The organism is Azospirillum sp. VT-I1, from assembly GCF_055698305.1.
Window position 1 is genome coordinate 284,658 of the sequence record NZ_CP168802.1, and the last position, 57,671, is coordinate 342,328.

The 57,671-nt window shown below is 71.4% G+C and carries 38 protein-coding genes and 4 pseudogenes (2 of these 42 cut by a window edge); 19 read left to right on the forward strand and 23 right to left on the reverse strand.

Going from position 1 to position 57,671, the window contains the following annotated elements:
- Positions 1-1,885 carry the 5' portion of a 4Fe-4S binding protein gene (locus AB8P05_RS15445; RefSeq protein ID WP_472759966.1) on the reverse strand. Its footprint begins 395 nt before the window's first position, so the window shows 1,885 of its 2,280 coding nt (coding positions 1-1,885); it begins with the start codon at positions 1,883-1,885; the stop codon falls past the left edge of the window.
- Between the two features lie 270 nt (positions 1,886-2,155).
- On the opposite strand from AB8P05_RS15445, the gene napE reads away from it, so the two are divergent.
- The 6 genes and pseudogenes from napE (at position 2,156) to AB8P05_RS15475 (ending at position 6,961) form a co-directional block, all read left to right on the forward strand.
- On the forward strand, positions 2,156-2,383 hold the full coding sequence (napE, locus tag AB8P05_RS15450) for a periplasmic nitrate reductase, NapE protein (protein ID WP_472759967.1): 228 nt from the start codon (positions 2,156-2,158) through the stop codon (positions 2,381-2,383).
- Positions 2,384-2,397: 14 nt separating this feature from the next.
- Positions 2,398-2,910, forward strand: a complete 513-nt coding sequence (gene napF / locus AB8P05_RS15455; RefSeq protein ID WP_472759968.1) for a ferredoxin-type protein NapF — start codon at positions 2,398-2,400, stop codon at positions 2,908-2,910.
- Positions 2,900-3,196, forward strand: a complete 297-nt coding sequence (locus AB8P05_RS15460; protein ID WP_472759969.1) for a chaperone NapD — start codon at positions 2,900-2,902, stop codon at positions 3,194-3,196. The genes napF and AB8P05_RS15460 overlap by 11 nt, the downstream gene beginning before the upstream one ends.
- A 53-nt stretch (positions 3,197-3,249) precedes the next feature.
- Complete coding sequence (napA, locus tag AB8P05_RS15465) at positions 3,250-5,742, forward strand: periplasmic nitrate reductase subunit alpha (RefSeq protein WP_472759970.1); 2,493 nt, start codon at positions 3,250-3,252, stop codon at positions 5,740-5,742.
- A 69-nt stretch (positions 5,743-5,811) separates the two neighbouring features.
- Positions 5,812-6,147 (forward strand): annotated as a pseudogene (locus AB8P05_RS15470) (nitrate reductase cytochrome c-type subunit); the annotation flags it as partial.
- A 103-nt stretch (positions 6,148-6,250) separates the two neighbouring features.
- On the forward strand, positions 6,251-6,961 hold the full coding sequence (locus tag AB8P05_RS15475; protein WP_472759971.1) for a cytochrome c3 family protein: 711 nt from the start codon (positions 6,251-6,253) through the stop codon (positions 6,959-6,961).
- 63 nt (positions 6,962-7,024) lie between these two features.
- On the opposite strand, the gene AB8P05_RS15480 is transcribed toward AB8P05_RS15475, so the two are convergent.
- From AB8P05_RS15480 to AB8P05_RS15500, 5 genes are all read right to left on the reverse strand, one after another.
- Positions 7,025-7,918, reverse strand: a complete 894-nt coding sequence (locus AB8P05_RS15480) for a ParB/RepB/Spo0J family partition protein (RefSeq protein ID WP_472759972.1) — start codon at positions 7,916-7,918, stop codon at positions 7,025-7,027.
- Entirely contained in the window at positions 7,908-8,915 is a 1,008-nt protein-coding gene (locus tag AB8P05_RS15485) for an AAA family ATPase (protein WP_472759973.1), read from the reverse strand. The genes AB8P05_RS15480 and AB8P05_RS15485 overlap by 11 nt, the downstream gene beginning before the upstream one ends.
- A gap of 84 nt (positions 8,916-8,999) precedes the next feature.
- Positions 9,000-9,512, reverse strand: a complete 513-nt coding sequence (locus AB8P05_RS15490) for a hypothetical protein (protein ID WP_472759974.1) — start codon at positions 9,510-9,512, stop codon at positions 9,000-9,002.
- Positions 9,513-9,620: 108 nt separating this feature from the next.
- On the reverse strand, positions 9,621-9,830 hold the full coding sequence (locus tag AB8P05_RS15495; protein WP_472759975.1) for a cold-shock protein: 210 nt from the start codon (positions 9,828-9,830) through the stop codon (positions 9,621-9,623).
- A gap of 269 nt (positions 9,831-10,099) precedes the next feature.
- Positions 10,100-10,735, reverse strand: coding sequence for an SH3 domain-containing protein (locus tag AB8P05_RS15500; RefSeq protein WP_472759976.1), 636 nt, complete (start codon positions 10,733-10,735; stop codon positions 10,100-10,102).
- 190 nt (positions 10,736-10,925) lie between these two features.
- Between AB8P05_RS15500 and AB8P05_RS15505 the strand changes: the two genes are divergently transcribed.
- Both AB8P05_RS15505 and AB8P05_RS15510 read left to right on the forward strand, forming a co-directional pair.
- Positions 10,926-11,921 (forward strand): PDR/VanB family oxidoreductase, encoded by a 996-nt coding sequence (locus AB8P05_RS15505; protein ID WP_472759977.1) that lies wholly within the window; start codon positions 10,926-10,928, stop codon positions 11,919-11,921.
- Between the two features lie 51 nt (positions 11,922-11,972).
- Complete coding sequence (locus AB8P05_RS15510) at positions 11,973-12,398, forward strand: PAS domain-containing protein (protein WP_472759978.1); 426 nt, start codon at positions 11,973-11,975, stop codon at positions 12,396-12,398.
- 17 nt (positions 12,399-12,415) lie between these two features.
- Here the strand turns inward: AB8P05_RS15510 and AB8P05_RS15515 are convergent, their stop codons facing one another.
- Entirely contained in the window at positions 12,416-13,936 is a 1,521-nt protein-coding gene (locus AB8P05_RS15515; RefSeq protein ID WP_472759979.1) for an AMP-binding protein, read from the reverse strand.
- 311 nt (positions 13,937-14,247) lie between these two features.
- Between AB8P05_RS15515 and AB8P05_RS15520 the strand changes: the two genes are divergently transcribed.
- The 10 genes from AB8P05_RS15520 (at position 14,248) to arsH (ending at position 23,227) form a co-directional block, all read left to right on the forward strand.
- Positions 14,248-14,772, forward strand: a complete 525-nt coding sequence (locus AB8P05_RS15520) for an RNA polymerase sigma factor (RefSeq protein ID WP_472759980.1) — start codon at positions 14,248-14,250, stop codon at positions 14,770-14,772.
- A gap of 114 nt (positions 14,773-14,886) precedes the next feature.
- Positions 14,887-15,912, forward strand: coding sequence for a FecR family protein (locus AB8P05_RS15525; RefSeq protein WP_472759981.1), 1,026 nt, complete (start codon positions 14,887-14,889; stop codon positions 15,910-15,912).
- A 177-nt stretch (positions 15,913-16,089) separates the two neighbouring features.
- Complete coding sequence (locus AB8P05_RS15530; RefSeq protein WP_472759982.1) at positions 16,090-18,588, forward strand: TonB-dependent siderophore receptor; 2,499 nt, start codon at positions 16,090-16,092, stop codon at positions 18,586-18,588.
- A gap of 10 nt (positions 18,589-18,598) precedes the next feature.
- Positions 18,599-19,747, forward strand: a complete 1,149-nt coding sequence (locus tag AB8P05_RS15535; RefSeq protein WP_455173291.1) for a PepSY-associated TM helix domain-containing protein — start codon at positions 18,599-18,601, stop codon at positions 19,745-19,747.
- On the forward strand, positions 19,744-19,929 hold the full coding sequence (locus tag AB8P05_RS15540; RefSeq protein ID WP_472759983.1) for a hypothetical protein: 186 nt from the start codon (positions 19,744-19,746) through the stop codon (positions 19,927-19,929). Before AB8P05_RS15535 ends, AB8P05_RS15540 begins: the two co-directional genes overlap by 4 nt.
- Positions 19,930-20,019: 90 nt before the next feature.
- A complete protein-coding gene (locus AB8P05_RS15545; protein WP_455173293.1) occupies positions 20,020-20,376 on the forward strand; it encodes an ArsR/SmtB family transcription factor in 357 nt (118 codons plus the stop codon).
- A gap of 54 nt (positions 20,377-20,430) precedes the next feature.
- On the forward strand, positions 20,431-20,961 hold the full coding sequence (locus AB8P05_RS15550) for an arsenate reductase ArsC (RefSeq protein WP_472759984.1): 531 nt from the start codon (positions 20,431-20,433) through the stop codon (positions 20,959-20,961).
- Positions 20,958-21,392, forward strand: coding sequence for an arsenate reductase (glutaredoxin) (gene arsC / locus AB8P05_RS15555; RefSeq protein ID WP_472759985.1), 435 nt, complete (start codon positions 20,958-20,960; stop codon positions 21,390-21,392). Before AB8P05_RS15550 ends, arsC begins: the two co-directional genes overlap by 4 nt.
- A 13-nt stretch (positions 21,393-21,405) precedes the next feature.
- Positions 21,406-22,479 (forward strand): ACR3 family arsenite efflux transporter, encoded by a 1,074-nt coding sequence (gene arsB / locus AB8P05_RS15560; RefSeq protein ID WP_472759986.1) that lies wholly within the window; start codon positions 21,406-21,408, stop codon positions 22,477-22,479.
- Positions 22,472-23,227, forward strand: a complete 756-nt coding sequence (arsH, locus tag AB8P05_RS15565; RefSeq protein WP_472759987.1) for an arsenical resistance protein ArsH — start codon at positions 22,472-22,474, stop codon at positions 23,225-23,227. The genes arsB and arsH overlap by 8 nt, the downstream gene beginning before the upstream one ends.
- 134 nt (positions 23,228-23,361) lie before the next feature.
- Here the strand turns inward: arsH and AB8P05_RS15570 are convergent, their stop codons facing one another.
- The 3 genes from AB8P05_RS15570 to AB8P05_RS15580 form a co-directional block, all read right to left on the reverse strand.
- Positions 23,362-24,687 carry a solute carrier family 23 protein gene (locus tag AB8P05_RS15570; RefSeq protein ID WP_455173298.1) on the reverse strand — a complete coding sequence of 442 codons (1,326 nt, stop codon included), beginning with the start codon at positions 24,685-24,687 and terminating at the stop codon, positions 23,362-23,364.
- A gap of 236 nt (positions 24,688-24,923) precedes the next feature.
- The gene (locus AB8P05_RS15575) at positions 24,924-26,618 is read right to left on the reverse strand and encodes an FAD-dependent oxidoreductase (RefSeq protein ID WP_472759988.1); all 1,695 of its coding nucleotides are present in this window, start codon (positions 26,616-26,618) and stop codon (positions 24,924-24,926) included.
- Positions 26,615-27,112 (reverse strand): MarR family winged helix-turn-helix transcriptional regulator, encoded by a 498-nt coding sequence (locus tag AB8P05_RS15580; RefSeq protein ID WP_472759989.1) that lies wholly within the window; start codon positions 27,110-27,112, stop codon positions 26,615-26,617. The genes AB8P05_RS15575 and AB8P05_RS15580 overlap by 4 nt, the downstream gene beginning before the upstream one ends.
- A gap of 203 nt (positions 27,113-27,315) precedes the next feature.
- On the opposite strand from AB8P05_RS15580, the gene AB8P05_RS15585 reads away from it, so the two are divergent.
- Entirely contained in the window at positions 27,316-27,492 is a 177-nt protein-coding gene (locus AB8P05_RS15585; protein ID WP_472759990.1) for a CsbD family protein, read from the forward strand.
- A 121-nt stretch (positions 27,493-27,613) separates the two neighbouring features.
- Here the strand turns inward: AB8P05_RS15585 and AB8P05_RS15590 are convergent, their stop codons facing one another.
- The 13 genes and pseudogenes from AB8P05_RS15590 to AB8P05_RS15650 all read right to left on the reverse strand — a co-directional run.
- Entirely contained in the window at positions 27,614-27,799 is a 186-nt protein-coding gene (locus AB8P05_RS15590; protein ID WP_472759991.1) for a hypothetical protein, read from the reverse strand.
- Positions 27,760-28,395 (reverse strand): thioesterase II family protein, encoded by a 636-nt coding sequence (locus tag AB8P05_RS15595; RefSeq protein WP_472759992.1) that lies wholly within the window; start codon positions 28,393-28,395, stop codon positions 27,760-27,762. The genes AB8P05_RS15590 and AB8P05_RS15595 overlap by 40 nt, the downstream gene beginning before the upstream one ends.
- Before the next feature lies 1 nt (position 28,396).
- A complete protein-coding gene (locus tag AB8P05_RS15600; protein ID WP_472759993.1) occupies positions 28,397-28,621 on the reverse strand; it encodes an MbtH family protein in 225 nt (74 codons plus the stop codon).
- 45 nt (positions 28,622-28,666) lie between these two features.
- Complete coding sequence (locus AB8P05_RS15605) at positions 28,667-29,320, reverse strand: AMP-binding enzyme (RefSeq protein WP_472760143.1); 654 nt, start codon at positions 29,318-29,320, stop codon at positions 28,667-28,669.
- Positions 29,321-29,332: 12 nt separating this feature from the next.
- Positions 29,333-30,076: pseudogene (locus AB8P05_RS15610) on the reverse strand (AMP-binding protein); the annotation flags it as partial.
- A complete protein-coding gene (locus tag AB8P05_RS15615) occupies positions 29,971-38,346 on the reverse strand; it encodes an aminotransferase class III-fold pyridoxal phosphate-dependent enzyme (RefSeq protein WP_472759994.1) in 8,376 nt (2,791 codons plus the stop codon). The pseudogene AB8P05_RS15610 and the gene AB8P05_RS15615, both read right to left, overlap by 106 nt.
- 105 nt (positions 38,347-38,451) lie before the next feature.
- A complete protein-coding gene (locus tag AB8P05_RS15620) occupies positions 38,452-39,105 on the reverse strand; it encodes a hypothetical protein (RefSeq protein ID WP_472759995.1) in 654 nt (217 codons plus the stop codon).
- 179 nt (positions 39,106-39,284) lie between these two features.
- Positions 39,285-40,079, reverse strand: a complete 795-nt coding sequence (locus tag AB8P05_RS15625; protein WP_472759996.1) for a phytanoyl-CoA dioxygenase family protein — start codon at positions 40,077-40,079, stop codon at positions 39,285-39,287.
- Positions 40,076-46,183: an amino acid adenylation domain-containing protein gene (locus AB8P05_RS15630; protein ID WP_472760144.1), complete on the reverse strand. Its 6,108-nt coding sequence runs from the start codon at positions 46,181-46,183 to the stop codon at positions 40,076-40,078. Before AB8P05_RS15630 ends, AB8P05_RS15625 begins: the two co-directional genes overlap by 4 nt.
- Positions 46,184-46,338: 155 nt before the next feature.
- Positions 46,339-48,977 (reverse strand): annotated as a pseudogene (locus AB8P05_RS15635) (condensation domain-containing protein).
- Positions 48,887-50,329, reverse strand: coding sequence for a hypothetical protein (locus AB8P05_RS15640; protein ID WP_472760145.1), 1,443 nt, complete (start codon positions 50,327-50,329; stop codon positions 48,887-48,889). The pseudogene AB8P05_RS15635 and the gene AB8P05_RS15640 overlap by 91 nt, the downstream one beginning before the upstream one ends.
- A gap of 257 nt (positions 50,330-50,586) precedes the next feature.
- Positions 50,587-55,057 (reverse strand): annotated as a pseudogene (locus tag AB8P05_RS15645) (phosphopantetheine-binding protein); the annotation flags it as partial.
- 17 nt (positions 55,058-55,074) lie between these two features.
- Positions 55,075-57,671 carry the 3' portion of an amino acid adenylation domain-containing protein gene (locus tag AB8P05_RS15650; protein ID WP_472759997.1) on the reverse strand. It continues 712 nt past the right edge of the window, so the window shows 2,597 of its 3,309 coding nt (coding positions 713-3,309); its start codon lies beyond the right edge, outside the window; the stop codon is at positions 55,075-55,077.

The following is a 57,671-nucleotide window of genomic DNA, read 5'->3' on the forward strand; positions in this document are numbered from 1 at the left end:
ACAGGCCGGCCGCCAGCAGCGCCACGGCGAAGGCCACGAACCACCAGTCGCGGATGAAATGCAGGATGATGGCGGTCTTGAACGGCTCGATCTCCGCGGCCTTTTCCGCCGTCGCCAGCGATTGCAGCGAGAAGCCGAACAGCAGCAGGAAGATGATGTACTTGATCGGCCACAGGCGCTGGTGCAGGGCGAAGGGCACGGCGATCTGGCGGATGCCGATCCTTTTGGCCGCCTTCGACGCCAGCTCCTGCAGGGCACCGAACGGGCAGAGCCATCCGCAGAAGGCGCCCCGCCCCCAGAACAGCAGCGACGCCGCCACCGAGAACCACAGGATGAACACCAGCGGGTCCATCATGAAATAGTCCCAGCGGAAATCGGTGCGCAGCGCGTTGGCGAAGGTCAGGACATTGACCACCGACAGCTGGGCCGTCGCGTACCAGCCGAGCCAGACCAGGGTGAAGACCAGATAAGCCGTCCGCACCCGCTCATACAGCGCCGGGCGCTTCGTCAGCTGGTCCTGGAAGAAGAAGATGCCGGTCAGCAGCAGGATGGCGGCGGACAGGATGGCGATGTCGACCTGCCGGTTCTGCCAGATGCGCTGCCACAGCGGCGTTTCGGCTGCGTCCTCCGCCTCCGCCGCGCCGGCGGCCTGGATGGCGGCGCTGTGGGTGGCGGACTGGTTGGGAGTGGCGGCAGCCGGCCTTTCGGTCTTCAGATACTTGTCCGGCGGCTGGTAGCCGAGGTCGAAGGTGACGAACACCTTGTCCAGCGCCGCGATTGCCCGCTGCACCAGCAGCTGCAGGCGCCATGGTTCGGCCGGATCGAACTCGGTGCCCTCCGGCAGCACGAACAGGCCGACTTCCGGGAAATCGGGGGCGCCGGCCGCGGCGACGCCGCCCATGCGCTTGTGCATCTTGTCGCGGAAGCGGATGGAGCCTTCATGCTGCACCATCTCGACGCGGTCGAAGATGCCGCCGCGGACATAGCCCGACCCCTTGAAGGAATAGCGCCCCTGCCCCGCCACCAGCACCGCCTGCTGGCCGGGCTTCAGGCGTCTGGTCAGCGCCTCGTACTCCGCGTCGCCCAGCAGCGAGCGGCCGATGGTGGGGATGGTCACCAGGGCGGCGTAGAGGTCGATGAAGGTGTCGTCGGGGTTGCCCGGCTCGGGGCGGGCAATGGCCTCGGCCTTGCCGGTGCGCTCGAAGGCGGCGTTCACCTCCCCCACCGTCAGCGTCAGGCGGCGGACCGAGCCGTCACCGATCAGGGTCGGCCAATCCTCCACCGCGTCCTTCGACAGGTCGATGGTCTTGGTCACGGTGGGGGCGGCGTCCGCCGCCGCCTTGCCGAGGGACTGCATCACCTTCTTGCCGGAGCGGATGATGGAATCGCCGATGACCATCACCGTCACCGTGGCGCCCGAGACGATGTCGACCGGCGGGCTGGCCGCACTCTGGGTGGCGAGCGCCAGCACGTTCTTGCCGACATAGCCGTCGATGAAGCCGTTGATGCGGGCCGGCGGGATGCCGATCAGCACGATGGGCTCGTGATGATCCATCAGCCGCGCGCCCGTCACCGTGCCGTCCTGCGTCAGCCCGACCACCACGTCGATGGGCCGGCCCGAATAGCCGGTGGTGTTGACGAAGTCGGAGGTGAGATAGGCATGGCCGACCACGGCGTCGCCCTTGTAGACGGGGACGGTGGGGGCATCGGGGGCGGGTTGGCCGAAGCGGTCGGCGCCGGGCACTAGGTCGGCGGGCTGCAGCTTCGCCAGATAGGGCAGCAGCCGGCCGCTGTCGGCGGCATGCGCCGCGGCGATCCCGGTCAGCAGCAGCAGGACGGCGACGATGGCCGATCCTACCCAGCGTTGTAAGCGCGTGAACCTCACGACGGCCTTCCTCCGGCTTTTGCCTTTTGGCTTAGTGTCTGACCGGGATGAAAGCGCTTGGCGGCGGAAGGCGTCTTGACCGCGGTCAAGAGCGGGGCCGGGCTGCCGGGAAAATGTGCAGTTCGGCAGATTTCAATGGGAGGTGGGCGGCACCTTCGGATGAGCTTCCCCCGACGGCATACCCCCAAGGGGCAAGGTCCCACAGCGAGACGTTTTCGGCAATTTTCGGTTGGAACGGTCAGCCCGAGATAAAGCAGAAGGCCGCATCCCATGAGCGTAGCCCGGCAGACCAGCCCAGCCCGCAACGCCGATGCCCCTATCTCTGCCGACCCGCGCCTATCGGTCGATCCCGGAACCCGCAAGCGCGAGATCGCGATGTTCCTGGTGCTGGCGGTGTTCATCTGGCCGGTGCTGTCGGTCGCGGTGGTCGGCGGCTATGGCTTCATCGTGTGGATGTCGCAACTGATCCTGGGGCCGCCCGGTCCGCCGCCGGTCTGACGGGGGCCGGTCCCATGGCCGACGATGCCATAGACCGGGGGCGGCGAGGCTTCCTGCGGGGACGGCCGGCAACCGGTCCCGCGCCGATCCATCCGCCCTGGTCGCGTCCCGATTACTTCACCGGGCTCTGCACCCGCTGCGGCGCCTGTGCCGACGCCTGTCCGGAGGCGATCCTGCGCGCGGGCGACGGCGGCTATCCGGAAATCGACTTCACGCGTGGCGAATGCAGCTTCTGCGGCGCCTGTGCCGATGCCTGCGCCGAGCCGATCTTTGACCGCAAGGCGCCGCCCTGGTCACTCCACCCCGGAGTAGCGGACAACTGCCTCGCGGTGCAGCGGGTGGTGTGCCGCAGCTGCCAGGACGCCTGCCCGGAAGGGGCGATCCGTTTCCAGCCGACGCCGGGCGGGGCCGCCCACGCGCGCATCGACGAGTCCGCCTGCACCGGCTGTGGCGCCTGCGTCGCCGCCTGCCCGTCCGGCGCCGTCACCCTCACCCACCAGACCGGGAGCCCGGCCCATGCCGCTTGATGACGCCACCGGACCGGCGACTGCCGGCGAACGCCACCTCGCCTCGCTTCTGCTGCATGTAAGGCCCGACCGGCAGCCGACGGTCCGCGCGGCCATCGCGGCGATGCCCGGGACCGAACTGCACATCGAACAGACCGGCAAGATGGTGGTCACCGTCGAGGGGCCGCATGAGGGCTGGATCGCCGACCGCATGACGGCGCTGCACCTGCTGGACGGCGTGTTCTCCGCGGTCATGGTCTTCCACCATGTCGGCCGCTGGGACGGAGCGGCGTCTTCCGACCCCTGATCCAGCTCGCCTGCCCGCCTGAACCGAACGCCAGAAGAACAAGGAGGACGCCCATGTTGGACCGTCGCGACTTCATCAAGGCCCAGGCGGTGGCCGCCGCCGCCGCCGCGGGCGGCATCAGCCTGCCGGCGTCCGCCCAGAGTTCCCTGGTGGCGGGCGAGGACACGGCGCTGAAATGGTCGAAGGCGCCCTGCCGCTTCTGCGGCACCGGCTGCGGCGTGATGGTGGCGACCAAGGACAACCGCGTCGTCGCCACCCACGGCGACATGCAGGCGGAGGTCAACCGTGGCCTGAACTGCGTGAAGGGCTATTTCCTGTCCAAGATCATGTATGGTCAGGACCGCCTGACCCAGCCGCTGCTGCGCATGCGCGACGGCAAGTACCATAAGGACGGCGAGTTCCTGCCGGTCTCCTGGGACCGCGCCTTCGACGAGATGGCCAGCCAGTGGAAGCGCGTGCTGAAGGCCAAGGGGTCGGACGCCGTCGGCATGTTCGGCTCCGGCCAATGGACGATCTGGGAAGGCTATGCCGCGTCCAAGCTGATGCGCGCCGGCTTCCGCACCAACAACCTGGACCCGAATGCCCGCCACTGCATGGCGTCGGCCGCCGTCGCCTTCATCCGCACCTTCGGCATGGACGAGCCGATGGGCTGCTACGACGATTTCGAGCATGCCGACGCCTTCGTCCTCTGGGGCTCCAACATGGCGGAGATGCACCCCATCCTGTGGACGCGCATCACCGACCGCCGGCTGGCGCACAGCCATGTGAAGGTGGCGGTGCTGTCGACCTTCGAGCATCGCAGCTTCGAGCTGGCCGATATCCCGATGATCTTCGAGCCGGGGACCGATCTGGCGATCCTGAACTACATCGCCAACCACATCATCCAGACCAATCGGGTGAACAGGGAGTTCGTGGAGAAGCACTGCAACTTCCGCCTGGGGCAGAAGGACATCGGCTATGGCCTGCGGCCGGAAAGCGTGCTGGAGGTGCGGGCGGCCAACGCCAAGGACCCGGCGGATTCCAAGCCCATCGATTTCGATGCCTTCGCCAAGTTCGTCAGCACCTACACGCTGGATTACACCGCCGAACTGACCAAGGTGCCGAAGGAGCGGCTGCTGGCGCTGGCCGAGATGTATGCCGACCCGAAGACCAAGGTCATGTCGCTGTGGACCATGGGGTTCAACCAGCATGTCCGTGGCGTGTGGGTGAACCACATGGTCTACAACATCCATCTGCTGACCGGGAAAATTTCCGAACCCGGCAACAGCCCCTTCTCGCTGACCGGCCAGCCTTCCGCCTGCGGCACCGCGCGCGAGGTCGGCACCTTCGCCCACCGCCTGCCCGCCGACATGCAGGTCGCCAACCCTACCCACCGCGCCCACACCGAGGAGGCCTGGAAGCTGCCCAAGGGGCTGTTGCCGGCCAAGGTCGGCTACCACGCCGTCCAGCAGGACCGCATGCTGAAGGACGGCAAGCTCAACGCCTACTGGATCATGGTGAACAACAACCTCCAGGCCGCCCCCAACAGCTCCAACGAGACCTATCCCGGATACCGCAACCCTGAGAACTTCATCGTGGTGTCCGACGCCTATCCCACCGTCACCGCCTCGGCCGCCGACCTGATCCTGCCGGCCGCGATGTGGGTGGAGAAGGAGGGTGCCTACGGCAATGCCGAGCGCCGCACCCATTTCTGGCACCAGCTGGTCAACGCGCCTGGCGAGGCGCGCTCCGACCTCTGGCAGCTGATGGAGTTCTCCAAGCGCTTCACCACGGACGAGGTGTGGCCGGCGGAAGTGCTGGATGCCAATCCTTCCTATCGCGGCAAGTCGCTGTTCGACGTGCTGTTCCGCAACGGCAACGTCGACCGTTTCCCCCTGTCGGAGGTCAATGCCGAGTACGCCAACGACGAGGCGAAGCATTTCGGCTTCTACGTCCAGAAGGGCCTGTTCGAAGAATATGCCGATTTCGGCCGCGGCCACGGCCATGATCTGGCGCCCTTCGACACCTACCATCAGGTGCGCGGCCTGCGTTGGCCGGTGGTGGACGGCAAGGAGACGCGCTGGCGCTACCGCGAGGGGCTGGACCCCTTCGTCAAGCCGGGCGAGGACGTCCGCTTCTACGGCAACCCGGACGGCAAGGCCAACATCTTCGCCTTCCCCTACGAGCCGCCGGCCGAGGAACCGGACAAGGATTTCGACTTGTGGCTGGTGACGGGCCGCGTGCTGGAGCACTGGCACAGCGGGTCGATGACCATGCGGGTGCCGGAGCTGTACAAGGCGATGCCGATGGCGCTGGTCTTCATGCATCCCGACGACGCCAGGGCGCGCGGCCTGCGCCGCGGGTCGGAGGTGAAGGTGGTGTCCCGGCGCGGCGAGATGCAGACGCGGGTGGAGACGCGCGGGCGCAACAAGCCGCCGCGCGGCGTGGTCTTCGTGCCCTGGTTCGATTCCGCCCGGCTGATCAACAAATGCACGCTGGACGCCACCGACCCGATCAGCAAGCAGTCCGACTTCAAGAAGTGCGCCGTCAAGATCGTCGCGGTCTGAGGGAGGAGTTGAGCCATGCGTCCCCACCACCTCGCCGCCCTGGCGGTGCTGCCCTTCCTCGTGCCGGCCATGCTGTCGGCCCAAAGCGCCGGTGGTAATGCCGAACCGCGCCGGCTGGACTCGCCCTTCCGGCCGCCGGTGAACTTCGTCGAGCAGATCACTCCGCCGCCGATCCCGCCCGACGTCACCGACGACCGCCGGGTCGCCCGCAACTATCCCGAACAGCCCCCGGTCATCCCGCACAATGTCCGGGATTACCAGATCACGCTGAACAACAACCAGTGCCTGACCTGCCACAGCCGCCGCTTCACCGAGGCGGTGCAGGCGCCGATGGTCAGCATCACCCATTACGTCGACCGTGACGGCCAGACGCTGGGCGCCGTGTCGCCGCGGCGTTATTTCTGCATGCAGTGCCATGTGCCGCAGACGACGGCGCAGCCCATCGTGCCCAACACCTTCACCGATCTCGACACGCTGGTCAGCCGGCCGTCCGACGGGGAGACCGCCGATGACGGGGCGCATTCCGGGCGTGCTGCGGCGCGCGTGGCAGACCATCTCCCGCCCCAGCCGCACCCTCAGCCTGGGCTTCCTGACGCTGGGCGGCTTCCTGGCCGGGGTGATCTTCTGGGGCGGCTTCAACACCGCGCTGGAGGCCACCAACACCGAAGCCTTCTGCATCAGCTGCCACGAGATGGAGTCGAACGTCTATGAGGAGCTGAAGCAGACCATCCACTTCACCAACCGCTCCGGCGTGCGGGCGACCTGCCCCGACTGCCATGTCCCGCATGAATGGACCGACAAGATCGCCCGCAAGATGCAGGCGTCCAAGGAGGTCTGGGGCAAGATCTTCGGCACCATCGACACCCGCGACAAGTTCGTCGCCATGCGCCGGGAACTGGCGGAGCATGAATGGGCGCGGCTGAAGGCCAACAACAGCCTGGAATGCCGCAACTGCCACAGCGCCGATTCCATGGACATCACCAAGCAGGGAGCCCGGGCGGCGCGCATCCACGAACAGTATCTGTTCAGCGGGGAGCGCACCTGCATCGACTGCCACAAGGGCATCGCCCACCGGCTGCCCGACATGCAGGGCGTTCCGCCGGGCTGGAGCGAGGCGTCGGACAACCCGCAGAAGCCCATCGGCCATTGGCTGGCCGGCGCGGGGGCGGATGACGGACCGGACGGCGGATTGGCCCTGGCCGCCCCCGCCGCCCGGTGACTCTGCCGGTCGGAATCCGACCGCCCGCCTGAACCGCGCGCGGTGGTCGGATTCCGACCGGTCTTAGCGGGAGGCCGCCAGCACCGCGTCGATGGCGGCCCGCATCTCCTGCAATGCCTGACGGTCGGTCTCCGACAGCGGCTGCGGCTTTTCCTGCAACTCCTTCAACACGTCCCGCGCCTGGAACACCGGCTTCGCCGCCCGCTTGGGCAGCGCGCTGGACGCGATGCCGGCCGGCGCGCTGACGGTCGCACGCCTGGTCTCCGCCGACCCGGCAGGCGTCGAGCCGGGGGAAGCTGCCGCGCCCGCCTCCGACCGCTTCAGCTTCTCCCAGGCGCGGACCTGTTCGTCGCGGTCCTCGATCGCCGCCAGCGCCTCCAGCTTCGCCTTGGTCGGGCGGAAGGCGGCATAGTCGGCGCGGATGGCCGGCGCCAGACGCTGGAAGGACAGCATCATGGTGACGTAGGTCTTCTTGCGGCCCAGCGCGTCGGCAAGCTGCCGGTGCGAATAGCCATGCCGCTCCGCCAGCCGGAACAGGGCGTCGGATTCCTCCAGCGGGTTCAGGTCGCTCCGCTGCAGGTTCTCGACGATGGCGATCTCCTCGTCGTCGTCGCCGGTGAAGAGGATGCCGAAGATGCTCTCCCGTCCCAGCAGCTTCATCGCCCGCAGCCGCCGCTCGCCATAGACCAGCTGCCATTGGTCGTCGGCGATCTGCCGGACGCCGATCGGCTGCTGCAGTCCGTGGCGGTCGATGGAGGCGGCGAGCCCCCGCAGATCCTCCTCGTCGAACTCGCGCCGGGGCTGGTTCGGGTTGGGGGCGATGCGGTCCAGCGGCACTTCGACCAGATGGGGGGCGTGGCGGCTGAGGCCGAACAGCGCGTCCTTCACGCGGGCGGCGGCCGTGGTGTTGGCGCTCTGGGCCGATTTCTGCGCCTTGCCCAGCAGACTACGCGACACGTTCGACCTCCTTCATGCGGATCATGCGTTCCTCGACCAGGGCGGCGGCGACGTCGCGGTAGACGGCGGCGCCGGCGACGTCCGGCATCGCCTCCACCGCGGCGCGGCCGACCGAGGTCGCCTGGGCATAGACCGACGCCTTGGGCACGGGATCGAACACCCGCAGATGGGGGCCGTACTGTTCCCGGATCTGTTCCAGGACCTCGCGGTCGTTGCGTTCGCGTTGCTTGTAGATCGTGGGCACGATGCCCAGCACCGACAGGGCGGTGTTCATCCGGCGCCGGATCTTGGCGACGTTCTCCAGCAGGAACGCCATGCCGAGCAGGCTGAACTTCTCTGTCTGGCAGGGGATGATGGCGGTGTGGGCGGCCACCATGGCGTTCTTCGTCAGCTCGCCGATGTTGGGCGGCGTGTCGATGACGATGAAGTCGAAGGTCCGCTTCGCCGCGGCGATCTTCTCCTTCATGATGAAGTCGCCGCCGGCTTCCCTGCCCAGCTCCACCTCCGTCTCGGCCAGCCGGATGGAGGAGGGCGCGACCCGCAGCCCGCTTTCCTCCACCGTGACCAGGATGTCCCGCAGCTCCAGGTCGCCGTGCATGACGTAGTAGAGGGTCTTCGCCTCGGTCTCCAGCGTGTAGGAGTCGATGCCGACATGCTGCGTGGCGTTGGCCTGCGGATCGCAGTCGATCAGCATCGTCGCATAGCCCTGAAGGGCGAGGGCGGAGGCGATGTTGACCGCGGATACCGTCTTGGCGCAACCGCCCTTCTGGTTCGCCACGACGACGACCAGCGCCGGGCCGCCCTGCCGGTCCACCCCGGCGGTGTCGCGCTTGATCAGCGTGCCGAGCGCCGCCGGGATGCGTTCGGCGTCATTCTCCCACCGGCTGACCTTCTGCTTGTCGTAGCGGCGCTGCAGCCGTTCGTTCAGCCAGACGGCGAATTCGGACTGCGACAGCCCTTTCGCCTCGCGGTAGCTCCGCAACTCCTCGCCCTTCACCGTCACCTCCCCGACATGAGCCGGGCGGGAGGGTAGAAGTAGACGCTACGCCGGTCAAGAATGCCGTGGCTGCGGGCGTTCCATCTACTGGGGAGCGTCTACTCCCGCCGCCGGCTTGCGGCTGCGGCGCGGTGCGCGGGTAGAGGGAAGGGCGGCCAGCTTCTCCTTGCGCGCCGCGACCTCCGCCCGGATGGCGGGCAGGGCGGCGTCGGCGGCCGTCCGCTGCTTCGGCGTTCCGCTGAGGGCGAGCCGTTCGGCGTTGGAGGCCAACGTGGTCAGGTCGGCGTCGGCCATGGCCGGGAGTCGGTCGATCAGGTCGATCATGCTGCAATCCTGCTTCGGTTGCGGGGAAGGGGACGATGGTTGTGGCCCATGACGCGGGCGGTCCTGGCGGCCGTCCTGCCGGGTGGCCGGTGCAGGCGCGGTGCTGTCCCAGCCGGCGGACCAGCACCGTGCCTGACCGCTGTCGGGCGGGTGCGGGTTCGAGGAGCTGGCGGTGCCGCTGCCGGCGGCCAGCCGTCCGGCCATATGGGCGACGCGCATCCAGGGATCGGCGGAGCCGGCGGGCGGCGTCGGGACTGCTTTCTTCTGTGGCATGCCCACTCCGGCCTCTGATCGGGGAGAAAACTGCAGGGGGCGAAAAGCAAAAGGGCGGCCCGAGGCCGCCCTTCTGGATCGCGTCAGGATCGCGCCGGTCCGCAGCGCTCAGAGCGCACGCAGGTTCTCGGCCGAAACCTTGCCGCGGCGCGGATCGCGGACGGACTCGAACGACAGCTTCTGGCCCTCGTTCAGGCTGCCCATCCCCGCACGCTCGACGGCCGAGATGTGGACGAAGACGTCATCGGAGCCGTCTTCCGGCTGGATGAACCCGAAACCCTTGGTCGAATTGAACCACTTAACAGTACCGGTAGCCATGGGGCAGTGTCCTTTCCCGTGTTGCCGGACTCAACATGAGCCAGGCATCAAACTCACAAAAGGCAGGAAGTTCAGCCTTCAGAGAGCTGAAAAACACTTAACCCAGAGCAACTTCGACCAAAAGAACCTGGGCGCTTGTCCCCGCGATTGCAAGGAAAATCCCTGAACGGTCATCGATTTTATTTTTTCCGGCAGCGAGTAGGACATTCCAAGTCCCGCATTTTTTTCTCCCGCCGACATTTCATCTGCCCGCCGCGCCCCGGCCGTCGTCAGCGTGCCGAGTTCAGTATCGGACCGGTCAGCTCCGGCCCCTTCGCGGCGTCCGCGATGGTGATGGCGGCCGGGCCCTGGGGTCCCAGCGTCATCGTCACCGGGCGCCCGTTGTTGTAGTTCTTCCACATCTGGTACAGGGCCAGTGCGGCGAACATCTTGGCGTCGCGGCTGGTGTTGTACGTCCATTCCTGGGTGGGCACGACGCGCAGGGTGCCGTTGCCGGACTGCTCCACCTTGTCGGCGAACCGGTAGCCGAGCTGTTCGCTGATGCCGGCGACCAGACTGTCGAAGCCGGGGGAAAGCCGCCCGAAGCCGGCCTGGGCCGGGGCCGCGTCGCCGCCGCCCAGCGTGCTGGCGCTCTGCCGCTTGACGAGATCGGCGAACAGCCAGCCCTCCTCCCCGGTGCGCAGCACCCGGACGCCCAGCCAGTTGTCGTCGCGCCTCAACTCCACCACCTCCTCGCCGCGCGCGACGGTGGATCGGACCGCCGCGTCGTCGGAGGGGCCTGCGCGCAAATTCACCTTCTCCCCCACCACTGCATGGACGTCGCCCGAGGCTGCCAAAGCCGGCGGCACCGGCATTCCTGCCGATCCGAGGATCGCAACCAGGACCATGATCGTCTTGCGTGACATGACCGCTCCTCCCGCTGGGTCGCACCGTTTTGCGAACAACGCGCGGCACGGGGCGGATGATCCATCGGCGATGGTCCGGCATTTCCGCTTGACCTGAAGTTAACTTGAGGTTTTAGGCTGCCTCGATTGGATCTGGCATACCAAGCGCCAGAACCGATCAGGACCAGGCAATCTCAAGGCAGGTGGGACGATGAGCAGGGATCAGCAGGAAACGCCGGGGCGCTCGCCCCAGACGACACGGACGCTGCGCGTGAGCCGTCTGGAAAGGGTCGCGCCGCAAGTCCTGATGGTCGAACTGCGGGATCCCGGCGGAGACCTGCTGCCGCCGGCGGAGCCGGGTGCCCATATCGACGTCCAGCTGCCGGACGGGGCGATGCGGTCCTATTCGCTGTGCGGCGATCCGGCGGACCGGCATGCCTACCGCATCGCCGTTCTGAACCTGCCGGGCGGACGGGGATCGCGCTTCATCCACGGGGATCTGGAACCCGGCACCGACATCGCCATCGCCCTGCCCCGCAACACTTTCCGCTTCGACGAAGCGCCGCGCTATCTGTTCATCGCCGGGGGCATCGGCATCACCCCGCTGCTGCCGATGATCCGCGCGGCGGCGCGGCGGGGGGCCGGCTGGGCTCTTCACTATTGCGTGCGCAGCGCGGCCGCGGCGCCGTTCCTGCCGGAACTCCGTGCGTTGGCGGACAGCCGGACCGGCGGCGGCCGGGTCGAGGTCCATGCCGCCGACGAAGGCCGGAGACTGGCGGTGGAGGCGCTGCTCGCGGCCACGCCCGCCGCTGTGCCGGTCTATTGCTGCGGCCCGCAACGGCTGATGGAAGCGGTTGCCGCCGCTGCCGGGCCGGCTCACGACGTGCGCTTCGAGTGGTTCGCGCCGCGCGCGGAGCCGGTGCGGGAGGCTGCACCGGACGACAGCTTTGAGGTGGTTTGCGCCCGGTCCGGCGTGACCGTCACGGTGCTGCCGGGGACCAGCGTGCTGGAAGCGCTCGACGCCGCGGGCGTTGCGGTGGCTTCGTCTTGCGAGCAGGGCATCTGCGGCACCTGCGAGACCGCCGTGCTGGAGGGCGAACCGGACCACCGCGACAGCGTGCTGTCCGATGCCGAGCGCGCCGCCGGCAAGTCGATGATGCTGTGCGTGTCGCGTGCCCGAAGCGCAAGATTGGTGTTGGACCTCTGATCCCTGACACGTCACCACGAAGTACTGGGCCATCAAACATTGGGAGGACCCATGAACGAGGAAGACCTGCACCGTCTCGGGCTGGCGCTGTTGGACAGCCCGGCCGAGGCCATCGTCTATTCCGACCGCGAGGGCCTCATCCGGCTCTGGAATGCGGGGGCCGAGCGCGTGTTCGGCTTCACCGCGGAAGAGGCGCTCGGCCAGTCGCTGGACATCATCATCCCCGAACGCCAGCGCCAGCGCCACTGGGAGGGTTATGACGAGGTGATGCAGACGGGGGTGAGCCGCTATGGCAGCGGCGACCTGCTGTCGGTGCCGGCGACGCGCAAGGACGGCAGCCGCATCTCCGTCGAGTTCACCATCGTGCCCCTGAAGGGCGCCGACGGGACGATGATGGGAATGGCCGCCGTGATGCGCGACGTCACCGCCCGTTTCGAGGAGTTGAAGACCCTGCGGCGGCAGGCGGCCGGGCGCTGAGACGGCTCTCCGCCGCCCTATGCACCGGCAACCAGACGCTCGCGCAGCTCGCGCTTCACCACCTTGCCGTAGTTGTTCTTCGGCAGCGCCTCGACGAACAGGTAGCGCTTGGGGCGCTTGAAGCGGGCGATGGCGGCGTTGCAGTGGGCGTCGAGGCTGTCGGTCGAGACCTCGCGGCCGGGTTCGGCGACGATGAAGGCGACGACGATCTCGCCCCATTCCGGGTCGGGCTGGCCGGTGACGCAGACCTCGGCAACGTCCGCGTGGCGCAGCAGCACCTCCTCCACCTCGCGCGGATAGATGTTGGTGCCGCCGCTGATGATGACGTCCTTCGACCGGTCGCGCAGCGTCAGGTAGCCGCGCCGGTCGAAGGATCCCATGTCGCCGGTGTAGAGCCAGCCGTCGCGCAGGGCCTCGGCCGTCGCCTTGGCGTTGTTCCAGTATCCGGCCATCACCACGTCGCCGCGGCAGACGATCTCGCCCACCTCGCCGGGGGGCAGCGGTCGGCCTTCGGCATCCACCACCGCCACCTCGACGCCGCTGCGGGCGAAGCCGACGGACCCCAGCACCGCGTCGTCGTCGGCGGCATGGTCGCGGCGGCGCAGGGACGTGATGGTCATCGGCGCCTCGCCCTGGCCGTAGATCTGGGCTAAGACCGGGCCGAAGGTGGCGAGCGACCGACGCAGCTCCTCCACATACATCGGGCCGCCGCCATAGACGATGGACCGCAGCTTCGCCGGCCGGCGGCCGCTGCGCTCCGCCTCCAGCCGCAGCCTCTGCACCATGGTCGGGGCCAGGAAGGCGCCGCAGCCGGGATGACGGTCGCAGAGATCGAGGAACTCCGCCGGCTCGAAGGATGACGAGGCCGGAACCACCTGCCGGGCGCCGCGGGCGACATAGGCCGCCATGTAGAGGCCGGAGCCGTGCGACATCGGGGCGGCGTGCAGCAGGCTGCACTCCTCGTCCACCGCCTCGACATCCGCCAGATGGGCGATGGTCATGGCCAGAAGGTTGCGGTGGGACAGCATCGCCCCCTTGGACCGCCCGGTGGTGCCGCTGGTGTAGAACAGCCAGCCCAGCGCCTCCGGATCGGGGTTCACCGGCCCTGCCCATTCCTGCCCCGACGCCAGCGCCGCATGGTCCGCCCCGCCGATGACGATGCGGCGGCAGGAGGCGGCCGGCGACCCGGCCAGTGTCTGTTCCAGCCCGTCCGCCAGCTTGGGCGAGACGAAGACGGTGGATGCGGCGGAATCCTCCAGGATCTGCGCCAGTTCGCGCGGATGCAGCTTGGCGTTCACCGGCGTCGCCGCCATGCCGGCGGCCCAGATGCCGAAGAACAGCTCGACATAGTCCGGCACATTCTCCGTCGCGATGGCGATGCGGTCGCCCGGCTGTCCGACCGCGCGCAATCCCGCGGCGATGCGCAAGGCGCGCGACCGCAGCGAGGCGAAGCTGTGCACCTCGGCAGTGCCGCGGTACACCGCCCCCCGGTCAGGGAACCGGGCCGCCGCCTGATCGAGAAGGGAGAAGAGGTTCACCGGCGCCGTTCCTTTCTTTTCGCGGCCGATCCGCTGGGTTTGCTGATTGTAGACCAATAGATGCGAATCGGCAGGCTCATCAACGGCGAAGGCGGGATGCTTCAACGGCATGGCAGACGGCTCCGTGACAACCGGTTTCCGATAATAAGAATGGTTCGCATTCTGGGTCCGGTGCGGCTATACCGGTGGAACCGGCATCCCGCAGCACCGAGCCCACGGGTGCCGGTTCCCCTGCTTCCGCCATTCCGCGCTTCCGTGACCGACAGCCCCCGCCCTGCCCTGCCCGACGACTCCCGTCCCCGGCGCGCCCGATGACCGGCCCTGTCGGCAGTTGGGCTCGCAGGATCGCGGAGCTGTTCGCAGCGCATCGGCCGCGGGTGGAGCGCGCCATCGCACGGCGGACCGGCGATCCGCAGGCAGCGGGCGATCTGGCGCAGGATGCCTTCCTGCGGCTGGCCCGCCTGCCCGACGGCGAGGCGGTGCAGAACCCGGCCGGCCTGTTGTATGTGGTGGCCGACCGCATCGCGCTGGACCATTGCCGGGCCGTCAGGCGCCAGCGCCTGCGCGAGGCCGGTCCGCCCGACGAGGAACTGCCCGCCGCCGGCCCCGCCGCCGACGCGGTGGTGGAGCGGAACCAGACCATGGCCCGTCTGCGCGGCGCCATCGATGCCCTGCCGCCAAAGACCCGCGAGGTCTTCCTGCTCTACCATGTCGAAGGGCTGCCCTACCGCGCCATCGGCGACCGGCTGGGCATCTCGCCGCGCACGGTGGAGTACCATCTGCGCACGGCGCTGGAGCAATGCCGCGCCCACATGAAACGGCGCCCGCCGCGATGACCGGCGGAATCCCCGTCCCGCCAAGTCATTTTCTTTGAGGGATCGGCCTGCGCGGGTCGTCTTATCAGACACATAGCCCAATCACGAGGCAACAGGAGCTTGCGGCAAGACGCGATGGACCATCGGGACAAACAGCGCGGAGGACCGGTCGACGGGGAGGCGGATGAAGACCGGCTGTTCTCGGAAGCCAACGCGTGGTTCTTCCGCCTGCAGTCCGACGACCTCACCCCGGCGGAGCGTGCCGCCTTCGCCGAGTGGCTGGCCCGCAGCCCGGCTCATGCCCATGCCTGGGCCGGCCTGCAGACCCTACTCCGCGACCTGAAGGAGCCCGCCCGCGCCGCCTATGCCGAATCCCGCATCGCGCCCGCCCGCCGCCCGGCCGCGGCCGGTGTCCGGCGCTTCGCCATGGCAATGGCGGTCCTGCTGGCGGTCGGCGGCCTCGGCGTCTGGCACGGGCCGACGCTCTACCAGAATGCCGTTGCCGATCAGGTGACCTCCGCCGGGCAGCGCCGGACGTTGACCCTGCCGGACGGCTCCACGGCTGACATGAACGGCGACACCGCGCTGGCGTTCGATTTTCAGGATGGCGAAAGGCGCGTCCGCATCCTGCGCGGGGAGGCATGGTTCCGCGTCACCCGCGATCCCGACCGCCCCTTCGTCGTCGATGGCGGGGCGGGGGCCGCCCGCGTGCTGGGCACCCAGTTCAGCGTCCGGCGCGAGGACGACCGCACCACCGTCACCGTCGGCGAAGGGCTGGTGGAGGTTGCCGCCCATCGGAACGCCGCCCATCGGAATGCCGACAGCCACGCCCCCTGGCCCGACAGCGTCCGCCTGCACCCCGGCGAGAGCGCGGAGGCCGGACCCCACGGCCTGACCGGGCCACGGCCGGCCGACCCCGCCGTCGCCTTCGCATGGCGGCAGGGCCAGATCGTCTTCCGTCAGCAATCGCTGGCCTCCGTCATCGCCGCGCTCAACCGGCAATGGCCGGGCCGGGTGGTGCTGCTGAACGGCGAGGCGGCGGAGCGCGTGGTCTCCGGCGTCTTCGCGCTCGACCGGCCGGATGCCGTGTTCGATGCGCTGGAGCGCGGCCTCGGCGTACGCGCCACCCACATCACCCCCTACCTGACCCTGCTGCGCTGAAAAACGCGGGGGATCGGAAAAAACGTCGGGAGCCTGAAAAAACTTCCCAGGGATCTCCGCCCGCCCATCGTCATGTCCGGGAAAGAAGAGAATGAGACGCAGTCGCAGAAAGCGGCGCGGTCTCTCACCGGATGACAGAGGCGAGCGATGGCATCGGCAAGGTTTGAAGTGACGGGTGTGACGACCGGGCGCCGGGGCGGCGTCCATGGCGGCCGGTTCGGCCGCGCGTTCCTGGGGCGGCTGCTAGCGACGACGGTGCTGATCGCGCCGGGCTTTCTGCTGTCCAGCGTTCCAGCAGCGGTGGCGCAAACGGCCCCGGCAGGTGCGGTGACCTTCGCCATCGCGCCGCAGTCGGTGGACGGGGCGCTCGCCGCCTTCTCCGCCGCCACCCGCATCCAGGTGCTGACCCCCGGCGCCGTCACCCAGGGCGTCGGCTCTCCCGGCGTCAGCGGATCGATGACCGCGCGCGAGGGGCTGAACCGCCTGCTGTCCGGCACCGGGCTGGCCGCCCGCTTCCTCAACACCGAAACCGTGACGGTCGAGCGCGTGGCCGCCGGCGGCGCCGTCCAGCTCGATCCGGTGCAGATCGAAGGCAACAGGGGCGTTACCGGTCCCAGCGCCCTGCCCCCGGCCTATGCCGGCGGGCAGGTGGCGCGCGGCGGGCGCATCGGCGCGCTGGGCAACCAGGACGCCATGGACGTGCCCTTCAGCGTCACCGGCTATACCGCCGAGACCATCCGCAATCAGCAGGCGGAGACCATCGCCGACGTGCTGGCCAACGACCCGGCGGTGCGCAGCAGCCTGGGCTACGGCAATTTCGCGGAGAGCTTCGTCATCCGCGGCTTCCAGCTGGCGGGCGAGGATCTGTCGGTCGACGGCCTCTACGGCACCGCTCCGCGCCAGATCGTCGCCACCCACATGTTCGAACGGGTGGAGGTGCTGAAGGGCGCCAATGCCTTCCTGAACGGGGCCGCCCCCAGCGGGTCCGGCATCGGCGGTGGCGTGAACCTCGTGCCCAAGCGGGCGGAGGACGAGCCGCTGACCCGCCTGACCGCCGGCTATGCCATGGACAGCCGGTTCGGCCTGTCCGCCGACGTCGGCCGCCGCTTCGGCGACGCCAACCAGTTCGGCGTGCGCGTCAACGCTGCGGTCCGCGGCGGCGAAACCGCCATCGACGACGAGGAGCGGACGCTGAAGCTCGGTTCCCTGGCGTTGGACTATCGCGGCGAGCGCGCCCGCGTGACGCTCGACGTCGGCACCCAGACCCAGCGGGTGGAGCAGGGCCGCCCCGTGGTCTATTTCGGCAACTTCGTCCCGGCGGTTCCGTCGGCTTCGCAGAACTATGCGCAGCCCTGGAGCTATTCGCAGATGCGCGACACCTTCGGACAGATCCGCGCCGAATACGACATCCTGCCCAACCTGACCGCCTATGGCGCCTTCGGCATGCGCAGCATGCGCGAGGACGGCGACTATGCCTCCCCCACCGTCACGCGGGTTGACGGCACCGGCACGGTCAGGCGCCTGACCGTCCCGCGCGAGGATTTCACCAGCACCGGCCAAGCCGGCATCCGCGCCGACCTGCACACCGGCCCGGTCAGGCACCAGCTGAATGCCGGCGCCTCCGCGCTGCGGACGACCAACAACAACGGCTTCGAGTTCGGCACGACCACCGCCATCAACCTCTACAACATGGTCGGCTTCCCGCGCCCGGCGACGACATCGTCGAGCGGCATGGTCGGCGATCCGCCGAAGGTCAGCGAGTCGGTGCTGCGCAGCGTCTATGCGTCGGACACGCTGTCGATCCTGGACGACCGGGTGATGGTCACCGTCGGACTGCGCCAGCAGAACATCCAGGTCCGCGGCTACAACCGGGCCAACGGCGCCCGCACCTCCGACTACGACCAGTCGGCGCTGACCCCGGTGGTCGGGCTGGTGGTGAAGCCGGTCAAGGAGCTGTCGCTCTACGCCAACCGGATCGAGGGGCTGGCGCAGGGGCCGACCGCCCCGTCCACGGCGGCCAATTCCGGGGAGATCTTCGAGCCCTACCGCTCCGTCCAGTACGAGGTCGGCGGCAAGCTGGACTTCGGCGGCTTCGGCGGCTCGCTGTCGCTGTTCCAGACCACCCAGCCCAGCGGCGTCACCGACGCGTTCACCCGCATCTACAGCGTGTCCGGCGAACAGCGCAACCGCGGCATCGAGCTGATGCTGTATGGCGAACCGGTGCAGGGCGTCCGGCTGCTGGGCGGCGCCACCTTCATCGATCCTGAGCTGACCGACACCGGCAGCGCCGCGACCGAGGGCAAGGACGCCGTCGGGGTGCCGCGCCACCAGTTCAACGCCAACGTCGAATGGGACCTGCCCTTCCTCCCCGCCTCCTTCCCCACCGTGACGCTGACCGGGCGCGTGATCCACACCGGATCGCAGTATCTCAACACCGCCAACACGCTGAAGATCCCGAGCTGGACCCGCTTCGACATCGGCACGCGGATGATCGCCGACGTCCAGAACCGTCCGGTCACCGTCCGGGCGGCGGTGGAGAACGTGACCGACAAGGCCTATTGGGCGTCGGCCGCCGGCGGCTACCTCAGCCAGGGCAGCCCGCTGACGGCGAAGCTGTCGGTGTCGGTCGATTTTGAAGCCGGATTTGTGACCGGCCAAGGCAGGACGGCGGCATGAGGGGTGCCCGATGACCAACCGAACCATCCGGATCTGGACGCTGATCCACAAATGGACCAGCCTGATCTGCACGGTCTTCATGCTGCTGCTGTGCCTGACCGGCCTGCCGCTGATCTTCCATGACGAGATCGAGGCGCTGACGGCGGAGGACAATCTGCCGCAGATGCCGGCCGACACGCCGTTGAAGTCGCTGGACGAGGCGGTGGCCTCAGCGCTGGCCACCTACCCCGGCGAGCGCCCGCTGTTCCTCAGCTTCGACGTGGACCGGCCGGTGGTGAACGTCACGACCGGACCGGGCGCCCGCCCGCCGGTGTCGCAGATGCACATCTCCGCCATCGACCTGCGCACCACGCGGATCCTGGCCGACCTGAACGATGACAAGGGCTTCATGCATGTGATGCTGCGCCTGCATGTCGATATGTTCGCAGGGTTGCCGGGCGAACTGTTCCTAGGCTTCATGGGCTTCCTGCTGTTCCTCGCCACCCTGTCGGGCGTGGTGATATACGCCCCCTTCATGCGCAAGCTGTCCTTCGGCACGGTGCGGGCCGGGCGCAGCCGGCGGCTGAAATGGCTCGACCTGCACAACATGCTGGGCATCGTCACCCTGATGTGGGTGGTGGTGGTCGGGCTGACCGGCGTCATCAACACCCTGTCGGTGCCGCTGGTCGCCTATTGGCGCGCCAACGAGCTGGCGGCGATGATCGCCCCCTACGCGGGCAAGCCGGTGCCGGAGCGCTTCGCCTCCGTCGACGCGGCGGTGCGCACGGCCATGGAAGCCGCCCCCGGCATGCGCCCGCAATTCGTCGCCTTCCCCGGCGTGCGCTTCTCCAGCAACCACCATTACGCGGTGTGGCTGAAGGGAGCCACGCCGGCCACCAGCCGGATCCTGACCCCCGCCCTGATCGACGCGGAGACCGGGGCCTTCACCGACATGCGCTCCATGCCCTGGTACATGCTGGCGCTGCGGCTGTCGCAGCCGCTGCATTTCGGCGATTACGGCGGGCTGCCGATGAAGATCCTGTGGGCGGTGCTGGACGTGCTGACCATCCTCATCCTCGGCAGCGGTCTCTATCTGTGGATCGCCCGCCGCCGCGGTGCACAGGAAAACGCCACCGCGGGGTCCGGCCTGCGGGCCGTCGCCGGGGAGGCCGCGGAATGAAGCCGCGCGCTTCCCTGCCCCTGCCGGCAATCTTCGGCATTCCCGCGGCCATCGCGCTGGTCACCGCCGCCGGGCTGGTCACCGCCCTGCTGGACGACGGTCTGGTGGACGCCGTGTCCTGGGCGGCTCTGTCGGTCCCCGTGCTGGCCGCGGCCTGGTCCTGGCGGAAGCGCGAGCGTTGAGGGAGCCTCCCTGAAGACGGCGTCCTGATGCGGCGGCGGTCCAACCGCCGCCCGCTTGCCATCGGCCTATATTTCGACTATGGTCGAAACATGGAAACCAAGACCGCCATCGACGCCTTCGCCGCCCTTGCCCAGGAAACCCGTCTGGCCGTGTTCCGCCTGCTGATCACGGTGGGGCCGAACGGGCTGACGGCCGGCGAGGTCGCCCAGCGGGTGGGGGTTCCCGCCTCCACCCTGTCCCATCATCTGGCGACGCTGGAACGCGCCGGCCTGCTCCGCTCCTGGCGGGTGCAGCGGCAGATCTTCTACGCGTCCGACTATGAGGGCACCCGCCGGCTGATCGCCTTCCTGATGGAGGACTGCTGCCAGGGCCGTCCTGAACTCTGCTCCGCCGACCTGACCCAGGCCGTCCTCTGCGGTTCCGCCGGGTGCGACCGCGACGCCTGAGCCTTCCCACCCCGACCGCCGCGCGCGCCGCGGCATGGATAAGGCGACACAGCGATGACCGACCGCGTCTACAATGTCCTGTTCCTGTGCACCCACAACAGCGCCCGCAGCGTCATGGCGGAATGCCTGCTGAACCGGGAGGGCCAAAAGGGCGGAAGCGGCCGCTTCCGCGGCTTCAGCGCCGGCAGCCAGCCGTCCGGGCGCATCAACCCCTATGTCCATGACCTGCTGGAACGGCTGGGCTTCCCGACGGCGGAGTTGCGCTCCAAGACCTGGGACGAGTTCGCGGCGGCGGACGCCCCGCACATGGATTTCGTCTTCACCGTCTGCGACAACGCCGCGGGCGAGGTCTGCCCTGTCTGGCCCGGCCAGCCGATGACCGCCCATTGGGGCTTTCCCGACCCGTCCAGCGCCCAGGGCACCGACGCTGAGAAGGCCGCCTTCACCGCCACGGTGTTCGGGCAGATCCAGCGCCGCATCCAGGCCTTCGTCAGCCTGCCCATCGCCTCGCTCGACCGTCTGGCGCTGAAGCGCAAGCTTGACGACATGGGACAGGCGTCCGCCACCCCGGAGGCGGCGCGATGACGCCCGTCACCATCTACCACAACCCGGCCTGCGGCACCTCGCGCAACACGCTGGCGCTGATCCGCAACAGCGGCGTCGAGCCGACGGTGATCGAGTATCTGAAGACTCCGCCGACCCGCGACGAGCTGGCCGATCTGATCCGCCGCATGGGCGTGCCGATGCGCGCCGTGCTGCGCGAGAAGGGCACGCCCTATGCCGAACTCGGGCTCGGCGACCCGGCGCTCGGCGACGACCGGCTGCTCGACGCCATGATGGCCCACCCGATCCTGATCAACCGGCCGATCGTGGTGACGCCGCTCGGCGTGCGGCTGTGCCGCCCGTCCGAGGCGGTGCTCGACATCCTCCCCGATGCCCAGCGCGGCGCCTTCGCCAAGGAAGACGGCGAGCAGGTCGTCGATGCCGCCGGACAGCGCATCGGCAAAGCCTCCTGACGGACACCGATCAATGACCACCGACATCCACGCCGCCCCGGCGGCCCGCCCCGCCATGGGGCTTTTCGAACGGTATCTCAGCGTCTGGGTCGCCCTGTGCATCGTCGCCGGCATCGCGCTCGGCCATCTGGTGCCCGGCGTCTTCCAGGCCATCGCCGCGGCCGAAGTCGCCCAGGTCAACCTGCCGGTGGCGGTGCTGATCTGGCTGATGATCGTGCCGATGCTGCTGAAGATCGACCTCGGCGCGCTGGGGCGGGTCAGCGAGCATTGGCGCGGCGTCGGGGTGACGCTGTTCATCAACTGGGCGGTCAAGCCCTTCTCGATGGCGCTGCTGGGCACGCTGTTCATCGGGAACCTGTTCGCCCCGCTTCTGCCGCAGGACCAGATCTCCTCCTACATCGCCGGACTGATCCTGCTGGCCGCCGCCCCCTGCACCGCCATGGTCTTCGTCTGGTCGAACCTGTGCGAGGGCGAGCCGCATTACACCCTGAGCCAGGTGGCGCTGAACGACATCATCATGGTCTTCGCCTTCGCGCCGCTGGTCGGGCTGCTGCTGGGCGTGGCGTCGATCACGGTGCCCTGGGCCACGCTTCTGCTGTCGGTGCTGCTCTATATCGTCATCCCCGTGGTCGCCGCCCAGCTCTGGCGCCGCAGCCTGCTGGCGACCGGCGGCGAGCCGGCGCTGAAGCGGACGCTGGACCTGATCCAGCCGGTGTCGCTGGTGGCGCTGCTGACCACGCTGGTGCTGCTGTTCGGCTTCCAAGGCGAGCAGATCCTGGCCCAGCCGCTGGTCATCCTGCTGCTGGCCGTGCCGATCCTGATCCAGGTCTATTTCAATGCCGGGCTTGCCTATTGGCTGTCGCGCCGGTTCGGGGTGGCGTGGTGCGTGGCGGCGCCGGCGGCGCTGATCGGCGCCTCCAACTTCTTCGAGCTGGCGGTCGCCGCCGCCATCAGCCTGTTCGGCCTCGGCTCGGGTGCCGCGCTCGCCACCGTGGTCGGCGTGCTGGTCGAGGTGCCGGTGATGCTGTCGGTGGTTAAGATCGTCAAGGCGACCAAGCCCTGGTACGAGGGACGCACCCATGCATGACATCGAGACCGCCGGACCCGACTCCTTCCCGAGCCTGGACGAACCCTATCTCGAGGTGCCCGACCTCGACAGGCTGACGCCGGCACGGCCGTCCACCCATCCGCCGCGCATCCTGCTGCTCTACGGCTCGTTGCGGGAGCGGTCCTACAGCCGCTTCCTGGCGGAGGAGTCGGCCCGGCTGCTCCGCCGCATGGGGGCCGAAACCCGCATATTCGACCCCCACGGCCTGCCTCTGCCCGACAGCGTGCCGGCCGACCATCCCAAGGTGGCGGAGCTGCGCGCCCTGTCGCAATGGTCGGAAGGGCAGGTGTGGGTCAGCCCGGAACGCCACGGCACCATCACCGGCGTCCTGAAATGCCAGATCGACTGGCTGCCGCTGGAAAGCGGCGGCATCCGGCCGACGCAGGGGCGGACGCTGGCGGTGATGCAGGTCTCCGGCGGCTCGCAATCCTTCAACGCGGTCAACGCGATGCGGGTGCTGGGCCGCTGGATGCGGATGGTGACCATTCCGAACCAGTCCTCCGTCGCCAAAGCCTATCAGGAGTTCGACGAGGCCGGTCGGATGAAGCCGTCGCCCTATTACGACCGCGTGGTCGACGTGATGGAGGAGCTGGTCAAGTTCACCCTCTTGGTGCGCGACCGCAGCGACCATCTGACCGACCGCTACAGCGAGCGGCGCGAGGCCGGGCTGAAGGCCGAAACCGAGGCGCAGGCCCTGGCCGCCGCCGCCATGAGCGGTGAACGATAAGCGGTGAACGATGAGCGGTGAACGCAGGGCGTGACGGCAACCCAGGCAATGGCGGCACGGCGGAGCGACCGCGTCCGCCTGCCTGCCGAGCTTGCGAGGGCGCCGTCACGGACGCCCCGCGGGATGTCCCGACCTCAGTGAAGCGTCGCCGGGTCCGGACGGGACGCGCTGGGGGAGGCTTCGCGCGAACGCCCGATCCCGAGCAGCTGGTAGAGCCCGAGTGCCGCAATCGTCGCCGTGCCGATGCCGCCGATGGAGAAGCCTCCGGCAGAGACGGTGAAGTTGCCGGCGCCGAGGACCAGCGTGACGCCGACCGTGATGAGGTTGCGCGGATCGGCGAAATCGACGCGGTTGTCGACCCACAGGCGCACCATCGCCGCGGCGATCAGGCCGAAGACGACGGTTGCCAGCCCGCCCAGCACCGGTGCCGGAATGGTCCGCAGCAGGGCGCCGAACTTCGGCGAGAATCCCAGAAGGATCGCAGCGACCGCGGCGACGACGAAGATGAGCGTGGAGAAGACGCGGGTGACCGCCATCACCCCCATGTTCTCGACGTAGGTGGTCACGCCGGTGCCGCCGCCGGCGCCGGAGACCACGGTGGCGATGCCGTCGCCGATGAAGCCGCGGCCGATGAAGCGGTCGAGGTTGCGCCCGGTCATGGCGCCGATGGCCTTGATGTGGCCGAGATTCTCGGCCACCAGGATGAAGGCGATGGGGGCGACCAGGGCCATGGCGCCAGCATCGAAGGTCGGGGTGCGGAACTCCGGCATGCCGAACCAGGGAGCGGCGGCCAACTCGGCGAAGCTGACCGGCGGCAGGAGGCCGAAGCCGTTGGCCAGGATGAGATAGAAGACATAGCCCGCGGCGATGCCGGCGAGGATCGAGAGCCGCCGGATGGCGAGCGGGGCATAGACCGCGATGACGGCGGTGGCGACCAGCGTGAACAGGGCGACGATGATGTGCGGGCCCGTCCCCTCGATGCCCTTGACGGCGACCGGCGCCAGGTTGAGGCCGATCGCCGCCCCCACCGCACCGGTCACCGCCGGCGGCATCAGGCGCTCGATCCAGCCGGTGCTGGTCCGGGTCACCAGCAGGCCGATCAGGGTATAGAGCACCCCGGCCGCGATGATGCCGCCGAGCGCCGGCCCGATGTTCGGGTTGGGGCCTTGGCCGCTGTAACCGGTCACCGCAATCACCACCGCGATGAACGAGAAGGAGGAGCCCAGATAGCTCGGCACCCGTCCGGCGGTGAGAACGAGGAACAGCAGCGTGCCGATGCCGGAGAACAGGACCGCGAGGTTTGGATCAAACCCCATCAGCAGCGGCCCGAGGATGGTCGAGCCGGACATCGCGACGAGATGCTGGATGCCGAGCGTCAGCGTCGAGCCCCAGGGAAGGCGCTCGTCCGGCTGGACGACGGGGCCGGTCGCAAGCGGCCAGCGCGGGAAGAAATCTGCCATGGAAAATCTGTCCGAATCTGTGGGGAAGGCGCTCTCGCCGGGAATGTCCCGGGCGATACCCGGCCGGATAAAATTGATCGTTCGATTAATCTTGACCGGCAGATGCCTTCACCGTGGGTACGAGGCCCGCTTTTTGGCCCCCGCGCGGCCGTCACGCCACATCTTTATTCGAACTGCCCGCTTTGCCGCAGGGAGATGGCGGAGCAGAGAGATCGCCCCGCCATTCACGGCGCCGATCAGGCTTCGGGCGCGCCGAACAGCTTCCTGCAATATGCGGCAAGCCGTTCCGGCTGGTCCGGCCGGCCGCGATAGGCGATGTGCCCATCGGGCCGGACCAGGACCAGGGCGGCCTCGCCGCCGATTCCGTAGGCTGCATGGGCTTCGCCGTCCAGGTCGGACAGAGCCGGCGTGTCACCCGATTCCGGCATCGCGGCCGCGAGCACCAGCCTCGGCCGGATCCAGTCCCATCCCGCGACCTCCGCAAACGCCCGTCGCAGGTCGTCCAGGGCATCCGGCCGGCGGCCGTCGAAGCCGAGCAGCGACCAGCCCCAGCTCCTTCCGTCGGGGTTGTAGAGGTGCTCGAACAGGGTTGTGGAGGCGCCGTCGGCGGCAATCAGCGTCGCGTCCGGAGCGCGCTCCCCCGGTTTGGGGATGTGCCGATGCAGCGCGTCCTTGATGCCGGCGAGATGGTCCTCGTTGAGCGGGCTGTCGGGGTAGGCGACCGTCAGCTGCTGCAGATCGGCGCTGCCTTGGATCAGCGCCCCGATGTTGGGCAGGACTCTGGCGGCAATGTCCATGATCGCATCCTTCACCGGACCGCGATAGACACTGTTCTGGAAGCCGCGGAGCTGTTGCGCGTCGAGCCGCCGATGCTCCCCGCCCCGTTCGGCATCGTAGGAGTCGAGCAGCAGCGGCGTCGCCCTGCCCCGCAAGGCCATCGCCAGCCGCCATGCCACCCCGATCGCGTCGTGGAAGCCGGCATTCATGCCTTGGCCGCCGGCGGGAAGGGAAACATGTCCGGCATCCCCGACGAGGAACACGCGATCCTTGGCGTAGTGCGCCGCGGCACCGTGCTGGAAGCGGCTGTGCGTCAACCAGATCGGATCGCTCAGCGTCAGCGTCTCGTCCTCCGTCACCTCGCGCGCGATCGCCTGCATTTCCTCAAGCGTCGGATCGCGGTCGGGAATGCCGGTGTCGTCCGCCAGGAAGAACAGGCGATGATAGCCTTCCCAGACCGGCAGAACGCCGCAGAAGCCTCTCGGGTAGTAGAAGAACCAGAGATGGTCCCTGTCCAGGGAGCGTCGCCAGTGAAGCTTGGCGTCGACCTGTCTGTTCATGCAATTCGGCAGTTTCTCCGGCTCGAAGTCGAGGCCCAGTTCCTTGCGGATGAAGCCCTTCACTCCGTCGGCGCCGATCAGATAGCGGCAGCGCAGCGTGTCGGCCGGCCCGGCGGCCTCCTCTTCGTCGTCCTCTCCCGCCGGAGCGACACTCACGGAAACGCCGTCCACATCCTGCGCGAAGCCGGTCACCTTGCGGCCGCGCTCGATCCTGCCGCCCTTCGCCAGGACCTGTTCCGACAAGGTGGTCTCGATCACGTCCTGCCCGCTGTAGAGCACGGGACCGTAGGGGCTGGGCACGTCGGCGATCTCGATCGGGTCGACGGGGCGCCCGTTGAGGAGCGTGTTGATCCGGGTGATCCTGTATGACTTCTCCGCAATCGCATCGCGGATGCCGATGCTGGCGAGCAGTTCCTGGGGGCGGGCCCAAAGGTTGTTGGCGCGTGAATACTCCTTCGGCTGCCGACGCTGTTCCAGCAGCAGGCAATCGATGCCGTGGTGGGCGAGCGCGCAGGCTGTCGTCAGGCCGATCGGCCCGCCTCCGACGATGATGACCTCTGCATCAAGCTGTTCCTGTCCGGTTACCATGCTCATTGCGCTTTCTCTTCGGGGGAGGGCGAGGCGGCAACGGCGGCAGCCTCGAAGGTCCGGTCGATGACCGTGTTCATTTCGCGAAGCACCGCGACTGCGGTCTCGAGCCGCTCGGCGCCGATCCGCTCGAGGATCGCGCGGTCGAGCGGCACGACCGCCGCCTCGGCGCCTTCCAGGGCCTTGCGTCCGGCCGGGGTAAGGACGACGAGCTTGGCGCGCCGGTGATGCGGATTGTCTTCGAGAGCGACGAGACCGCGGTCAACGAGCAGGTCGACGACCCTCTGCACCGCCTGCCGGCTCAGGCCCATGTTGCGGGCAATGTGGGCGACCGGCAGCGGCCCCGGCGAATAGCCCAGCGCGCCCAGAACCTGCCACCATGCGGCAGTCAGCCCAAGCGGGCGCACCAGTTCGTTGCCGGCCTCCACCAGCCGCCCGTTCGTTTCGAAAACCGTCAGCACCAGATCGCGGACGCTGACCGGATCCTGTCGCCGCGTCATCGGAGCAACACCCTGTCGTCATGACAACATGTTGTCCAAACAGCGATGGGCGAGGCTTGTTCCGTCCGGCCGGCCGCCGTGATGTCGGTTTCGGACGCCGCACATGTTTCGTCGTCGGGGTCGGCGACAAACGGGCGGTTGGCGGGGTTGATAGCAGGGAAGGCCGGGAGCCTCCCGGCCATTCCCCGCATGAGGAGGACGTCATGGACAAGGATCGTGCCGAAGGCGCCATGGACAAGGCCAAGGGCAGCGTCAAGCAGAGCGTCGGCGACGTCACCGGCGACGAGAAGATGAAGGCGGAAGGTGCGGCCGACAAGGCGAAGGGGAAGGCCAAAAACGTCATCGGCGGCGCCAAGGACGCCCTGCGCGGCGACAACTGACGCCATCGCGGTCCCGCGGCCCGTTCCGCCGCGGGACCCGCCGGCAGCAGGTCCAACCTACAGCCCTCTTGAGGCGGCAAGCGCGGATGGCGCCTGTTCCACCGTCAAGCGATGGGCGCCGTCAGACCGCCATGGCCGAGGTGCCCGGACTCCTTTCGGGGAGCAGCGGCGACACCGCGTCGACCAGCGGTGCGAGCACGCGCTCCGGCGTCTCGCGTGCCACGAAATGGCCGCCGGGCACGAGGATCGGGGCAAAAGGCCCCACCGTCAGTTCGCCCCAGCCCAGCAGGAGCTGGTGCGGAACCATGGCGTCGGAAACGCCGGCAACGGCGGCGACCGGGCAGGACAGGGGTTTCCGGTCCGGCTCGGCGGCATATCGCTCGAACATCGCCAGATCGGCGCGCAGCGGGGGGCGACGAGGCTGCGCAGTTCGGGCACGGCGATCACCTCGTCGGGAATGCTGCCGTAGCGGGCCTGCACGGCGGTCAGCAGGTCGGCGTCGTCGAGATGCGCGATCGGCGGCCGGCGCGGCACCCGATGCGGCGGCACGGCGGAAACGCCGATCAGGCAGGCCGGTTCGGGCAATCCCCGTCTCTTGAGGGCATGGGCCAGTTCGAACGCCATCAGCGCGCCCATGCTGCAGCCGAGAAGGGCGTAAGGCGTCCGCGCGTGGGGTGCCACCGCGTCGGCCAGCGCCGGGATCAGATGCTCGATCCGGTCGAAGGCCGGCTCGTCCAGCCGGCCCTCCCGTCCCGGCAGACGCACCGGGACGAGAGCCAGCGAGGCCGGCAGGTGCGCCTGCCAGCCGGCGAACACCGCGGCGCCGGTGCCCGCATAGGGCAGGCAGAAGACCGGCAGCCGCCCGTCGTCCGGCGGCGTGGCGAACCACGGGGAACCGTCCATGTCATTCCCCCGCGGCGGCCATGCGCCGGCGCAGGGACAGGGGGCGCATGTCGGTCCACACCTCGTCGATGTGGCTCAGGCAGCGTTCCCTGGTGCCGCTCACTCCGGCGCTGCGCCAGCCAATCGGCAGCTCCCGCCATTCCGGCCATATCGAATACTGCTCCTCGTCATTCATCACGACCGTGTAGATGGTGTCGTCCTCGCGGTTCGCGTCCTGACCGTTCATGGCGCGTTGCGCTCCTTTTTCCGAGAGTGTTCGCTGGGGTGAATACTACTCTGCCGCGTTGGATTCCGCACGGCTCAACATCCGCCGCCGCAGGGCCGCCCGCCGGTCCGCCTCGTCGAGTTCGGGGGCGGCGAGTGAAGGCGCTGTGGAGGCGGCCGCCCCGCCATCCCCGCCATCCCCGGCAGTGCCGGCGGCGAGATGGCGGGCCAGCACCCGCACCGTCGTGTGGTGCAGGCAATCGACGAGCGGGAAGTCCCGGCCGATGGCGGCGCAGACGAGCCCATGCATGCGGGCCAGCGTCAGGGAGCTTCCGCCCAGGTCGAAGAAGTTGACGTCGATGCCGACCCCGTCGCGTCCGAGCACCTCGGCCCAGATGGCGGCGATCCGCCGTTCGAGGTCGGTCGCCGGGGCGCCGCCCTCCGCCGTCGCCCGGCCCGCCTCCTGCGCCAGCACGACGAGCCGGCGCCGGTCGAGCTTGCCGTTGGCGGTCTGCGGCAGCTCGGCGATGGCATGGAAGCGCTGCGGCACCATGTAGCCGGGAAGCCGTTCGGCCAGCCGGGCGCGCAGATCGGCGGCCGACGGCAGGGCCTCGCCGCCGCCGCGCAGGAAGGCGGCGAGGGACAGGCCGCCGCCGGCCTCCGGAACGGCCACCACCGCGGCCTCCGCGATGCCCGGCAGGGACTCCAGCGCGACGCGCACCTCGTCCAGCTCGATCCGGAAGCCCCGGACCTTGACCTGATGGTCGAGCCGGCCCAGGCAGTCGAGCCGCCCGTCCGCCCAGCAGACGAGGTCGCCGGTGCGGTACATGCGCCCGCCCGGCTCGGGCGACCACGGGTCGGGCAGGAACCGTTCGGCGGTCAGGCCGGGGCGACCGACATAGCCGCGCGCCACCCCCAGCCCGGCGATCCACAATTCCCCCGGCACGCCCGGCGGCACCGGGTCGAGCGCCGCGTCCAGCACATAGAACCGGGTGTTGTCGATCACCGGCCCCAGATCGACGGGCTGGCCGGCCTGTTCGATGCGCCGGGCGCTCGACCAGATGGTCGTCTCGGTCGGTCCGTACAGGTTCCACAGGGCGGCCCCGCAGCCGGTCAGCCGTGCCGCCAGATCGGCCGGCAGCGCCTCGCCGCCGCAGAGGATGCGCAGGTCGGCCCAGCCGGTCCAGCCCGACTCCAGCAGCAGGCGCCAGGTCGCCGGGGTGGCCTGCATCACCGTGGCCTCCGCCCGGTCGAGCAGGGCGGCGAGCCGGCGCGGGTCGCGGCGGTCGTCGGCCTCGGCGATCACCACGGTGCCGCCCGCGACCAGCGGGGCGTACAGCTCCAGCCCGGCGATGTCGAAGGACGGGGTCGTCACCGACAGCAGCCGGTCATCCGCCCCGATGGCGAGCCGCCGCTCCATAGCCTCCAGGAAATTGGCCAGGGCGGCGTGCGGGACCGCGACGCCCTTCGGCACTCCCGTCGATCCGGAGGTGTGGATGACATATGCCAGCTGCTGCGGCAGGGGGCGGGCGACGGCGGTGCGGGCGGCGGCGCGGACGCCGGATCCTCCGCACCCTCGGCGATCCCGTCCTCCGACAGCACGAGCGTCGCGAAGCCCTCCGCCTGCCAGAGCGCCGCGTGAGCGGCGGAAGTCAGCACCATGCGGCAGGCGGCGTCCCGGGCGCACGCGACCAGCCGGCCCCGCGGATAGTCGGGGTCGAGCGGCACATAGAAGCCGCCGGCCCGCCACACCGCCAGCAACGCCACCGGCAGCGCCGGACCGGGTTCCAGCGCGACGCCCACCGCCGTTTCCGGCCCAACTCCGCGGGCGGAAAGCAGGCCGGCCAGCCGGTCGGCGCGCGCGAGCAACCCGCCGTAGGTCAGGCTGCGCCCGCCGCACCGGACGGCCTCGCGGTCCGGCGCGGCGGCGGCGCGGGCGGCGATGCGCTCCGGCACCGTGGCGGGACCGACCGGAACGGCGTCCGGCAGCCAGCCCGCCCGCCATGCCTCCCGCTCCGCCGGGCCGGAGAGGTCGATGGCGCCGGGCCGGACGGACGGGTCGGCCAGGATGCCGCGCAGCAGGGCGCCATACTGGTCCAGGATGCGGCGCGCGGTGCTCTCGTCGAACAGCTCCGCCGCGCGGTCGAGCCGCAGCCGCAGCGGCTCGCCCGGGGCCTGTGTGACGTTCAGCCCCAGGTCGAACTTGGCGATGCGCCGCGCCGGCTCGGCCAGGGATGCCGGCACCGGGAACAGCCCGTCGGGGGAGGATGCCTGATCCAGGTTGAAGGTCGTCGAAAAGACTGGGGCGCGCCCCGGATCGAAGGGCAGCCGCAGCCGCTCCAGCAGATCCGCGAAGGAGACGTCGGCATGCTCGTAGCTGTCGAGAAGCGTTCCGCGCAGCCGGGTCAGGAAGCCGGCGACGGTGTCGCCCGGCTCCAGCCGGCTCGGCACCGGCAGCATGTGGGCGCAATAGCCGACCACCTTGCCGTCGGCTGCGTCGTCGCGCCCGGCGACCGGAACGCCGACGATCAGGCGGTCCTGCCCGGATGCCCGGTGCAGCCACAACAGCCAGGCGCCGAGCAGCACCATGTAGGGCGTGGCGCCCAGCGCCCGCGCGGCGGCGGCGACGCCGTCGCTCAGCGCCGCGTCCAGCGTCGTTTCGACGACCGACGCCGGTGCAAAGCCCGACAGCTCCGGACGCGGCCGGTCGGTCTTCAGGTCGAGCACCGGCAGCGGTCCCTCCAGGCGGTCCAGCCACCAGTCCAGGTTCCTTTGCCGCTCCGCCCGCCGTCCGTGAGCAGCGCAGCGGGCCAGCCAGCTGCGGTAGGAGGGCGCGGCCTCGGCCGGCGCCTCCCGCCCCTCCCGCCCCTCTGCGGCGTCGCGGTAGCTGCGCCCCAGATCCTCCGCGATCAGCCGCAGCGACCAGCCGTCCACCAGCGCATGGTGGCCGCATTCGACCAGCATGCCGGTGCCGTCCGGCCGCGTGAACAGGCCCAGCCGGAACAGCGGTCCGGCGGCGTCGAACGGCCGTTCGATGAAGGCGGCGACCGCCTCGTCCATCGCCTCGTCGTCGGCCACCCGGCGGACGTCCAGCAGATCCGGCACGGTGTCCGGCGGCAGGACCTCCTGGACGCCGGCCTCCGCGTCGATGCGCGTGCGCAGCGCCTCGTGCCGGGCCACCACCCGGCGCCAGGCGCGGCGCAGCGCTTCCTCGTCCAGCGGCCCGCCCAGCGCCAGCAGCGCCGGTTCGTTGTAGGCCGCCCAGGACGCCGGGTTCAGGCGGGCATAGAGCAGGAGCTGCCGCTGCGCCGCGCCGAGCGGTTCCCGCGCGGCCGTCCCGACCGCGGCCGCCGCCGGGGCGAAGAAGCCGTCCTGCGCCATCCCGGCCACCGTCTCGCGCACGGCGGCGACGATGCGCTCCACCTCCGCCTCGCCATGGGCGGCGGACAGGAAGCAGTTGCGCCCCTCCCAGATGAACACGCCCTTGTCGATCAGGTTCTGGATGAAGACGTCCTGGTTGGCATGATGCACGAAGCGGAACAGCGAGCCGCAGCGGACCACGCGGATGCCGGTTTCGGTTTCGGTGAGAACGCGGTTCAGCGCGTCCGTCAGCGCCGCCGTGCGCTCGTTCAGGGCGCGGTAGAGGGCCCCGTCGTCGGCGGCGATGCGGGTCAGCACCGCGCGGGCGGCGGCCATCGCCAGCGGATGCTTGTTGAAGGTGCCGGCGAAGAAGGTGGTCTCCGTGCCCGGATAGCTGTCGTCGCCGAACGACCACTGGCCGCCGTCGAGCGCGTCCATGATCGGCGCCTTGCCGGCGACCACGCCGATCGGCAGGCCGCCGCCGACGATCTTGCCGTAGGTGGCGAGGTCGGCGCGGATGCCGAACCATTCCTGCGCGCCGCCGGCGGCCAGCCGGAAGCCGGTGATCATCTCGTCGAAGATCAGCACCGCGCCGGACGCCGTGGCGATTTCGCGCAGCCGCTCCAGGAAGGCGCGGGGCTGCAGGTCGGGCCGGCGGCTCTGCACCGGTTCCACCAGGATCGCGGCGAGGTTCGGCGCCTCGGCCGCGATGATCTCCAGCGAGGTCTCGTCCCCGTAGGCCAGCGGCAGGATGTCGCCGACCAGGCGCGGCGGCGTTCCGGGCGCCATCGGCACCGGCTCGATCACGCCGTCGCCGTGGCGGGGCGACGCCAGCACGCCGTCGAAATGGCCGTGGTAGGATCCCTCGAACAGCACCACCTTGCTGCGGCCGGTAACGGTGCGGGCAAGGCGCAGGGCGGTCATCACCGCCTCCGTGCCGGAGTTGCAGAAGCAGGCCCGGTCGAGCCCGGTCAGGCGGCAGACCAGCTCCGCCACCTCGCCGGCCAGCGGGCTCTGCGGACCGATGGGGAAGCCGGCGGCGATCTGCCGGTTCAGCGCCTCCCGCACGAAATCGGGAGAATGGCCGAACAGGTTGACGCCGAAGCCCATGGTGATGTCGACATAGGCGTTGCCGTCCACGTCCCACAGCATCGCGCCTTCGGCGCGGTCGCCGACGATGGGATAGACCAGCTCCTTGGTCGAGAAGCGGAAGCCGGCCGACGCGCGGTTGTCCGCCAGCCGGGGCCGGAAGGCGGCGGCCATCCGCTTGGAGGTGCCGGTGCGCGCGTCGCGCCGCGCGACGAGGCGGCCCAGATGCGCGCGCTGGTCCTCCGCGGCGAGGGAGGCGTTCGCGAGATCGGCCCGCCAGGGCGGCAGCACCGACGGGCCGGCCACCGCGCCGGGCAGGCGGGCGACGCGGGTCCCGACGGCGGGAGCGTTCCGGTTGTCGGCGACCAGCGCGGCGAGGCGCCTGTGGTTGGCGGCGAGCGCCTCCAGCTGCGCCGCCTGTGCTGCGATCTGCGCGCCGAGGTCGCCGTCCGGAATGCTGGCGTGGGATGCGGCGGCGGGCGTGGGCGCCGGCACGACGGGTGCCGGCACGACGGGTGGCTGGGCGGCCGGCGCCTGGGCCGCCAGCAGCCCGGCGAGCGAGGCGATGTCGGGGGTCTGGTCGAAAAGCTGCTTCATCGACAGCTTCACGCCGAACATCGCCTCGATGCGCTGCACCGTGCCCATGAGGACGATGGAATCCGCCCCCATCTCCGTGAAGCGCTGATGCGGGTCGAGCGAGTCGGCGGGCATGCGCAGCTGCTCGCCGATCAGGCGGCGCAGCCGGTCGACGACCGCATCCGCACTGGCAGGGGCGGGGATGACGGGCGCGGAGGATGGGACGGAGTGTTGGGCGGAAGGCGGGGCGGCATCAGTTGCGGCTTCGGGCGCGAACCAGCAGCGCTGGCGCAGGAAGGGCTGGCCAGGTAGCCCGGGAACCCGCGGCAGGCCGCGGTCTGGCTGGAGCGCCGCCCATTCGACCGTGGCGCCCAGCATATAGGCGCGCGCGGCGTCGTCGAACACGGCCCGCACCGGATCGGTGCCGCCCTCTCCGGGAGCCTTATCATCCGGATTGTCGTCGAGCAGCAGGTCTTGCGGCTCGCCCAGCAGGGCCAGCCGGGCGGCGCCGCTCCGCCCATCCGCCGCCTGCCCGTGCCAGAAGGCGGGGGTCGCCGCCGACGCCCCCGCACCGGCGAAGGTCAGCACCGGTGCGCGCAACGCCGCCGCGTCGAGGGCGGCGCCGAAGGCGGTGGCGGCCTCCTGGCTCTCATGGCGGCGTCCGCGCAGGGCGACCAGCCGGACCGCCGTCTCCAGATCCATGACACCGGCGAGCACGGCGGCCACATAGGCGCCGGGACCGTCGCCGGCGACCAGTTCCGGCTCCAGCCCGCAGGCGCGCCGGAGCGCCGCCATGCCCCAGCCGGCGGCGAAGGCCGCGGGTTCGGCGAAGCGGGGGGCCTGGGCGGCGAAAAGGGCGTCGAGCGGCAGGTCCAGTTCTGGTTCCAGAAGACGGGCGCAGGCGGCCAGCGCCTCCCGATAGGCCGGGAAGCCGTCGGCGAGCGCGCGGACCGTCGCCGGATCCGGCGCCCGCCCGGCGAAGCGGGCGGCGATCCGCGGCGCCATGCGCGGCGCCCGCCCGCCACTCCCCAGGGCGTCGATGCCGGCATCGAGAGCGGCGGCGAGTTCCGCGCCGTCCCGTCCGACGACGGCGAGCCGGTGGGACAGGTGGCCGCGCCGCAGGTTCCGTTCGGCTGCGACCGCCGCGGCCGGCAGATCGGGGCGGCGGCGCAGGAAGGCGGCGGTCTCTCCAGCCAGCCGGACCAGCGCCTCGGTCGTGTGGGCGGACAGGGCGAGCGGCACCGGCCTTCCCTGGCCGGCCGCCGGCAGGGCTGCGGGGGCGTCCAAGTCCGCCTCTTCCGCCCCCTCCTCCAGAATCATGTGGACGTTGGCGCCGCCGAAGCCGAAGGAGCTGACCGCCGCGATCCGCCGGCCGCCGGCCGCCGGCCATTCGACGGGCCGGGTCGGGATGGCCAGCACGCCCAGATGCGGCGCCAGCAGGGGGTTCGGCGCGGTGAAGCCGGCGAGCGGCGGAACCGTCCGGTTGCGGAGCGCCAGCACCAGCTTGATGAAGGCGGCGACACCCGCCGCCGCTTCCAGATGGCCGATGTTGGCCTTGATGGTCCCGACCGGACAGGGGACGTCGCGCCCCGGCCCGTAGACGGCGGCGAGCGCCGCCGCTTCGATGGGGTCGCCCAGCGGCGTGCCGGTGCCGTGCGCCTCCAGATAGCCGACGGCGCGGGCGTCCAGCCCGGCGTCGCGCAGGGCGGCGGCGATCACCCGCTCCTGCGCGTCGCCGTTGGGCGCCGTCAGGCCGTTGCTGGCGCCGTCCTGGTTGGCGGCGGTGCCCCGCACCACGGCCAACACCCGGTCGCCGTCGCGGCGGGCGTCGGACAGCCGTTTCAGCACGACGATGCCGCATCCCTCGCCCCGCACATAGCCGTCGGCGGCGGCGTCGAAACTGTGGCAGAGCCCGGTCGGCGACAGCATGCCGGCCTGCTGGAAGGCCTGCGTCAGGCGTGTGCCCAGGATCAGGTTGACGCCGCCGGCCAGGGCCATCTCGCTCTCGCCCCGGCGCAGGCTCTCGACGGCGAGATGGATCGCCGAAAGCGAGGAGGAGCAGGCGGTGTCCACAGCGAGGCTGGGACCGCGCCAGTCCATCAGCCAGTTCAGCCGGTTCGCCGCCATGGAATGCGCATTTCCGGTGGCGAGCTGGGGTGCCGCGACGCCGTGGCGCTGCAGGCATTCCATATAGTCGCCGGTGCTGATCCCGACGAAGACGCCGACGTTGCGGCCGCGCCAGCGCTCCGGCGGCTGGCCGGCATCCTCCAGCGCCCGCCATGCGGTCTCCAGGACCAGCCGGTGCTGCGGATCGAGGAGGTCGGCCTCCGCCGGGGACATGCGGAAGAAGGCGGGGTCGAACCCGGCGACGGAGGGCAGCCAGCCGGCGCGGCGCGGCACCGCGGCCAGCGCATCGGCGAAGGCGGCGGCCAGTTCCGGCCGTTCCGGCGGAGGCTCCGCCACCGCGCATCGCCCCTCCTCCAGAAGCCGCCACAGCGCTTCGGCGTCCGCCGCCCCCGGCAGCCGGCAGGCGAGGCCCACCACGGCCACGGCGCGGGCATCGTCGGGAGCGGGGTCGTTTGCATGGGACGGTGCGGCCGTCGCCCCCGCCGGCGGGGAAGCGGGTTCGGAGGCCGGGGCGGCGGCGATCTCCAGCAGCGGGCGGGCGGCCTGCACGGCCAGCGCGGACAGGCGCGGCGCGGCGGGCGACACGGCGCCCGCGATGTGCTCGGCCACCTGGCTGATGCTCGACAGACGGTAGAACAGCGTCGGATCGAAGGCGCAGCCGAAGAACTTCTCGATGGCCGCCGCCGTCTGGATCGCCGCCATCGACCCGAAGCCGAGCTGTGCCAGCGGCTCGTTCTCGCGCATCTGCCGCGACGGCAGGCCGAGCACGCCGGCCACCATGTCGGCGAGCGTGCGCCGGATCTGGGACGGCGGCAGGGGGTTGGTCCCGCTGGTCCCGGCCTCGCCTGTCCCGGTCTTTTCCGCCTCCGCCCGCTTCGGAACTGTGGGGCGCCGCCATTCCGCGAGAACCGCAAGCTCCCCGGCCAGGAACGCGTCGCGCATGCCCAGACGGCGGATCTTGCCGCTGCTGGTCAGAAGCAGCGTGCCGGCGCGGATCAGCACGACGGCTTCCACCTCCACCTCGTGCATCTCGGCGACGGCGCGCAGGATTTCGCCGATCAGCGCCTGCCGGTCGGTGCTTCGCTCGTCGCGGCGCAGCTCCTGCACGACGACCAGCCGCTCTTCCTCGTCCTCGATGACGGCGAAGGCGGCACCGCGGTCGCGGATCAGCAGCGGGCTGACGTCCTGCACCGTCTGCTCGATGTCGTAGGGGTAGAGGTTGCGGCCGCGCAGCAGAATGGTCTCCTTCAGCCGGCCGGTGACGTGGATCTCGCCGTCGCGCAGGAAGCCCATGTCGCCGGTGCGCAGCCAATGCACGCCAAGTTCCCCCGTCAGGGTCGCGCGGAAGGTGGCCTCCGTCGCGTCCGGCCGGTTCCAATAGCCGAGCGCCACGCTCGGGCCGGCGCACCAGATCTCGCCCACCTCGTTCTCCGCCAGGGGAACGCGGCGTTCGGGGTCGGCGACGATCAGGCGGAGCAGGCGGTCCGGCCTGCCGCAGCAGCCGATGCGCCGCGCGTCCCCGTCGGTCGCGGCGGCGTTGAGATCGACCACCCGGCCCTGGGCCAGCGCGTCGGCCTGCGCGGTGACGAAGCGCGGCGGGCGGTCCATCGGCACCTCGGTCGTCTTGACGGTCGTCTCCGCCATGCCGAAGGCCAGATGCATCGCCCCCGGCCGCCAGCCGACCGGGCCGAAGCGCTCCAGGAAGCGGGTCACGGTGCGGTGGCGGATCGGCTCCGCCGCGTTCAGCACGTTGCGCACCGACGACAGGTCGAGACCGGCCAGATCCTCGTCGCGGATCTTGTCCACGCACAGTTCGAAGGCGAAGTTGGGGGCGGCCGAATGGGTACCGCGGAACTGCGACAGCGCCTTCAGCCAGGTCACCGGGCGCGCTGCGAACTCCTGCGGCGCCATGATGTAGGCCGGGAATGCGTCGCGCATGGGATAGAGCGCCGCGAAGATCAGGCCCATGTCGTGGAAGGTCGGCAGCCAGCTGACCATGACGCGGTCGGGGCAGGACGACCCCTCGCTGATGGCGCGCAGATTGTCGTCGAGGTTCCCGCGGCTGATCATCACGCCCTTGGGCGTGGAGGTCGAACCGGAGGTGTATTGCAAGAAGGCCAGATGGCCGTCGTCGCCGGCGAAGCGCCGGAACTGCTGTGCCCCGGCATCCGGAATCCCGTCGATGGCGAGCACGGGCAGCGCGCCGCCGCCGCCGGCCAGCGCCAGTTCGGGCAGCTGGTCGATCTGGTCCGCCGTGGTCAGCGCGAACAGCGGCGCGCAATCGTCGATGATCGCCTGCGTGCGCTGGCGGGACCTGTCCCGCCGCGGCAGATAGGAGGGAACGGCCACCACGCCCGCGAACAGGCATCCATAGAAGGCCGTGAGGAATTCCAGTCCCGGCTTGAAGATCAGAAGCGCCCGGTCGCCGGGGCGGGCACGCTCCGCCAGCCATGCGCCGACCGCCCGCGCCCGCGTGGAGAATTCCGCGTAGGTCAGCTTGTCGGCCACGGTGCTGCCGTCGCGGACGAAGGCGTAGGCGAGGCCGTCGGGAATGTCGCGTCCGTTTCGTTCAACCGCGTCGAGAAGCGTGCTCATGGCGTCCGTTCGTGGGCATCGGGGGATGGGGGCGGCGTTCGCGCGGCTGTGGCGCAACGGCGAGGGCCGTCGCCGCCCCCGGAGGGACGGCGACGGGTCTCACGGTCAGGCAGCCTTCTCGAACAGCTGGTCGAGGTTCTGCAGGACGTTGGTCACGCTGGACTTCGCCTTGTTGACGGTGTCGTTCAGGCTGCTCTGCACCGCCTGCAGCGTGCTGCTGGCGGTGGAGTTGCCGGCTTCCCGCTCCTGCAGGCGGATGGCGGCGATCGCCGAATCGAACGAGGCGAGGACCTGGATGTTGTCGACCTTGACGTGCTTCAGCGCCTCGCGCACCACGCCGAGATCGACGCCGTTCTTCGCGGCCTCGGTCTTCAGCAGTGTGACGAAGGACGTGTCGTTCGCCATGGACTGCACATGCGCGACCACGTCGGACAGGTCCAGGGCGGTCCCCGCCTGCTTCAGCGCGGCCTGCAGGGCCGACGCGTCGACGATCTGGCCGGCGGAGACGTTGGAGCCGCCGCTGTTGGCCTGGCTGGCCGCGGCGGCGATGCCGTCGGCGTTCAGCGCGCCGTGCAGCGCCACCGAGGCTTCAGCCGCGGCGATCCCATGTTCGACGAGCAGCTTGGCGAGCTGGCGCAGAACCGGGAGCTGGAACTCCGGCGGGAGCGACGAGACCGGGTCGATCTGCCGGAGATGGGTCGCAATCTCGGCGATAGGAGCCGCCGCATTGCGGACGCTGTTGGAAACTACCGAAGTCATTCACATTCCTCCTGGGTGATTGGATCAGGATTGCTCTGTGTCCTCGGGCAGCCAGTCTGAAACAAAAATACTGGATACCAACGATGACAAAACAATGCGTTTCCGGCTAACTCTCCTGAAAATCAGGAAGCCTTCTTTGTTTGCGATAATATTTCTTCGGAGAATTATTTTCCTGGAACTCAAATTCCGTCTTTTTCGAGTGGGGCAATGGCGCTGCAATCCCGGGTCACGAGGAATTCGGGACGCGGGTTGCTCTTCCCGCGCGGTGCATTCGCCACATCGTTGTAGGTGAGGATGGCGAGGCGGCGCGGGAACGGGGACATGTTGCTGGAGGAGCCGTGCAGGATGTTGCTGTGGAACAGCAGCACCGAGCCGCGCTTTCCCTTGGGCACGACGATGCCGGCGTCGCGCGCAACGTCCGCGATCAGCTCCTCCGGCGTCGCGTAGGGCAGGCTGGCGCTGAAATTCGCCTGCCAGTCCTCGCCGCCCGCTGGCGGACGGACGTCGATGGTGCCGATCCGGTGCGTTCCGGGAATGAAGCAGAGCGGACCGTTCACTTCGGTCACGTCGTCCAGCAGGATCGCCAGATTGATGGGCAGAGGCTCGGGCATGCCGTCCTCCTTCAGCCAGAAGATGTAGTCCTGGTGCCATTGCCAGGTCTCGCCGGAAAAGGCGGCCTTCATGTTGATCTTGAACTGGTGCAGGTAGACCTGCGGTCCCAGCAGCTGCCGGGCGATGCCGACCAGCCGCGGCTGGCGGACCAGCCTGTCGAACAGCGCGCTGTCGCGGTGGCAGCCGTGCAGCGCCCGCAGCGCGCCGCTGCCGGCCTCGCGGACATGGCCGGGAAGGTCGCGCGCCGCCAGCGCCTCGACCTCGGCGATCATGGCGTCGATCTCGCCGGTGCCGAACAGATCGGGCAGGACGATCACGCCGTCGCGCTCATATGCGGCCAGTTGCTCGTTCGACAGGGTCATGGCGCGTTTCCTCCGGTGTCTTGGTGGTTGTCGGGGGCGCTCGCCAGGATGCGCAGCAGGGCGGCGGCCACGGCGTCCACGGCGGGCGGGGTCAGCAGGCGTGCGTGGTCGCCCGGCACGCGCAGCACGGAGACGCTCCGGGCGCGGTCCTCCCACCCCAGCGCGGGGCGGGCGAGCAGGGCCGGATCCAGCCCGGCGGTGTCCTCGGCCAGCGGATCGGCCGCGCGCAGCAGATGCAGGCGGCCGCCGTAGATCCGGCCGCTCCGGTAGGCGGCGTGGGCCGCGCCGGACGCCAGGGCCACCGCCAGCACGCGCCCGATGTCCAGCCCGGCGGCGACGGCGGCCAGCGCCGGCTCGGCGGCGAGATGGCTGCCGGCGGCGGCGAGCCGCCCGGCCGGCGTCAGCCCGCGAAGGCGCACGGCGGTCATCGACGGCTCCAGCCCGGCATGGCGTTCGATCAGGCGCAGGATCTCCGCCAGCAGGAGCGTCTCGTCGGCAGATTGGGCGGCAGATTGGGCGGCAGACGTGACGGCGGCCGTATCCCCGGCGGGGGCCGGCGTGTCGAGGATGGTCAGGCTGGCCACCGGAGCGCCGGCCTCCTGCAGGCGGCAGGCCATCTCGAAGGCGACCAGCCCGCCGAAGGAATAGCCGGCGAGATGGACGGGACCGCCCGGGCAGCGCCGTTGCAGCGCGTCGATGTAGCGCCGGGCGAAGTCCTCGACCCGGTCCGGCGTCGCTTCCCCGTCGGCAAGGCCGGGGGCCTGCAGGCCGAGGATCGACGGCCCGCCATCCACATCCGCGGCGAGCCGGCGGGCGAGGTCGACGAAGCACAGGGTGGTGCCGAGGCCGGGATGGACGAGGACCAGCGGCGGCCGGCGCCCGTCGCCCGCGGCCAGGGGCACCAGCACGCCGTCCGCATCGCCGACCCCGCCGGCATCGGGCCCGGCCGCAGGCCCAGGAGCCGCATGCATGCGGGCCAGATGCGCGCCGAAGGCGGCCACCGTCGGATGGCGCATCAACGCCGCGAGGCCGCCGCAGGCCGGCCAGCGCCGTTCCAGCCGGGCCGCCAGACGCAGCGCGGCCAGGGAGTTGGCGCCAAGCTCCTCGAACAGGTGGCGGTCCACCCCGACGTCCGGCAGGCCGAGCACCTCCGCCCACAGCGCCGCCACCTCCGCCTCCACGGCATCGCGGGGGGCGGCTCCGCCGCCGCCGGGCGCACCCGGTTCCAGCGCCGCCGCCATCTCCGCCAGCGCGCGGCGGTCGGCCTTGCCGTTGACGTTCAGCGGCAGGCGCGCGAGCGGCAGGATGCGGTCCGGCACCATGGCGGACGGAAGCTCCGCCGCCAGCGCGGCCCGCAACTCCGCCTCCTCCGGCAGGGGGGCGCCGGTCACGAAGCCGATCAGGCGGGCGTCGATGCCCGTGCCGACGCACAGCACCGCCGCCTCGCGCACGCCCGCCAGGCCCAGCAGCCGCGCCTCGATCTCGCCCGGTTCGATGCGGACGCCGCGCAGCTTCACCTGGAAGTCGGCGCGGCCGAGATACTCGATGGCGCCGTCCGCGCGGAAGCGGGCGCGGTCGCCGGTCCGGTACATGCGGTCGCCCGGGCAGTCGCCATATGGATCGGGAAGGAAGCGGTCGGCCGTCAGGCCGGGACGGCCGAGATAGCCGCGCGCGACCGCCACCCCTGCGATGTACAGCTCGCCCGCCTCGCCCGGCGGCACCGGCATCAGGCCGTCGTCGAGCACATAGAGCCTGACGCCGGTCATCGGCAGGCCGATGGGGACGGACGGCTCGCCGGGACGGCACACCCAGTGCGACACCTCGATGGATGTCTCGGTCGGCCCGAACAGGTTCAGGATGTCGAGCCCCAGCGCGGCGTGCGCCGCGTCGCGCAACGCCGTGGTCACCGCCTCGCCACTGCAGACCACGCTGTGCAGGATGCCGCGCACGGTGGCGGCGGCGCCGGGGGTGTCCAGGAAGGCCTGCAGCATCGACGGCACGAAATGGACGATGCCGACCCGCTCTGCGGCGATGGCGGCGGCGATCCAATGGGCATCGCGGTGCCCGCCGGGCCGGGCGACGACCAGCGTCGCGCCCGAGGTCAGCGGCAGCAGCGTTTCCCACACCGACACGTCGAAGGTGTAGGGCGTCTTCTGCAGCACCCGTTCGCCGGCCGGGATGGGGCGGTGCGTCCGCTGCCATGCGAAGCGGTTCGACAGGCCGCGGTGCGTGCAGATCACCCCCTTCGGCACGCCGGTCGAGCCGGAGGTGAACATCAGGTAGGCCAGGGCGTTGGGATCGGACGTTTCCGGCAGGTCCTCCGCCGGTTCCGCCTCCCAGGGGCGGCAGGCCGCATCCAGGTCGAAGACCGGCACCGCGTCGGCCGGCCCGGGAAGGCGGAGCCGGTCGGCCAGCGCCCGCTCGCTCAGCACCAGCCGGGGCCGCGCCAGTCCGACCAGTTCGGCGAGCCGGGCCGGGGCGAGCTCGGGATCGAGGGGCAGGAAACCGGCGCCGGCCTTCAGCACGGCCAGCTGCGCGGTCACGGTGACGTCGCTCCGGTGCAGGCACAGGCCGACCGCGTCGTCGGTCCGCACCCCCTGCCGGCGCAGCCAGCGCGCCAGCCGGTTCGCCGCGGCGTTCATGGCGCCGTAGCTCGTCTGCCGCCCTTCGAAGCGCAGGGCCGGCGCGTCCGGCGTGGCCGCGGCCTGCGTCTCGATCAGGCGGGTCACGGGCAGATCGCCGCCGGGGTCCGCGGCGGGTCCCCGCGCCCAGCGCCGGGTGACGGCCTCCAGCTCCTCCGGACCCAGCATGGTCCAGGCGGCGGTCGGCCCTTCGGCGGCGGCGGGCAGCGTGGCGAGAAGCCGGCAGGCGTAGGACAGCAGCGCATCGGCACGGCGTCCGCTGACGGCGCGCGGGTCGTGCTGCAGCCGCAGGCACAGCCGGTCTCCCGGTTCGACCAGCAGCATGGCCGCCAGTTCGAAGTTGCGCGGTACCCGCTCCTCCAGCTCCTCCTCGATCAGGCGCAGGCTGTCCCGTCCGGCTCCGGACGATGCCGCGGCCGGCGACGGGTAGCTTTCGAAGGCCAGGAGCATGTCGAACAGCGGCGTGCCCGCCGGCAGGGCGGCGAAGCCCTGGAGATCGGCCAGCCGCACGGTCTCGTGGTCGCCGATGCCGACCAGCCGCTCATGCACGGCGGCCACGAAGGCCCCGGCTGGCATGGCCTGGGGCACGGCGACCCGCAGGGGCAGCGTGTTGATCAGCATGCCGACCAGCCCTTCCACCCCCGGCCCTTCCACTCCCAGCTGGGGCGACGACCGGCCGGAGGACACCGACCCGAACAGCACGTCCCGCCGGCCGGTGCAGCGCGCCAGCGCCAGCGCCCAGGCGGCATGGACCGCGCTGCTCAGCGTGATCCGCCGCCCGGCGCACCAGGCGCGCAGCGCCGCCGTCTCGGCGGGGCCGAGGCCGGCGACGCGCTGGCACGCCTCGTCCGCGGCCAGGGCGGTGGATGGATCGCCACCGTCGGCGATGCGCGACGGCTCGTCGAACCCGGCAAGCTCCGCCTGCCAGAAGGCGGTGTCGGCATGGCCGTCGCGGGCGGCGAGCCAGCGCACATGGCGGGCGAAGGAGGCCGGCGGCGCCAGCGCCGGGGGGCGCCCGGCGACGGCGGCGGCGTACAGCTCCATCAGTTCGCCGAACAGCGTGGCGACGCTCCAGCCGTCGGCGATCAGGTGGTGGAAGGTGACGGCGAAATGATGCTCGCCGGGACCGAGCCGGTGCAGCGCGAAGCGGATCAGCGGCGCCCGGTCCAGAACCATCACGGCAGCGGTCGCGCGGCGCGCGGAGTCGGCCAGAGCCCGTTCCTGCGCGTCGGCGGCGAGGCCGGTCAGGTCGGCGGTCTCCAGGTCGACCCGGGCCGCCGCCTCGGCCGCCGGATGCAGCCGCTGGCGCGGCGTCTCCAGCCCCTGCCAGGCGAAGGACAGGCGGAGCGCCTCATGCCGCGCGACGACGGTCCGGCAGGCGGCGGCGAGCGCATCGGCGTCCAGCGGTCCGGCCAGCCGCACCCCGGCGCGCTGGACATAGAGCGGCAGCGCGCCGGCGCGCAGGCACTCGTACAGGATGCCCTGCTGGAGCGGGGTCAGGGGCAGGTCCGAGGCCGCATCGTCGGAAACCAGGGCCGAGACCGCGCGCGCGAAGCGCTCCGCCGCGTCCAGGACCGTCGCCTCGTCGTGGCAGGAGGGGGCGTAGGTCCAGGCGATCTCCAGCCGGCCGCCCGCGACATGGGCGGCGACCTCGAGCAGATAGGCCCGTTCCTGCCGGGCCGACGCCAGCGGGGCCAGCCGTCCCGGCAGTTCGCGGAAGGCCGAAGCGTCGCCGCCGTTGGCCGCGTCGATGCGGCCGTGGTAGTTGAAGACGACCTCGGCCCCGGCGAGCGCCGCAATGTCCGCATCCGGGACGGTCGGGGCGGCGGGGTGGCGCAGCGCCAGCCAGTCCCGGCCGTGGCGGCCGAGAAAGGCCAGCTCCCGCTCGGCGTTGTCCAGGGTTTCCGCCGGGGACTCGCGCAGGCTGCGGCACGGCAGGGCGGGCGCCAGGGTGGTGAACCAGCCGACGGTCCGCGACAGGTCCAGCCCGTCGGAGTCGCGGCCGTGCCCTTCCACGTCCACCGGAACCGGACGCCCCGCCCATTCGGCCAGCACCCGGCCGAGCGCCGCAAGAAGCACCGCCTGCGGCGGCCGGTCGGCGCGCAGCAGACGTGCCGTGGTGTCGGCGCCGATTGTCTGGAGATGGCGGCGCGCGGCCCCTTCGGTGTTGCCGGCACGTCCGCCGGGCCGGTCGAGCGGCAGGGCCCGTGCCGGAACCGCCAGGCGTTCCGCCGTCAGCCAAACCTCCCGCCGTGCCGCCGCATCGGCCGCGCGCGCTGCCTCCTCCAGGGTCCAGAGCCGGTAGGGCGCGGTCCCGGAGCGGGGTTGCGGCATGTCGGCGCCACCGGCCGCCGCCTGGAGCGCCACCCGGAACTCCGCCGTCAGGTCGTCGGCGAGCAGGCGCCAGGACACGTCGTCCACGACCAGATGATGGGCGCTCACCATCAGCAGCGGCGGCAGCCCGGCCCCGCGCCGGATCCCGGCATAGCGCACCGGCGGTCCCGCGGTCAGGTCGATGCCCGCCATCAGCGCCGCCGACAGCCGCCGCACCTCCGTCCATTGCGCCGCCTCGTCCAGGCCCGAGAGGTCGTGCGCGCTCCAGGGCACGCCGTGCTCGTCGAAGGGCGGGATCTCGTACTCCGCCGCCATCCGCGCGGAGGGCGATGCCGGCACGAGCCGGAGGCGCAGGGCGTCGTGGCGGCGGTGCAGCGCCCGGCAAATCCCGGCCAGGGTGCCCGGACCGTCGCCGGACAGCGGCAGGTCCGGCGTCTCCAGGAGCACCCCGTGGTTCCAGTGATGGGGATCGGGCCGGTCCTGCGCCAGGAACCAGCGCTGGATCGGCGCCAGCGGCGCCCGCCCGACGGCATCGCCGCCGCCGGCATTCCCCTCCGCTCGCTCCGCCGCTCCCGCCGCGGCGCGGTCGGCCAGCGCCGCGAGCGCCGCCAGGGTGGAGTGCCGGAACACCTCGCGGGGCGTGAGCACCAACCCGGCCTCCCGCGCGCGGGACACCATCTGGATTGCCAGGATGGAATCGCCGCCGAGCGAGAAGAAATCGTCCTCGCGCCGGACCTCGCCCGCGTCCAGCAGGCTGCGCCAGATGGCGGCCAGCGCCGCTTCCGTCTCCGTCAGCGTCTCCGTCCCGCCGCTGCGGGCCGGCTGCTGCGCCGCCGGTGCCGGAAGCCGGGCAAGGTCGATCTTGCCGTGCGCGGTCAGCGGCAGCGCGTCGATCCGCACATAGGCGGACGGCCGCATCCAGACCGGAAGCCGCGGCTCCAGCCAGGACGACAGCGCCGTGGCATCGATACCATCCGCGGCATCGCGCACAGGCACCCACCAGGCGACGAGGCGGGCCAGCCCGTTCGGGCCGGGGCGGGCGCCGACCACGACGCGGTCCACCGCCGGGTGGGCGGCCAGGGCGTGCTCGACCTCGCCCGGCTCGATGCGGTAGCCGCGGATCTTCACCTGATGGTCGGCGCGCCCTTCATAGCGCAGCCGCCCGTCGGGAAGGCGGGAGGCGAGATCACCCGTGCGGTAGAGCCGCGCCCCCGGCTCCGTCGCGAAGGGGTCGGGCAGGAAACGCTCCGCCGTCAGGCCGGGGCGTCCCAGATAGCCGCGCGTCAGCTGCGGTCCGGACAGGTACAGCTCGCCCACCACGCCGGGCGGCAGCGGCTCCAGCCGGTCATCCAGCACATGGGCGCGCAGCCCGCCGACGGGCCGGCCGATGGGGGCGGCGCCCCCGGACGGCACAGGTCGGTGGTGGCGCAGACCGTCGCCTCCGTCGGGCCATAGGCGTTCACCATACGCCGCCCGTCCGCCCAGCGCGCCACCATCTCGGCCGGGCAGGCCTCGCCGGCGACGATCAGCACGCCGAGATCGGGCAGATCGTCCGGCGGTACGGCGGCCAGCACCGACGGCGGCACGCACAGCGCGGTGATCCGGCGTTCGCGCAGCAGGGCGACCAGTCCGGGGCCCGGCAGCGTCTCCTCCCGCGGCGCCAGCACCAGCGCCGCGCCGGCACGCCATGCCGTCACCATTTCCCAGAGGAAGGCGTCGAAGGTCAGGGCGGCGAACTGAAGCATGCGGTCGCCCGGCTTCAGGCCGATGGCCTCGTGCTGGCCCTCGGCGAGCAGCGCCAGGCCGCGGTGATGGCCCATGACCCCCTTCGGCTCCCCCGTGGACCCGGAGGTGAAGATCAGGTAGGCGAGCGAATCCGGGTCCAGGGCGGGGTCCAGGTCGGGATCCTCAGCGCCGACCGGCTCGTCCGGCTGCGGGGCGTCGCCGCACAGGTCCAGCCCGTCGATCTCGACGACGGCGAAGTCGCCGGGGGGAAGCAGCGGGCGCAGGGCGCTGGTGGTGACCAGCGCCGCCGGCCGGGCCGCGGCCAGGATGCCGGCCTGCCGCGCGCCGGCCTGCGCCGTGTCCAGCACGAGAACGGCGCTGCCCGCACCCATGATGCCGAGCACCGCCACCGGCAGTTCGACGGAGCGCTCCAGGAAGCAGGCCACCGGCCGTTCGGCCCCGGCGCCCGCGCGTGCCAGGACGCGGGACAGCCGCCGCGCCGCCCGGCGTAGCGCGTGGAAGCTCAGCACCCTGCCCGCGAACTCGACCGCCGGCAGGTCGCCATGCCGCTGCGCGGCGGCCGCGACGATGCCGGGCAGGCCGTCCAGCCGCGGCAGGTCGGGCGCCGGGCCGCCGGCCTCGTCCAGCAGGCGGCGGCGCAGGGCGGCGGGCAGCCGGTCGAGGCGATCGAGTGGCGTGCCGGGATCGGCGATGCCCGCCTCCAGCAGGCGCAGCATCAGGTCGCGCAGCAGTTCCGCTCCGGCGGCGGACAGCACCCGCGGGTCGTACTCCAGCGCGCCGCCCAAGGCCCTGCCGCTGTCAGTCGCCAGGACGGCCACGTCGTATTTTGGCGTGAAGTCGCCCTGCCCGCCGGCCTCCATCGGCTCCAGAGTCAGGCCGCCCGCCCGGAGCGGGTCGAGGGATTGCGCCATCAGGCTGAAGGAGACGTTGAACAGCGGCTGGCGCGCGTCCCGCCCGGTCCGGCCGACCGCCTGCACGATCCGGTCGAAGGGCAGCGCCTCGTGGTCGATGGCGGCGGCGACGGCGCTGCGGGTGCGGCGGCACAGGTCGAGGAAGCCGGACGGCGCACCGTCCGCCCCGTTCAGCCCGACCCGCACCGGCAGCGGGTTGCTGAACAGGCCGATGATCTCCGTCGCGCCGGGCGCGCCGCGGTTGGCGCTCTGGGTGCCGACGACCAGATCGTCGGTCCGGCACAGCCAGCCCAGCGCGCCCTCCAGCGCGGCCAGGACCACCGCGAAGGCGGTCAGGGCATGACGCCGGCAGAAGGCGGCGAGCGCGTCGTAGGCTGGGCCGGAGAGGTCCAGCGCCACCGCCGCGGGCACCGCGCGGGCGGGCGGTTCCGGCGGGCGCAGTGCTGCGGGGAAGACCAGGGCGGCCGGCGCCTCGGCCAGCCGGTCGCGCCAGAAGGCGCCGAGCTTGTCGCGCGCCGGTCCGTCGAGCGTCCGGCGCTCGTTCCACGCCCAGTCCGCATAGTCGAGCGGGAGCGGGGCCAGCGCCGGCTCCCTCCCCGGGCCAAGGCGTCGTAGGCCGCCGCCAGCTCGCGGAGCAGGATGCCGGCCGACCAGCCGTCGAAGGCGATGTGGTGGACGACGACCAGCAGGACGTGATCGTCGGCGGACAGCCGGATCAGCACGGTGCGCAGCACCGACCGCGACAGGTCGAAGGGCCGGGCCGCTTCCGCGTCGCCGATGGCGACGGCCTCCGCCTCGTCGGCGGCGTCGCGGCGCACCAGCGTGACGGGATCGGCGGCCGGCACCGGCACGGGAAGGCCGTCCTGCTCGCGGAAGGCGGTGCGCAGGGCGTCGTGCCGTCCGGCCACCAGGGCCAGCGCCCGTTCGAGCGCGTGGGCGTCCAGCCCGCCGCGCAGACGGAAGGCGACCGGCACGACATTGCCGGAGGCCCCCTCCTCCGCCCGGTCGATCACCCACATCCGGCGCTGGCCGTGGCTGGCGGCGGCCGGGGTGCCGGCCGGCCGGCGCAGGCCGCCGCCGGAAGCCTGGGACGGACGGGCCGCGGTCTGAAGGCGGGCCTCCAGCAGGCGCCTCTGTTCCGGCGACAGGCGCGCGATGCGGGCGGCGACGTCGGTCATGGCACCTCCTCCTTCTGCAGCAGCGGCACGCCCAGGCCGGCCCCGGCCGTCCTCAACCGGCGGGCGGCCATGGCCAGATCGGGCCATGCCTCGCACAGGCGGCCGAAGGACAGCAGCAGCCCCTGGACCCGGCGTTCCGCCTCGCTCCGCGGCAGGCCGCGGGTCAGAAGCGACGGCAGGTGGATGTCGGGGCGGGCCAGGGCGGTCCGTCCCAGCGCAACCACCCGTTCCATGTCGCGCGCCCAGAAGGCGCGGTCGGACGGACAGGCGGCGGCGCGCGCCTCCAGCTCGTCCAGGTGCCGCCCGGCGTGCCGCACCACCGCCGCCCGCATGCGCTCGGCGAAGTCGGCCGGCGGCAAGGCCGCCGCGTCGGCGATCCAGCGCCCCAGCTGCACCAGCGGCGAAGCCTCGCTGCCGGACGGGCCGGCGGCGTCCCAATCCTCCAGCAGCGCCTCGACCAGCAGGGCGAGGTCCACCGGCTCGGCCTCCAGCCGCAGCTGGCCGCGCGGCTCGTCATGCTCGACCAGTTCCGGCAGATGCAGCTTCCAGCCGCGCGGGACGGAGCGGGTCGTCATGGCGCCGAACAGCACGTCGTCGCGCCGCTGCACCGGCAGGAAGGGCGGCAGCGCCTGCCGTCCGTCCAGACCGCAGGCGAGCAGGAACAGCTCGTCGGCGCGGCTGAAGGTCGGCCGCTCGACGAATCGTACCAGCTCGCGGCTGGACAGCGCGCGGCGATAGTCGTCCTCCGACCGCGTCAGGCGGCGCCAGGACCGGCCGGTCAGGAACCGGGCGTCGTCCGCCGCCGGCCAGCCGCTGTCGCCGACCCAGCCGTGATAGGTGGCGACCACCACCCCCTCGCCGTTCAGCAGCCCGTCGAAGCGGGCCGGCGCGCCGTCAAGCACCTCCACCATCCCGTTCGCAGGCGCGGCGACGGCGGCGACGGCGGCGCCCAGCCGCCCCTCATGCAGCCCGACGAGATCGACGGCGAGTTCCGGGGCCAGCGCCTCGCCGGCATCCCGGCCGGTCATGACGCGGATCTCCGACACGCCCGGCGCCGCGGTGAAGGCGACGCCGGGGCCGTGCGCCGGGGGCGCGCGCAGCGGTCCATGGGTGTCGTCGTCGGCCATCAGGAAGGCTTCGCCCGCGAAATGCAGCTGAAGCGCGTTCCGGTTGATGCCGTAGGGCCGCCCGATGCCGGCGTCGTCGAACAGGGCGAAGCGGACCAGCGGGTCCGGCACGCCGGACTCGCGGGCCAGCGCCGCGGCGTAGCGTCGCCGCTCGGCCTCGCCGGCATAAAGGATGCTCTGGCCGTGGCGCCGCGCCGCGTCGGCCAGCACCGCGCGCCGCTCGCCGTCCTCCGCCGGGTCGGCGGAGTTGCTGCAGACCACCGCCTCCAGCCGGCGGCCATGGGCGGTCGCGTTGCCGAGATAGAAGTCCACGGCGCGGCGAAGCTTGTCCGGCCGGTTCCCCGACGGCACGGCAAGCCCGGCGATCGGAGGTGCGGCGTCCAGGCGTCCCGCCGCGGCCGTCCGCAGGGCGGCGGCCACCGCCTCCCCGCCGGGCAGCGGCCCGGAGGCGGCCGGAGACGCCGGAACGAGGACGGGGAGGCGGCCTGCGGCTCCGCCGCCTCGATCTCGTCGAGCAGGCGGGCCAGTTCGTCCTCCCGCTCCGCCAGAAGCGCTGTCACGGCCGCCGCCTGCTGCGCCACGGTCGGTCCGTCGAAGAAGGACAGCATGGTGATGTCGACGCCGAATTCGTCGCGGATGCGCGCGGCGACCCGGAGCATCAGCAGCGAATGGCCGCCCAGCGCGAAGAAGTCGTCACCGCGGCCGATGCGGCGGCCGAGCACCTCGCCCCAGATCGCCGCCAGCCGCTCCTCGACGGAGCCGGACGGCGCCTCCCCCTCCGCCTCGTCCCGGTCGGGCGGGGCGGGCAGCGCGGCGCGGTCGACCTTCCCGTTGTGGTTCAGCGGAAAGGCATCCAGGGCGACGAACAGGCTGGGCACCATGTAGTCGGGCAGCGTCCGCTTCAGATGCGCCCGCAGCTCCGCCGCCGGCGGCAGCGGCCGTCCCCCGGTGGGGATGTAGGCGACGAGCCGCTTCTCCCCGTCGGCGCCGGTCCGCGGCAGCACCACGCAATCCTCGACCGCCGGGTGACGGCGCAGCTGGTCCTCGATTTCGCCCGGCTCGATCCGCAGCCCGCGGATCTTCACCTGGAAATCGACGCGGCCCAGGCACTCGATCTCGCCGTCGGGGCGCAGGCGCGCCAGATCGCCGGAGCGGTACATGCGGTCGCCCGCCGCGCCGAAGGGATCGGGCAGGAAGCGCTCCGCCGTCAGGCGCGCCCGGCGGTGATAGCCCAGCGCGACGTTGTCGCCCGCCAGATACAGCTCCCCGACGCAGCCCGGCGGCACCGGGTTCAGGTGGCGGTCCAGGATGTAGCAGCGGCAGCCGTCGATGGGCCGGCCGACCGGGGGGACGGCGCCCAGAGGTCGCGGCGCGCGGACACCCGCAGCGAGGTGATGACGTGCGTCTCCGTCGGCCCGTAGTCGTTGTGGAGCGTGAGTTCCGGCCGCTCCTCCAGCATGCGGGCGAGCGCCGAGGTGATGCGCAGCGGCTCGCCGGTCGAGATCAGGTGGCGCAGTCGCAGGTCGGGCAGCCCGCCGCCCGCCGCGCGTTCCGCCAGCATCTCGATCACCACCACCGGCAGGATTGCGCGGTCCACGCCGCGGCGCGCGTAGAGGTCCGGCAGGCCGGCGAGGTCGCGCCGCTCCTCCTCGTCCAGCACCAGGACCGTGCCGCCGGAGGCCAGGGGGTGAAGATCTCGTTGAAGCTGGCGTCGAAACCGAGCGAGGCGAACAGCGGCATGCGCGGCGCCCCCGGCAGGCTGCGCAGGTTCCAGCGGATCAGGTTCGCCAGCGCCGCGTGCGGGAACGCAACCCCCTTCGGCCGGCCGGTGGAGCCGGAGGTGTACAGCACGTAGACCGCGTCGCCGGGGGCGATGACGGGCGGGTGGAACGGCGGGGCCTCATCGCCCGCCGTCATCTCGCCTATGGTCAGCACCGGCCGGCCCGGCGTGCGGCCGGCCAGATCGGGCGACGCCACCACGACGCGCAGGTCGGTGTCCTCGGCCATGAAGGCGGTGCGCTCGGCCGGCAGCGACGGGTCGAGCGGAACGCAGGCGGCCCCGGTCTTCACCGCGGCCAGAACGGCCACCACGAGGTCCAGGGACCGCCACAGGCAAACCCCCACCGCACGGCCCGGTCCAGCCCCGGCGCCGGCCAGCCGCGCTGCCAGCAGGTCCGACGCGCGGTCGAGCGCCCGATAGGTCAGCGACCGACCGCCGCAGACCGCGGCCACCGCGTTGGGGGAGAGGACGGCCTGCCGGCGGAACAGGGCGTCCACCGTCGCGGGTCCCGGCAAGGGCGCCGGCCCGGCGATGATGGAGGACGGCTCCCCCGCCGCGGTCAGGGGGAAGGCGCCGATGGGACTTGCGGGTGCCGCCACGGCGGCGGCCAGCAGGGTCCTCCACCAGCCGATCAGGCGGCGGGCCGTCGCCTCGTCGAACAGCTCCTCGTCGTACTCCAGCGTGCCGTCCAGCCCGCCGCCCCTCGTCTCCGTCAGCTCCATGTTCAGGTCGAACTTGACGGTCCCGGAATGGACGGGCTGCGCCGACACGTCGAGGCCGGGCAGGATCGGCAGGCCGCCGTCCGCCGTCTGCAGCGCGAACAGCACCTGGACCAGCGGCGCGTGGCTGCGCGAGCGTTCCGGGGCGAGCGCTTCCACGATCAGCTCGAAGGGAAGGTCCTGATGCGCCAGCCCGTCGGTCACCGTCCGGCGGAGGCGCTCGACCACGGCGGCGAAGCTGGGGCTGCCGGTGAAATCGCCGCGAAAGGCCAGCGTGTTGACGAAGAATCCGACGATCCCCTCGGTTCCCGGCCGGTTCCGGTTGGCGACCGGGCTGCCGACGACGATGTCGTCCTGTCCGGTGATCCGATGCAGCAGAAGCTGCCAGCCGGCGAGCAGCACGACGAAGGGGGTGGTGCCGCAGCGGGCGGCGAGCGCCTTGACCGCCGCCGCGACCTCGGGCGGCAGGGCGACGGGAAGGCTGCGGCCGGCGTTGCGGCGCACCGCCGGGCGGGGCCGGTCGAGCGGCAGGTCGATGACGGCCGGCGCCCCGGCCAGCGCGGCGGTCCAGTAGGCCAGATCTTCCGCGTGGCCTGCGCTGCCGGCGGGCGTGCGCTGCCATGCGGCGAAATCGGCATAGTCCAGTGCCTTGGCCGGCAGCGGGTTCGGCCGGCCGGCCGCGAAGGCGGTGTAGAGCCGCTCCAGCTCGCCCAGCAGGATGCCGGCCGACCAGCCGTCGGCCACGATGTGGTGCAGGTTCAGGAACAGCGCATGGTCGTCCGCCGCCAGACGCATCAGCAGCGCGCGGAACGGCGCCTCGTTCGCGAGGTCGAAGGGGCGGGCCGCCTCCGCCGCCAGCAGGCCGGAAAGCCGCGCCTCGCGTTCCCCTGCGGGCAGGCCGGACAGATCGGCGCAGGCCGGGGCGGGCGGCGGCAGGTCGGCCAGCTGCGCCGGCTGGTCGCCCTGCATGACGAAGCGCGTGCGCAGCGCCTCATGCCGGTCGGCCAGCGCCAGCAGGGCACGCTCCATCGCGTCGTCGTCGAGCCGGCCGCGCAGCCGCAGCATGCTCGGGCAGTTGTAGGCGGCGCTGTCCGGCGCCACGCGGTGCAGGAAGAACAGCCGCTGCTGGGCGAAGGACAGCGGCAAGGGACCGTTGCGCGGCGCGCGCGCGAATGCCGGCATGGCCGCAGTTGTGGCCGGGGATGCGGCCGGGGCCTTTCCCTTCAGCCTTTGCAGCAGCAGCGCCCGCTGCGCCGGGGTCAGCGCCGCGGCGGCCGCAGCCGGGGAGGCTAGGTTCGGGGAGGCCGGCGGTGCGGACGGGGGCGGCTCCAGGACCGCTTCGGCCGCTCCGGATTGACGGTCTGACCGGGCCATGGCTTCCGCCAGCAGCCGTTCGAACGGTTCGACCGACAGCGTGTCCAGATAGGCCAGCGCCGCGGCGCGCATGGCGGCAGACTGTTCGGCGTAGAGGCCGCGGTCCGACAGCAGCCCCTCCAGCGCGGAACGCCAGGGGGCGATGTCCTGGTCCGGCACCACCGGGACCGGCAGCATGTTCGGCCCCAGCCGGTCGAGATAGCGGACGATCGGGCTGACCGGCAGCAGGTAACGGGTGCCCAGCTTGGCGGCCGGCAGCGCGCCATGGTCGGCCGCCAGGGTGGGGATGCCGCGCAGCATCGCGTCCACCACCGCCATGCCGAAGCTCTCCATCCACAGCGACGGCATCAGCAGCACGGCGGTGCGGGCGAAGATCGCATCCAGGTCGGGCTCGTTCCCCCACAGCTCCATGTTGGGCAGCGAGGCGAGAAGCTCGCGGTCGGCCGGGGTGGTGGTGTAGCCGGGAATGGCCGCGAAGCGGCGGTGCGGCAGCGCCCGCGCCAGGCCCGCGACGATCGGCAGCCCCTTCACCGTCCCCGCATTCATCAGCAGCGCGGCGCCGCCGTCGAAATTGTCATGGACCGGAAACGGTCCGCTGCCGAAATGCGGCGGCTGGTACACCGCGGCCGGGCGGCCCAGATGCGTCTCGATGTAGGAGGCGACGATGTCGCACAGGCACAGCACCAGCGCGCAGCGGCGCACCAGCTCCGTCCGCTCAGCGCCGGGATACAGCGCCTCCGGCCCGAAGGGATAGAGCTGGGGCGTCAGCGCCATATAGGCGACGCGCTGCGGCGCGAGGTCGAGCGCCGCCGCCAGCAGGGTCTGCGAGGGGTCCTCGCTGGCCACCAGGATCCAGTCGGGCTGGAAGGCGGTGGCGACGCGGCGCAGCTCGGCGCGCATGTCGCGCTGCTCCCGCACCGCCGTCACCTCCACCCCGCTCAGCACCAGCCGGTCGGCGGCGCCGTCGGCGGCGACCCCGACCCCGCGCCGGGCGAGGTCGGCGCGCCATTGGTCATGGGTGATCGAACTGGGCGCCGCCAGCGCCGGGGTCACCACCGCCACCCGGTGGCCGCGCGCCGCCAGCCCTTCCAGCAGATGGCGGTTGGACCGGTTCGCCCCGCCCTCGAACCGGGTGTAGGGGACGTTCATCGTCATCAGGATGCGCATCGAACCGCCCTTCGCAGTCAGGTCGGGCCAGCCGGCGCGGCGCCGTCGGCGTTCAGGATTTCCGCCATGAGGCGCTCGACCTCGGCGGGGTCGTGGCGGGCCAGCTCCGCCTCGACGACGGCCTCCGCCATGGCGGCCACGGTCGGCAGGTTGTAGAGGCGGCGCAGCGGCACCTCGACGCCGAACGCCTCGGCAATGCCGAGCCCGACCTGCGTCAGCAGCAGCGAATGACCGCCGATCTCGAAGAAGTTCTCGTGGATGCCGACCCGCGGCAGGTCCAGCACCCGCGCCCACAGCGCGGCGACCGTCTCCTCCACCGGATCGCGCGGGGCGTCGAACCGGCGTTCGGTCGCGTCCGGAGCCGCATCCGAGTCCGCCAGCGCGCGCAGGCGGTTCAGGTCGCGCTTGCCGCTGGACAGCGCCGGCAGCGCCTCGTGCAGGACGAAGCGGGCCGGGATCATGTGCGCGGGCAATCTGGTGGCGAGCCGCGCGCGCAGCCTCTCGCCCAGCCCGGCGCGGTCGGCGTCCGGCATGGGTACGACATGGGCGACGAGACGCGCCGCCTCGGTGCCGGCCGCGGCCACGGTGACGGCTGCGTCGCGGACCTCCGCGTCGGCGCACAGCGCGGCCTCCACCTCGCCGGGCTCGATCCGCTGCCCGCGGATCTTCACCTGCTGGTCGATGCGGCCGAGATGGATCAGGCGCCCGTCCTCGTCCAGCCGCGCGAGGTCGCCGGTCAGGTAGCAGCGCTCGCCCGGGACCGTCGCGGCCGGGTCGGGAACGAAGCGCTCCGCGGTCAGGGCGGGCCGGCCGGCATAGCCGCGCGCCAGCCCGATCCCGGCGATGGCCAGTTCCCCCACCGCGCCGTAGGGCACCGGCCGATGGAAACGGTCCAGCACCAGCATGCGGATGTTGGCGATGGGGCGGCCGATGGGCACCGCCGGTCCGGTCTCGTCGCGGGTGCAGTCGTGATAGGTGACGTCGATGGCCGCCTCGGTCGGGCCATAGAGGTTGTGGACGGAGGCGGGAAGATGGGCGTGGGCGAGGTCGCGCAGGTCGCCCGGTAGGGCTTCGCCGCTGCAGACGATCCGTCGCAGGCCGGTGCAGGCCTCGATCCCCGGCGTGGCCAGGAAGGCGCGCAGCATCGACGGAACGAAGTGCGTCACGGTGACGCCCGCGCTGCGGATCAGGTCGCGCAGATAGCCCGGGTCGCGGTGCCCGTCCGGGGCCGCCAGCACGATGGCCGCGCCCTGGGCGAGCGGCCAGAAGAACTCCCACACCGACACGTCGAAGGTGTAGGGGGTCTTCTGCAGCACGCGGTCGCCGGGGCCGATGGGATAGGCCGCCTGCATCCAGTCCAGACGGTTGAGCAGGCCGCCTTGCGTGTTCACCACGCCCTTCGGCTTGCCCGTCGAGCCCGAGGTGAACAGCAGATAGGCCGCTTGGTCCGGATCGCAGGAGGGTGGATCGAAGGAGGCTGCCGCGTCGTTCCGCAGATTGGCGGTTGGCAGATCGGCGGGGGGCAGATCGGCAAGCGGCAGATCGGCAAGCGGCAGCACGGGCAGGCCGGCCGCGGCGAAGACCGGCGCCCGATCCCCGGCCACCACCAGGGCCGCGGCGGCATCGGCGGCGAGCGAGGCGAGACGGTCGGGCGGATCGTCGGTGGCGAGCGGCAGATAGGCGGCGCCGGCCAGCAGGATGCCGAGCAGCGTGACGACCAGCTCCGGCGAGCGGTCGAGGCAGACCCCCACCACCGTCTCCCGGCCGACGCCGCGTCCGCGCAGGCGGCGCGCCAGCGCCCCCGCCCTGGACAGGAGATCGCCATAGCCGAGGACCGTCCCCTCGAACAGCACGGCCGGCGCGGCGGGCGCGGCGGCGGCCCGGTCCAGAATCCGCATCGCCAGCGGCCGGTGGCCTGTCCCGTCCTTGGCCCGGCCGGTGACGGGGCCGCCCAGCCTTGCGGCGAGCAGCGCGCCGTCCGCCCGGCCGGACACCGGCAGCGCCCCCACGGGCAGGTCGGGCGTCGCCGCCATCGCCTCCAGCAGGGTGCGGAAGTTCGACGCCAGCCGCTCCATGGCGGCGGCCGGAAGCCGGTCCGGGTCGTAGACCGCCAGGAAGGTCATGTCCTCGTTCGGAATGACGCCGACATTCAGGGCCAGATTGGTCTGGTCGATGAAGGAGTAATCCTCGACCGCCAGATCGCCGAAGCGGGCGCCGCCGCCGGCGGCCTGCGCCAGCGGATAGTTCTCCAGGACCAGGATGTGGCTGAACAGGGCGCGGTCCTGCGGCATCTCGGTATGGCGATGGAGCGAGGCGAGCGGCACATGCTGGTGCCGGCGCATGGCGGCCAGTTCGGTCTGCAGGCCGGCCAGCCACGCGCCCAGCGGCCGCTCCTCCACGATGCGGATGCGTGCCGGAACCGTGTTCACGAAGAGACCGACGGTGCGCTCCACATCCGGCAGGTCGTCGGGACGGCCGGACACGGTCAGGCCGAACAGCACGTCGTCGCTGCGGCTGTAGCGGCCGACCAGGATCGCCCAGGCCCCCGTCAGCACAGTGGCGAGCGTCACCCCCCGCGCCCGCGCCAGATCGCGCAGGCGCGACGACAGGCGCG

Coding starts and splice junctions, on each gene's coding strand:
- napE (WP_472759967.1), top strand. CDS start 2,156: ATGAGCGTAGCCCGGCAGACCAGCCCAGCCCGCAACGCCGATGCCCCT.
- napF (WP_472759968.1), top strand. CDS start 2,398: ATGGCCGACGATGCCATAGACCGGGGGCGGCGAGGCTTCCTGCGGGGA.
- AB8P05_RS15460 (WP_472759969.1), top strand. CDS start 2,900: ATGCCGCTTGATGACGCCACCGGACCGGCGACTGCCGGCGAACGCCAC.
- napA (WP_472759970.1), top strand. CDS start 3,250: ATGTTGGACCGTCGCGACTTCATCAAGGCCCAGGCGGTGGCCGCCGCC.
- AB8P05_RS15475 (WP_472759971.1), top strand. CDS start 6,251: ATGACGGGGCGCATTCCGGGCGTGCTGCGGCGCGCGTGGCAGACCATC.
- AB8P05_RS15490 (WP_472759974.1), bottom strand. CDS start 9,512: ATGCCACAGAAGAAAGCAGTCCCGACGCCGCCCGCCGGCTCCGCCGAT.
- AB8P05_RS15495 (WP_472759975.1), bottom strand. CDS start 9,830: ATGGCTACCGGTACTGTTAAGTGGTTCAATTCGACCAAGGGTTTCGGG.
- AB8P05_RS15500 (WP_472759976.1), bottom strand. CDS start 10,735: ATGTCACGCAAGACGATCATGGTCCTGGTTGCGATCCTCGGATCGGCA.
- AB8P05_RS15505 (WP_472759977.1), top strand. CDS start 10,926: ATGAGCAGGGATCAGCAGGAAACGCCGGGGCGCTCGCCCCAGACGACA.
- AB8P05_RS15510 (WP_472759978.1), top strand. CDS start 11,973: ATGAACGAGGAAGACCTGCACCGTCTCGGGCTGGCGCTGTTGGACAGC.
- AB8P05_RS15520 (WP_472759980.1), top strand. CDS start 14,248: ATGACCGGCCCTGTCGGCAGTTGGGCTCGCAGGATCGCGGAGCTGTTC.
- AB8P05_RS15525 (WP_472759981.1), top strand. CDS start 14,887: ATGGACCATCGGGACAAACAGCGCGGAGGACCGGTCGACGGGGAGGCG.
- AB8P05_RS15535 (WP_455173291.1), top strand. CDS start 18,599: ATGACCAACCGAACCATCCGGATCTGGACGCTGATCCACAAATGGACC.
- AB8P05_RS15540 (WP_472759983.1), top strand. CDS start 19,744: ATGAAGCCGCGCGCTTCCCTGCCCCTGCCGGCAATCTTCGGCATTCCC.
- AB8P05_RS15545 (WP_455173293.1), top strand. CDS start 20,020: ATGGAAACCAAGACCGCCATCGACGCCTTCGCCGCCCTTGCCCAGGAA.
- AB8P05_RS15550 (WP_472759984.1), top strand. CDS start 20,431: ATGACCGACCGCGTCTACAATGTCCTGTTCCTGTGCACCCACAACAGC.
- arsC (WP_472759985.1), top strand. CDS start 20,958: ATGACGCCCGTCACCATCTACCACAACCCGGCCTGCGGCACCTCGCGC.
- arsB (WP_472759986.1), top strand. CDS start 21,406: ATGACCACCGACATCCACGCCGCCCCGGCGGCCCGCCCCGCCATGGGG.
- arsH (WP_472759987.1), top strand. CDS start 22,472: ATGCATGACATCGAGACCGCCGGACCCGACTCCTTCCCGAGCCTGGAC.
- AB8P05_RS15570 (WP_455173298.1), bottom strand. CDS start 24,687: ATGGCAGATTTCTTCCCGCGCTGGCCGCTTGCGACCGGCCCCGTCGTC.
- AB8P05_RS15575 (WP_472759988.1), bottom strand. CDS start 26,618: ATGAGCATGGTAACCGGACAGGAACAGCTTGATGCAGAGGTCATCATC.
- AB8P05_RS15580 (WP_472759989.1), bottom strand. CDS start 27,112: ATGACGCGGCGACAGGATCCGGTCAGCGTCCGCGATCTGGTGCTGACG.
- AB8P05_RS15585 (WP_472759990.1), top strand. CDS start 27,316: ATGGACAAGGATCGTGCCGAAGGCGCCATGGACAAGGCCAAGGGCAGC.
- AB8P05_RS15590 (WP_472759991.1), bottom strand. CDS start 27,799: ATGGTTCCGCACCAGCTCCTGCTGGGCTGGGGCGAACTGACGGTGGGG.
- AB8P05_RS15595 (WP_472759992.1), bottom strand. CDS start 28,395: ATGGACGGTTCCCCGTGGTTCGCCACGCCGCCGGACGACGGGCGGCTG.
- AB8P05_RS15600 (WP_472759993.1), bottom strand. CDS start 28,621: ATGAACGGTCAGGACGCGAACCGCGAGGACGACACCATCTACACGGTC.
- AB8P05_RS15615 (WP_472759994.1), bottom strand. CDS start 38,346: ATGAGCACGCTTCTCGACGCGGTTGAACGAAACGGACGCGACATTCCC.
- AB8P05_RS15620 (WP_472759995.1), bottom strand. CDS start 39,105: ATGACTTCGGTAGTTTCCAACAGCGTCCGCAATGCGGCGGCTCCTATC.
- AB8P05_RS15625 (WP_472759996.1), bottom strand. CDS start 40,079: ATGACCCTGTCGAACGAGCAACTGGCCGCATATGAGCGCGACGGCGTG.